The organism is Aeromonas sp. R4-3, from assembly GCF_040908275.1.
In the GTDB taxonomy this organism is placed as follows: Bacteria; Pseudomonadota; Gammaproteobacteria; order Enterobacterales; family Aeromonadaceae; genus Aeromonas; species Aeromonas rivipollensis.
In genome coordinates, this window is the sequence record NZ_JBFODK010000022.1 from 111912 (window position 1) to 169582 (window position 57671).

At 62.3% G+C, this 57671-nt stretch carries 49 protein-coding genes and 1 tRNA gene (2 of these 50 cut by a window edge); 31 read left to right on the plus strand and 19 right to left on the minus strand.

The window, feature by feature from the left end:
* On the minus strand, positions 1-718 hold the 5' portion of the coding sequence (locus AB5Y91_RS05830; protein ID WP_106885511.1) for an SPOR domain-containing protein. It extends 122 nt beyond the left edge of the window; 718 of the gene's 840 nt are visible here — the first part of the coding sequence; it begins with the start codon at positions 716-718; the stop codon falls past the left edge of the window.
* A gap of 3 nt (positions 719-721) precedes the next feature.
* Entirely contained in the window at positions 722-2467 is a 1746-nt protein-coding gene (gene argS, locus AB5Y91_RS05835) for an arginine--tRNA ligase (RefSeq protein WP_111910873.1), read from the minus strand.
* Positions 2468-2781: 314 nt separating this feature from the next.
* Here argS and AB5Y91_RS05840 point away from each other — a divergent pair, with 314 nt between their 5' ends.
* The 3 genes from AB5Y91_RS05840 to AB5Y91_RS05850 all read left to right on the plus strand — a co-directional run bounded on the left by AB5Y91_RS05840 (position 2782) and on the right by AB5Y91_RS05850 (position 4700).
* A complete protein-coding gene (locus AB5Y91_RS05840) occupies positions 2782-3348 on the plus strand; it encodes an LON peptidase substrate-binding domain-containing protein (protein ID WP_111910874.1) in 567 nt (188 codons plus the stop codon).
* A gap of 124 nt (positions 3349-3472) precedes the next feature.
* Complete coding sequence (locus tag AB5Y91_RS05845; RefSeq protein WP_025328693.1) at positions 3473-4042, plus strand: sigma-70 family RNA polymerase sigma factor; 570 nt, start codon at positions 3473-3475, stop codon at positions 4040-4042.
* Positions 4035-4700 (plus strand): ChrR family anti-sigma-E factor, encoded by a 666-nt coding sequence (locus tag AB5Y91_RS05850; protein WP_111910876.1) that lies wholly within the window; start codon positions 4035-4037, stop codon positions 4698-4700. The genes AB5Y91_RS05845 and AB5Y91_RS05850 overlap by 8 nt, the downstream gene beginning before the upstream one ends.
* Before the next feature lie 64 nt (positions 4701-4764).
* Here the strand turns inward: AB5Y91_RS05850 and bacA are convergent, their stop codons facing one another.
* From bacA to galE, 6 genes are all read right to left on the minus strand, one after another.
* On the minus strand, positions 4765-5580 hold the full coding sequence (gene bacA, locus AB5Y91_RS05855) for an undecaprenyl-diphosphate phosphatase (protein ID WP_106885514.1): 816 nt from the start codon (positions 5578-5580) through the stop codon (positions 4765-4767).
* Between the two features lie 226 nt (positions 5581-5806).
* Positions 5807-6802 (minus strand): aldo/keto reductase, encoded by a 996-nt coding sequence (locus tag AB5Y91_RS05860; protein ID WP_368169305.1) that lies wholly within the window; start codon positions 6800-6802, stop codon positions 5807-5809.
* Between the two features lie 128 nt (positions 6803-6930).
* Positions 6931-7923, minus strand: a complete 993-nt coding sequence (galM, locus tag AB5Y91_RS05865) for a galactose-1-epimerase (RefSeq protein ID WP_368169281.1) — start codon at positions 7921-7923, stop codon at positions 6931-6933.
* Positions 7924-7971: 48 nt separating this feature from the next.
* A complete protein-coding gene (galK, locus tag AB5Y91_RS05870) occupies positions 7972-9120 on the minus strand; it encodes a galactokinase (protein WP_163148386.1) in 1149 nt (382 codons plus the stop codon).
* The gene (locus tag AB5Y91_RS05875; protein WP_205598901.1) at positions 9117-10163 is read right to left on the minus strand and encodes a UDP-glucose--hexose-1-phosphate uridylyltransferase; all 1047 of its coding nucleotides are present in this window, start codon (positions 10161-10163) and stop codon (positions 9117-9119) included. The genes galK and AB5Y91_RS05875 overlap by 4 nt, the downstream gene beginning before the upstream one ends.
* A 51-nt stretch (positions 10164-10214) precedes the next feature.
* Complete coding sequence (gene galE / locus AB5Y91_RS05880) at positions 10215-11228, minus strand: UDP-glucose 4-epimerase GalE (RefSeq protein WP_368169282.1); 1014 nt, start codon at positions 11226-11228, stop codon at positions 10215-10217.
* 217 nt (positions 11229-11445) lie between these two features.
* Here galE and AB5Y91_RS05885 point away from each other — a divergent pair, with 217 nt between their 5' ends.
* The 6 genes from AB5Y91_RS05885 (at position 11446) to AB5Y91_RS05910 (ending at position 21615) form a co-directional block, all read left to right on the plus strand.
* Positions 11446-12450: a substrate-binding domain-containing protein gene (locus AB5Y91_RS05885; RefSeq protein ID WP_163148389.1), complete on the plus strand. Its 1005-nt coding sequence runs from the start codon at positions 11446-11448 to the stop codon at positions 12448-12450.
* 523 nt (positions 12451-12973) lie between these two features.
* The gene (locus AB5Y91_RS05890) at positions 12974-16015 is read left to right on the plus strand and encodes a beta-galactosidase (protein WP_368169283.1); all 3042 of its coding nucleotides are present in this window, start codon (positions 12974-12976) and stop codon (positions 16013-16015) included.
* A 221-nt stretch (positions 16016-16236) separates the two neighbouring features.
* Positions 16237-17223 (plus strand): galactose/glucose ABC transporter substrate-binding protein MglB, encoded by a 987-nt coding sequence (gene mglB / locus AB5Y91_RS05895; RefSeq protein WP_111910882.1) that lies wholly within the window; start codon positions 16237-16239, stop codon positions 17221-17223.
* Positions 17224-17276: 53 nt separating this feature from the next.
* Entirely contained in the window at positions 17277-18797 is a 1521-nt protein-coding gene (gene mglA / locus AB5Y91_RS05900) for a galactose/methyl galactoside ABC transporter ATP-binding protein MglA (protein WP_041206573.1), read from the plus strand.
* Positions 18798-18812: 15 nt separating this feature from the next.
* Positions 18813-19823, plus strand: a complete 1011-nt coding sequence (gene mglC, locus AB5Y91_RS05905) for a galactose/methyl galactoside ABC transporter permease MglC (protein ID WP_025328670.1) — start codon at positions 18813-18815, stop codon at positions 19821-19823.
* A gap of 58 nt (positions 19824-19881) precedes the next feature.
* Complete coding sequence (locus AB5Y91_RS05910; RefSeq protein ID WP_368169284.1) at positions 19882-21615, plus strand: methyl-accepting chemotaxis protein; 1734 nt, start codon at positions 19882-19884, stop codon at positions 21613-21615.
* A gap of 805 nt (positions 21616-22420) precedes the next feature.
* Here AB5Y91_RS05910 and AB5Y91_RS05915 read toward each other — a convergent pair.
* Positions 22421-22597 (minus strand): hypothetical protein, encoded by a 177-nt coding sequence (locus tag AB5Y91_RS05915; protein WP_163137515.1) that lies wholly within the window; start codon positions 22595-22597, stop codon positions 22421-22423.
* A 191-nt stretch (positions 22598-22788) separates the two neighbouring features.
* Between AB5Y91_RS05915 and AB5Y91_RS05920 the strand changes: the two genes are divergently transcribed.
* From AB5Y91_RS05920 to AB5Y91_RS05940, 5 genes are all read left to right on the plus strand, one after another.
* Entirely contained in the window at positions 22789-23001 is a 213-nt protein-coding gene (locus tag AB5Y91_RS05920; protein ID WP_139743815.1) for a hypothetical protein, read from the plus strand.
* Between the two features lie 343 nt (positions 23002-23344).
* Entirely contained in the window at positions 23345-24565 is a 1221-nt protein-coding gene (arcA, locus tag AB5Y91_RS05925) for an arginine deiminase (protein WP_106885524.1), read from the plus strand.
* A gap of 62 nt (positions 24566-24627) precedes the next feature.
* Positions 24628-25554, plus strand: a complete 927-nt coding sequence (gene arcC / locus AB5Y91_RS05930; RefSeq protein WP_168236010.1) for a carbamate kinase — start codon at positions 24628-24630, stop codon at positions 25552-25554.
* Positions 25555-25624: 70 nt separating this feature from the next.
* The gene (gene argF, locus AB5Y91_RS05935) at positions 25625-26629 is read left to right on the plus strand and encodes an ornithine carbamoyltransferase (protein ID WP_042650576.1); all 1005 of its coding nucleotides are present in this window, start codon (positions 25625-25627) and stop codon (positions 26627-26629) included.
* Between the two features lie 121 nt (positions 26630-26750).
* On the plus strand, positions 26751-28157 hold the full coding sequence (locus AB5Y91_RS05940; protein ID WP_025328664.1) for a YfcC family protein: 1407 nt from the start codon (positions 26751-26753) through the stop codon (positions 28155-28157).
* Between the two features lie 112 nt (positions 28158-28269).
* On the opposite strand, the gene AB5Y91_RS05945 is transcribed toward AB5Y91_RS05940, so the two are convergent.
* The 4 genes from AB5Y91_RS05945 to AB5Y91_RS05960 form a co-directional block, all read right to left on the minus strand.
* Positions 28270-28761, minus strand: a complete 492-nt coding sequence (locus tag AB5Y91_RS05945; RefSeq protein ID WP_005324454.1) for an arginine repressor — start codon at positions 28759-28761, stop codon at positions 28270-28272.
* Positions 28762-28961: 200 nt separating this feature from the next.
* Entirely contained in the window at positions 28962-29426 is a 465-nt protein-coding gene (pyrI, locus tag AB5Y91_RS05950; protein WP_005324452.1) for an aspartate carbamoyltransferase regulatory subunit, read from the minus strand.
* Between the two features lie 17 nt (positions 29427-29443).
* On the minus strand, positions 29444-30364 hold the full coding sequence (gene pyrB, locus AB5Y91_RS05955) for an aspartate carbamoyltransferase (protein ID WP_005324450.1): 921 nt from the start codon (positions 30362-30364) through the stop codon (positions 29444-29446).
* Positions 30365-30596: 232 nt separating this feature from the next.
* Positions 30597-31181 (minus strand): hypothetical protein, encoded by a 585-nt coding sequence (locus tag AB5Y91_RS05960; protein WP_290030631.1) that lies wholly within the window; start codon positions 31179-31181, stop codon positions 30597-30599.
* A gap of 202 nt (positions 31182-31383) precedes the next feature.
* Between AB5Y91_RS05960 and AB5Y91_RS05965 the strand changes: the two genes are divergently transcribed.
* Positions 31384-31460, plus strand: a tRNA-Trp gene (locus tag AB5Y91_RS05965).
* Positions 31461-31837: 377 nt separating this feature from the next.
* The gene (locus AB5Y91_RS05970) at positions 31838-33727 is read left to right on the plus strand and encodes a methyl-accepting chemotaxis protein (RefSeq protein WP_368169285.1); all 1890 of its coding nucleotides are present in this window, start codon (positions 31838-31840) and stop codon (positions 33725-33727) included.
* 275 nt (positions 33728-34002) lie between these two features.
* Here AB5Y91_RS05970 and AB5Y91_RS05975 read toward each other — a convergent pair whose 3' ends face one another.
* Both AB5Y91_RS05975 and AB5Y91_RS05980 read right to left on the minus strand, forming a co-directional pair.
* Positions 34003-34530: a lipocalin family protein gene (locus AB5Y91_RS05975; protein ID WP_368169286.1), complete on the minus strand. Its 528-nt coding sequence runs from the start codon at positions 34528-34530 to the stop codon at positions 34003-34005.
* Between the two features lie 16 nt (positions 34531-34546).
* Entirely contained in the window at positions 34547-35449 is a 903-nt protein-coding gene (locus AB5Y91_RS05980; protein WP_368169287.1) for an AraC family transcriptional regulator N-terminal domain-containing protein, read from the minus strand.
* A 144-nt stretch (positions 35450-35593) separates the two neighbouring features.
* Here AB5Y91_RS05980 and yqhD point away from each other — a divergent pair, with 144 nt between their 5' ends.
* The 6 genes from yqhD to AB5Y91_RS06010 all read left to right on the plus strand — a co-directional run bounded on the left by yqhD (position 35594) and on the right by AB5Y91_RS06010 (position 44861).
* Positions 35594-36757: an alcohol dehydrogenase gene (gene yqhD, locus AB5Y91_RS05985; protein ID WP_111910889.1), complete on the plus strand. Its 1164-nt coding sequence runs from the start codon at positions 35594-35596 to the stop codon at positions 36755-36757.
* A 506-nt stretch (positions 36758-37263) separates the two neighbouring features.
* Positions 37264-38790 (plus strand): Re/Si-specific NAD(P)(+) transhydrogenase subunit alpha, encoded by a 1527-nt coding sequence (pntA, locus tag AB5Y91_RS05990; protein WP_106885533.1) that lies wholly within the window; start codon positions 37264-37266, stop codon positions 38788-38790.
* 11 nt (positions 38791-38801) lie between these two features.
* Complete coding sequence (pntB, locus tag AB5Y91_RS05995; RefSeq protein WP_106885534.1) at positions 38802-40286, plus strand: Re/Si-specific NAD(P)(+) transhydrogenase subunit beta; 1485 nt, start codon at positions 38802-38804, stop codon at positions 40284-40286.
* A gap of 323 nt (positions 40287-40609) precedes the next feature.
* The gene (locus tag AB5Y91_RS06000; protein WP_111910890.1) at positions 40610-41902 is read left to right on the plus strand and encodes a serine dehydratase subunit alpha family protein; all 1293 of its coding nucleotides are present in this window, start codon (positions 40610-40612) and stop codon (positions 41900-41902) included.
* Between the two features lie 157 nt (positions 41903-42059).
* Positions 42060-43460 (plus strand): L-cystine transporter, encoded by a 1401-nt coding sequence (locus AB5Y91_RS06005; protein ID WP_368169288.1) that lies wholly within the window; start codon positions 42060-42062, stop codon positions 43458-43460.
* A 72-nt stretch (positions 43461-43532) separates the two neighbouring features.
* Positions 43533-44861, plus strand: coding sequence for a CoA-disulfide reductase (locus tag AB5Y91_RS06010; protein ID WP_368169289.1), 1329 nt, complete (start codon positions 43533-43535; stop codon positions 44859-44861).
* A 115-nt stretch (positions 44862-44976) separates the two neighbouring features.
* Here the strand turns inward: AB5Y91_RS06010 and AB5Y91_RS06015 are convergent, their stop codons facing one another.
* Positions 44977-45732, minus strand: coding sequence for an outer membrane protein assembly factor BamD (locus tag AB5Y91_RS06015; protein ID WP_163137524.1), 756 nt, complete (start codon positions 45730-45732; stop codon positions 44977-44979).
* Positions 45733-45848: 116 nt separating this feature from the next.
* Between AB5Y91_RS06015 and rluD the strand changes: the two genes are divergently transcribed.
* The 6 genes from rluD (at position 45849) to AB5Y91_RS06045 (ending at position 53184) form a co-directional block, all read left to right on the plus strand.
* Positions 45849-46829 carry a 23S rRNA pseudouridine(1911/1915/1917) synthase RluD gene (gene rluD / locus AB5Y91_RS06020; protein WP_005324417.1) on the plus strand — a complete coding sequence of 327 codons (981 nt, stop codon included), beginning with the start codon at positions 45849-45851 and terminating at the stop codon, positions 46827-46829.
* A gap of 109 nt (positions 46830-46938) precedes the next feature.
* Positions 46939-47676: a peptidoglycan editing factor PgeF gene (gene pgeF / locus AB5Y91_RS06025; protein WP_368169290.1), complete on the plus strand. Its 738-nt coding sequence runs from the start codon at positions 46939-46941 to the stop codon at positions 47674-47676.
* 302 nt (positions 47677-47978) lie between these two features.
* Positions 47979-50555, plus strand: a complete 2577-nt coding sequence (gene clpB, locus AB5Y91_RS06030) for an ATP-dependent chaperone ClpB (RefSeq protein ID WP_234676341.1) — start codon at positions 47979-47981, stop codon at positions 50553-50555.
* Between the two features lie 60 nt (positions 50556-50615).
* Positions 50616-51437, plus strand: coding sequence for an MBL fold metallo-hydrolase (locus tag AB5Y91_RS06035; RefSeq protein WP_368169291.1), 822 nt, complete (start codon positions 50616-50618; stop codon positions 51435-51437).
* 212 nt (positions 51438-51649) lie between these two features.
* Positions 51650-52273, plus strand: coding sequence for a cytochrome c (locus tag AB5Y91_RS06040; RefSeq protein WP_163137528.1), 624 nt, complete (start codon positions 51650-51652; stop codon positions 52271-52273).
* The gene (locus tag AB5Y91_RS06045) at positions 52270-53184 is read left to right on the plus strand and encodes a c-type cytochrome (RefSeq protein ID WP_368169292.1); all 915 of its coding nucleotides are present in this window, start codon (positions 52270-52272) and stop codon (positions 53182-53184) included. Before AB5Y91_RS06040 ends, AB5Y91_RS06045 begins: the two co-directional genes overlap by 4 nt.
* A gap of 272 nt (positions 53185-53456) precedes the next feature.
* Here the strand turns inward: AB5Y91_RS06045 and asnA are convergent, their stop codons facing one another.
* Positions 53457-54449, minus strand: a complete 993-nt coding sequence (gene asnA, locus AB5Y91_RS06050) for an aspartate--ammonia ligase (RefSeq protein ID WP_171275244.1) — start codon at positions 54447-54449, stop codon at positions 53457-53459.
* Between the two features lie 153 nt (positions 54450-54602).
* Here asnA and asnC point away from each other — a divergent pair, with 153 nt between their 5' ends.
* Positions 54603-55064, plus strand: coding sequence for a transcriptional regulator AsnC (asnC, locus tag AB5Y91_RS06055; protein WP_106885545.1), 462 nt, complete (start codon positions 54603-54605; stop codon positions 55062-55064).
* A gap of 197 nt (positions 55065-55261) precedes the next feature.
* Here asnC and AB5Y91_RS06060 read toward each other — a convergent pair whose 3' ends face one another.
* On the minus strand, positions 55262-56026 hold the full coding sequence (locus tag AB5Y91_RS06060) for a substrate-binding periplasmic protein (protein WP_368169293.1): 765 nt from the start codon (positions 56024-56026) through the stop codon (positions 55262-55264).
* A gap of 83 nt (positions 56027-56109) precedes the next feature.
* On the opposite strand from AB5Y91_RS06060, the gene AB5Y91_RS06065 reads away from it, so the two are divergent.
* Positions 56110-56646, plus strand: a complete 537-nt coding sequence (locus tag AB5Y91_RS06065) for a DUF2301 domain-containing membrane protein (protein WP_234568774.1) — start codon at positions 56110-56112, stop codon at positions 56644-56646.
* Here the strand turns inward: AB5Y91_RS06065 and AB5Y91_RS06070 are convergent.
* Positions 56643-57047 carry a CBS domain-containing protein gene (locus AB5Y91_RS06070; protein ID WP_368169294.1) on the minus strand — a complete coding sequence of 135 codons (405 nt, stop codon included), beginning with the start codon at positions 57045-57047 and terminating at the stop codon, positions 56643-56645. The genes AB5Y91_RS06065 and AB5Y91_RS06070 overlap by 4 nt on opposite strands.
* 129 nt (positions 57048-57176) lie before the next feature.
* Here AB5Y91_RS06070 and AB5Y91_RS06075 point away from each other — a divergent pair, with 129 nt between their 5' ends.
* Positions 57177-57671 carry the 5' portion of an SDR family oxidoreductase gene (locus AB5Y91_RS06075; RefSeq protein WP_368169295.1) on the plus strand. It continues 210 nt past the right edge of the window, so only the first 495 of its 705 coding nucleotides appear in the window; its start codon is at positions 57177-57179; the stop codon falls past the right edge of the window.

A 57671-nucleotide genomic window follows, 5' to 3' on the forward strand; every position in this document is an offset into this window, starting at 1 on the left:
CATTGACCACCTGCAGGCTGGAGGAGAGGCCGGCGCCGAAGGCGATGCGCGCCTTGAGCGACTCTGCGGAATCCTGCGAGCGCAGCGCGGCACACTGCATCATGTAGCGACCGCCGTCGGCTGCCGCCGTTTGGGTCGCCGCCTTGGCCTTGGCTGCCTCGGCGCGTTCCCGCTCCAGCTCGGCACGGATCTCCCGCTCCATCCGCTCACGCTCTGCCTTCTGGTCGATCACCTGCTCTTGCGCGCTGGCGACCGGGGCACCGGTGGCCGGCTTGGTCGGTTGCACCGGTTGCGGCTGGAAGGGCTTCACCTGACCTAGGGGGGTCCCGGGTTGGGGGATCTCGGTCGGTACTGGCTGCGGCAGCTTCTCGGGTTGCAGGGTGAGGGTCTCGGCAGGCGGAGGCGGCAGCACGCCCGGCTGGGGCGGCGGCTCTATGATGTCCACCTGCTTGTTCTCCAGCCGCTCTATGTAGCTCCACTTCTCCTGGGGCAGGGTATTGCCCTGTGCCTTGGGTTTGTTGGCCTTCACCTGCTCTTCTATGGTGGGGGCATCCGCCCCCTTGCCGTTGATCAGGTAAAGGAAGGCGCCAAAGCCGACGACCAGGGCCCCGGCCAGCAGTGCCGGGATAACAGGAAAGCGGCGAGGTGCCGCTTTCTTGATGTTACGACCACCGGCCCGTCGTCTCGGGCTGTTGCCGACGTAATCCCGGGTCGCCATCTATTACATGCGCTCCAGGGTATGGATGCCCAGCACGCCCAGGCCCAGCTTGAGCACCTTGGCGGTGGCGGCACACAGCAGCAGGCGGCTGTTGCGGGTCGCTTCGTCCACGCCGTCCTTGTTGATCGGGCAGGCTTCGTAGAAGGTCATGAAGTTGCCGGACAGCTCGTACAGATAGGTGCACAGCAGGTGCGGCATGCCCTTGTCTGCCACGCCGTTGACCGCGTCGGAGAACTGGATCAGCTTCTGGGCCAGCACCTCTTCGGCCTCTTCGTTCAGGGTCACGTGGCCGGTCAGGGCCTCGGCATCTATGTTCGCCTTGCGGAAGATGGACTGGATGCGGGTGTAGGCGTACTGCAGGTAAGGGGCAGTGTTGCCTTCAAACGACAGCATCATGTCCCAGTCGAAGATGTAGTCTGTGGTGCGGTTCTTGGAGAGATCCGCATACTTGACCGCGCCCATGGCGATGGCGTGCACCACCTTGGCCTTGTCTTCGGCGCTGAGATCGCTGTTGCGGCTCTCCAGCAGGGCACTGGCGCGCTCTTCGGCCTCGTTCAGCAGATCGACCAGCTTGACGGTGCCACCGGAGCGGGTCTTGTAGGGGCGGCCGTCCTTGCCCAGCATCATGCCGAAGGCGTGGTGCTCAAGCGGTACGGATTCCGGCACATAGCCCGCCTTGCGGGTGATGGTCCAGGCCTGCATCAGGTGCTGGTGCTGACGGGAGTCGATGAAGTACATGACACGGTCGGCGCCCAGGCTCTCGTAACGGTATTTGGCACAGGCGATGTCGGTGGTGGTGTAGAGGAAGCCGCCATCGCTCTTCTGGATGATGACGCCCATGGGCTCGCCATCCTTGTTCTTGAACTCGTCGAGGAAGACCACGGTCGCGCCTTCGCTCTCGACCGCCAGGCCACGGGCCTTCAGGTCGGCCACTATCTGGGGCAGCATGTCGTTGTACATGGACTCGCCCATTATGTCCTTGTTGGACAGGGAGATGTTCAGGCGATCGTAGTTGCGCTGATTCTGCTCCATGGTCATGTCGACCAGCTTCTTCCACATGGTGCGGCAGTACTCATCGCCACCCTGCAGCTTGACCACGTAGTTGCGCGCGCGCTCGGCGAAGGCTTCGTCTTCGTCGTAGTGACGCTTGGCCTGGGTGTAGAAGGCTTCCAGGTCCTTGAGCTCCATGTCGGAGGCGTGCTCGTTGGCCATCTTCTCCAGGTAGGCGATCAGCATGCCGAACTGGGTGCCCCAGTCGCCGATGTGGTTGGCACGCACCACCTTGTGGCCGAGGAACTCCAGGGCGCGGGCGGCGACGTCACCGAGGACTGTGCTGCGGATGTGGTGCACCGCCATCTCCTTGGCCACGTTCGGCGCCGAGTAGTCCACCACCACGGTTTGCGGGGTCGGCAGCTTCACGTTGGCGTTGGCACTGGTCACCATGGCTTCCACCTGACCGGCCAGCCAGCTCGGGTCGAAGAAGAAGTTGATGAAGCCGGGACCGGCGATCTCGACCTTGGCGATCAGATCGGAGGCGGGCAGGTGCTCTATGATGGCAGCGGCCAGCTCACGGGGGTTCTTGCGGGCCGGTTTGGCCAGCAGCATGGCCAGGTTGGTGGCCAGGTCGCCGTGAGCCTTCTCCTTGCATCGGTCTACTTGCACCCGGGCTTCCAGGTCGGCCGGCAAGACGCCCGCGGACTTGAGATTGGCTACCGTTTGTTCAAGTAGATGATGAATATGCTCTTTCATAACTGACCACCGAGGTTGCGCGTCGAAAAATGACTGACTGGATAAGGGCGTGAATTTTACCCGCATCGGGCCGAGAAAACTATAGGAATGGCCCGACCCCCTTGGGGTGGCGGATATTTCACTGCGTTTTTCACCACATTGCAGAATATTGATTTGAATAAGTGGTGGTTATCCATTTCTACTGCATATCGAAGCGGCTTGTCCAGGCTATTTTCCCCTGATTGTTAAGGGGTTATTTATTCCAATTTGGTCTGAATGATCCCGCGTCGTCCGGCGGTCGTATCCTTAGAGGAAGTCGCTAGAGGACGATCCCGATGACACTGGTGCTGTTTCCACTCTCCGCCCACCTGCTGCCCGGCGGCATAATGCCGCTGCGCATCTTCGAGCCCAGGTATCAGCGCATGATTGCCGAGGTGCGGGAGCGGGAGTTTGCGCTCTGCATGCTGGACCCCCGCCAGCCCGAGGCCATGCGCAACATGTATCCCATCGCCACCCGGGTGCGGATCATCGATTTCGATCTGCTGCCGGACGGTCTGCTCGGCATCACAGTGCTCGGGGTGGAGCGGGTCAGGATAGTCGATCTGTGGCAGGAGCCTGACGGCCTGCGGGTGGGTGAGGTGGAGCCGCTGCCCCCCTGGCAGAGCGGCCGGCTCAAGGCCGACCAGCACACCCTGGCCAAGGCGCTGCAGGATGTGTTCAACGACTACCCGGAATACGCTGCCCTCTACCCCGAGCCCGACTGGGACGACGCCAGCTGGGTAGCCCAGCGTTGGCTGGAGGTACTGCCCATCCCGGTGGAGCAGAAGCAGTGGCTGGTTGCGGCCAAGGATAACCAGCCCGCCCTCTCCCTGCTGAGTGGCCTGCTGGTCGCGAGCCACTGAATTCCCGTCCCCGGTGATCCTTTTGCCCCGCCCGTCGTAATGGTGATGACAGCAACACTCAAGGGATGGCGCAATGGCATATACTGGCCAACCACAATCGGCTCCACGCAGGATATCGCCCCCCATGGACAACCCAGATGGCGATCTGACGTCTCTTCTCATTCGGGTGGCCGAACATGGCGACAAGGTCGCCTTCGCCACCCTGTTCCACCACTTCGCGCCGCGCATCCGCAGCTATGGGATGCGCCACCTCGGCAGCGAGGCCAACGCCCTCGAGCTGGTGCAGGAGACCATGCTGCTGGTGTGGCAGAAGGCTCGCCTCTATCACCCCGAGAAGGGGGCGCCGACCACCTGGATCTATACCGTCATGCGCAACCAGAGTTTCGACATGCTGCGGCGCCGTCGCGCCAGCAAGGAGGATCTCTGCGCCGAGGAGCTGTGGCCCCTGCTGGAGTTCAGGGCGGAAGAGGAGCACCTGAGCGGCGGGGAGGACGCCGTGCTGACCCGCCAGATGGCAGATTACCTCGCCACCCTGCCGGAGCCGCAACAACAGGTGGTGCGCGGCATCTATCTGCAGGAGTTTTCCCAGCAGGAGCTGGCCGACAGGCTAGGCGTCCCGCTCGGGACCATCAAGTCCCGCCTCCGGCTGGCATTACAGAAACTGAAAGAGCAAGTGGAGCAAGGCCATGATTAAGACCCATCCGACCGAACTCATGTTGCGGGCCTTCGCCGCCGACGAGTTGCCCCTGCCGCTGGCCGTCGGTGTCTCTGCCCATTGCGAGCTCTGCCCCGAGTGTGCCGCCCAGGTACAGACCCTTGAGGCCGAGCTGGCGAACCAGCTCCTGGCGCCGGCCGCGCCGGACCAGGGGCTGCCGGCCGGGCTCGACGCCATGCTGGCGGAGATACTGCAACAACCCGTGGCGACCGTGGCCGAGCTAGCGCAGCAGGTGCGGCCGGCCCCCGAGTTGCGGGTCGCGGGCCAATCCTACCGGCTGCCACGGGTGCTTGCCCGCCACCATGCGCCCAAGTGGCGCCATGTGGGCGCCATTCGCCAGCACAGCCTGCCGCTCGACGAGATGGGGGCTCGCGCCAGCCTGCTCCACATCGAGGCCGGTGGCCGCATCCCCGAGCATACCCACAAGGGCTATGAGCTGACCCTGCTGCTGGCAGGCAACATGCAGGAGGGGGACATCTGCTATCAGGCGGGGGACTTCATCTGGCGCGACGCCAGTCACGCCCACAGCCCGCACACCCCGGACGGCTGCCTCTGCTACACGGTGCAGGACGCACCCGTCCACTTCACCAAGGGATTGTCGCGGCTGCTCAACGGCATCAGCCATCGCCTCTATTGAGTGCGGGCAGCAATAGAAAAAGGGACCTTAACGGTCCCTTTTTTCATCAGGCAATCCCTCGGGATCAGGCCACAAATACCAGGTAGACGGCGAAGGCCACCACGAAGCGGTAGATGGCGAACGGGATGAAGTCGAGGCGACGGATCAGCGCCAGGAAGGTCTTGATGGCGACCATGGCGACCGCGAAGGCGGTGACGAAGCCCACCGCAAACATGGGGAAGTCGGCCATGGAGAGGAAGTCGCGACTCTTGTAGAGGTCCAGTCCGCTGGCCGCCATCATCATGGGCACCGCCATGATGAAGGAGAATTCGGCCGCCGCATGGCGGCTGATGCCCATCAGCATGCCGCCGCTGATGGTGGCGCCGGAGCGGGAGAAACCGGGCCAGAGCGCCAGGCACTGGAACAGGCCTATGCCGAACGCCTGCTTGTAGCTGATGTCGTCCAGTGTCTCGGCGGTGACGGCTGGGCGGAACTTCTCGGCGATGATGAGCAGTATGCCGCCGGCCACCAGGGCATACATCACGGTTTCAGGGCCAAACAGATGGGCCTTGATCCAGCTGTGGATGGCCAGCCCGATGAGCACGGCGGGCAGCATGCCGAGGATGATGTGCACCAGGGAGAGGGTGGCATGCCCAGGTGCCGGTTTCTGACCAAAATGGATGCCGATGAGGCCGAACAGCCGGCGCCAGAACATGACGACCACAGCCAGGATGGAGCCCAGCTGGATCACCACCTCGAAGGTGGCGGCCTTGGGGCCTTCGAAACCGAGCAGGTGGCCGACGATGATCATGTGGCCGGTGGAGGAAACGGGCAGAAACTCGGTCAGGCCTTCCACTATGCCCAGCACGAAGGCCACAAACAGGGCGTAGGATTCGGTCATGGTACAGATCTCTTGGTTGATGGGTCCGGATAAAATCAGCCCCGATCAGGGTCGGGGCGGCCAATGATGGCGGAAAATCACGCGAGCAACCAGAGATTATTGGAAGGGACCGTCGAACCCGCTAGGTGCCGCGCGGCAGGGGTCGTCTGTCTGCGGGCGGCGCGGGGCAGGGGCCGACAGTCCCCTGGTTCCGTCATCTTCTGACATGGTCAGCGGCATAGGCCCGTCATGCCAGCACCGCCAGGATCTGCTGCTGCAGCGCCTCGTCCAATGGCGGCAGGGCCTGGGCCTCGACCGCGCTCACTATCTGCTGCGGGCTGCTGGCGCCGATCAGGGCGCAGCTCACCACGGGATCGCGAAGCACCCACTGCAATGCCAGCTGTGACAGGGGTTGGCCTCGTTGCTGCGCCAGGGCATGGAGGGCGCGGATGCGGGCCAGCTTGTCCGGGGTGATCTGGTCTGGCTGGAGGAAGGGGCTGGCGCTGGCGGCGCGGGAGTCCGCCGGGATCCCCTCCAGGTAGCGATCGCTCAGCAGGCCTCCCGCCAGGGGCGAGAAGGCGACCACCCCCATTCCCTGCTCGCGGCAGACCGGCAGCGTCTCGGCCTCGATGTCGCGCTGGAACAGGGAGTACTTGAGCTGGTTGACCAGGCAGGGGGTGCCCAGCTCCGCCAGCCGGGTCGCCGCCCTGGCGGCAAGCTCGGCCGGGTAGTTGGAGAGGCCGACGTAGAGCGCCTTGCCCTGACGCACCATGAGCGCCAGCGCCTGACAGGTCTCCTCCAGCGGGGTGCGGGGATCCGGCCTGTGGTGATAGAAGATGTCCACATAGTCGAGCCCGAGCCGGCGCAGGCTCTGGTGCAGGCTGGCAAACAGGTACTTGGCGCTGCCGCCATCGCCGTAGGGGCCGTCCCACATCACATAGCCCGCCTTGCTGGCGATGATGAGCTCGTCTCTGTAGGGGGCCAGACTGCGTTTGAGCACGCCGCCGAAGGTGATCTCGGCGGAGCCTGGCGGCGGCCCGTAGTTGTTGGCGAGATCGAAGTGGGTGATCCCCAGATCGAAGGCCTGATGCACCATGGCCTTCACCCTGGCGGGATCGCTCCCGGCGCCGAAGTTGTGCCAGAGGCCGAGGCCTATGCCGGGCAGGCGCAAACCGTGGCGACCGGCGGCTCTGTAGGGCTGGCGCTGGTAACGATCCGGCGCGGCCAGGTAGTGATCATCCATGTTCATCAAGACTCCTGAGTTGGTTCGGTGGACTGTCGTCAGCAAGAGAGGGTGAAGAACCCCACCTCTCCCCTTCATAAGGGGCGTCATAGCGCCTCCCCCTTTGAAGGGGGAGATCGGTAGGGGTCTTAGCCTGCGGGGATCAGGCGGTAACGGGTCTGGTGGTGATACAGCTGGCCCGGCAGCAGCCAGGGGTCGCCGAGCTCGGGCCGGTTCGGGCTGTCCGGCAACTGTTGCGCCTCCAGGCAGAAACCGTCGTAATCCCGGTATGGCCGACCGCTGCGGTCCGGCGTGCTGGCCAGCCAGTTGCCGGTGTAGAACTGCAGAGAGGGTTGATTGGTATGGACCTCCATCACCAGCTGCTTATCCCCTGAGACCACCCGTGCCGCCCACGCCCGTTCGGGGCCATTCAGCAGAAAGGCGTGATCAAAGCCCTTGGCCTGCTGCTGTTGGGGGTGGCTCAGCCAAGCCTGGCCTATGGGGCGTTCGGTGCGCAGATCGAAGGGGCCCTCCACCGGCGTGATGGCGAGCGGCAAACCGCTCTGGTCGGTGGGCAGGAAGCGATCGGCATTGATGCTGATGGCATGATTGCGAATATCAGAGTGCAGATCGCTGCCGCCCTGGTGGCCATCGAGATTGAAGTAGGCGTGGCTGGTGAGGCTGACCGGGGTCGGCGCGTCCGTGCTGGCCCTGAAGTCGACCACCAGATCCTGCTGCTCCAGCCGGTACTCCAGGGTCACTCGAAGGTTGCCGGGGAAGCCCTGATCTCCCGCCCTTGAGAGCAGGGCCAGCCTGACCCTGTCCGCCTCCCGCTCCTTGATCTGCCAGGACTGACGATGGAATCCGGCTCGTCCGCCATGCAGGCAATGGGGGGCCTGATTGGCGTCCAGAGACCAGCGTTCGTCTCCTCGCACCAGCTCGGCGCCGCCGATGCGGTTGGCAAAGCGCCCCGCCACTGCCCCCAGCCACACCTGCTGGGTGGCATAGGCTTCATCGGTGCAGCCCAGCAGCACTTCACGGCGCTGGCCCGCTACCGGCAGGCTGAGGGAGGTGAGGGTGGCGCCAAATTCGAGGCCGCGCAGGCGCAGCCCCTCCTCGTTTTCCAGTTCGAATATCTTCATGGTTTGCCCGTTTCTATGGTCAGTGACCTATCACTCATCTGCTTCCCGTTAGAGCCTGCCAGCCCCGGCGCTGGCGCGGCAGACGTAGCAGTCCGCCTTGAGGCCAAACCTGGCCGGGTACTGGGCCTCGACCACGGCGATCACCTCGTCCACCTGCGCCGGGCGCAGCAGGGCCACCACGCAGCCACCGAAGCCACCCCCTGTCATGCGCACGCCGCCCTGGGTACCGATCTCTGCCTTGATGATCTCCACCAGGCCGTCGATGGCGGGCACGGTGATCTCGAAGTCATCCCGCATGGCGGCATGGGACTGGCCCATCAGCTCGCCGAGGCGCACCAGATCGCCAGAGGCCAGCGCCTCGGCGGCGGCCAGGGTGCGGGCGTTCTCCCCCACCACGTGGCGGGCACGACGGTAGCAGGCTTCGTCCAGCCCGGCCTTGCCCGCTTCCAGCGCGGCCAGATCCAGGTCGCGCAGGGCCTTGACCCCGTAGTGACGGGCGGCGGTCTCGCACTGCTGGCGACGGGTGTTGTATTCGCTGTCCACCAGGCCGCGGCGCACGTTTGAGTTGACGATCAGCACCGCCAGATCTTCGGGCATGGGGATGAGGCGGGTCTCCAGGGAGCGGCAGTCCAGCAGCAGGGCGTGATCCTGCTTGCCACTGGCGGAGATCATCTGATCCATGATGCCGCAGTTGCAGCCGACGAACTGGTTCTCCGCCTGCTGGCCGTTGAGGGCGATCTCGGCCTGGCTGATGTGAAGCCCCAGGGCCTCCTTGAAGGCCTGGCCTATGGCCACCTCAAGAGACGCGGACGACGACAGGCCGGTCCCCTGGGGCACGTTGCCTGAGACCACCAGATTGAGGCCGCGCAGGGCATGGCCACGGGCTTGCAGATGCTTGACCACGCCGCGAATGTAGTCGCTCCAGCGCTGGTCCGGATGATGGGTGATGGGCTTGTCCAGGTCGAACAGATCCCGTTGGTTGCCGTAGTCGGCGGCGATCACGTGCACCAGGTTGTCGCTGCGCAGGCCGATGGCGACACAGGTCTCGTAGTCGATGGCGCAGGGCAGCACGAAGCCGTCGTTGTAGTCGGTGTGCTCGCCGATGAGGTTGACGCGACCGGGGGCGCGCACCAGCAGGTCGGGTTGTTGCTCAAACTGCTCGGCAAACACGGCGCTGACGCGTTGGCTCGGGGTCATGGGGTCACCTCATTGGCTTTGTAATGAACGGGGGAGAGGGAGCGCAGGCGCTCGGCGGCCTGTTCCGGGGTCAGGTCTCGCTGGGTTTCGGCCAGCATCTCGAAGCCCACCATGAACTTGCGTACCGTGGCGGAGCGCAGCAGGGGCGGATAGAAGTGGGCGTGCAGTTGCCAGGCCTCGGGACAATCCGACTTGGGCGGCGCGAAGTGCCAGCCCATGGAGTAGGGGAAGCTGCACTCGAATAGATTGTCGTAGCGGCTGGTGAGCTCCTTGAGCGCCACCGCCAGATCCTCTTGCTGCTCCTGGGTGAGATCCAGCAGGGAGGGCACATGGGCCTTGGGCAGCAGCAGGGTTTCGAACGGCCAGGCCGCCCAGAAGGGCACCACTGCCAGCCAGTGTTCGGTCTCCACCACTATGCGGGATCTGTCCGCCAGTTCCCGCTCCACATAGTCCAGCAGCAGCGGGCGGCCGTGTTCGGCCAGCCAGTCGCGCTGGTGCTGCTCTTCGCGGGCGATCTCGTTGGGCAGGAAGTCGCTGCCCCACAGCTGGCCATGGGGATGGGGGTTGGAGCAGCCCATGACGGCGCCCTTGTTTTCAAAGACTTGCACCCAGTCCCACTGGCTCGACAGCTCGGCCACCTGGCTCATCCAGGTGGTGATCACCGCTTCTATGGCGGGCAGCGCCAGCTCGGGGAGTGTCTTGCCGTGATCCGGCGAGAAGCAGATGACCCGGCTGGTGCCGCGGGCGGCCTCCAGCTTCAGCAGGGGATCCTGCTGGCTGTCGGCGGCCGGGGTGTCCTGCATCAGGGCGGCGAAGTCGTTGGTGAAGACGAAGGTTTTTTGATAGTCGGGATTCTGGTCGCCGGTGACGCGCTTGTTGCCCGCACAGAGGAAGCAGTCCGGATCGTGGGACTGGCTCGGTGCCTGGCTTATTTTTTCGACCTGACCCTGCCAGGGGCGCTTGGCCCTGTGGGGGGAGACCAGCACATATTGGCCGGTCAGCGGGTTGAAACGGCGGTGGGGGTGATCAACAGGGTTGAACATCATCACTCCAATCAATGAGTTGAGAAAATCGTAACGGGCAGGCCGTCAGGCCTACTCCTCGTAACCGTTCGGGTTGGCGAACTGCCAGCGCCAGCTGTCGGCGCACATGGCCGCGAGATCCCGGGTGGCATGCCAGCCCAGCTCGCGCTCGGCCTTGGCGGGATCGGCCCAGCATTCGGCGATGTCACCCGGGCGTCTGGGTTCGATGCGACAGGGCAGGGGGCGGCCGCATGCCGCCTCGAACGCCGCCACCATCTGCAGCACGCTCTGGCCCTGGCCCGTACCCAGGTTGTAAGGGTGGACGCCGCCTCGCCCCGCACAGTGGTGCAGCGCCTTGACGTGCCCCTCGGCGAGATCCATCACATGGATATAGTCGCGCACCCCTGTGCCGTCCACAGTGTTGTAATCGTTTCCAAAGACCGAGAGACAGTCACGACGGCCAATGGCCACCTGGGTGATATAGGGCATGAGATTGTTGGGCATGCCCTGGGGATCCTCCCCCAGGGTGCCGGACTCGTGGGCACCGACCGGGTTGAAGTAGCGCAGCAGCGTCATGCTCCAGTGGGGTTCGGCAGTCTGCAGATCCTCGAGGATCTCCTCGATGATCAGCTTGGAACGGCCATAGGGATTGGTGGCGCTGCGCGGGAAGTCTTCCCGGATGGGGGTGCTGGCCGGGTCGCCGTAGACGGTGGCCGAGGAGCTGAACACCAGGTTGTGAACCCCGGCCCGCTTCATCGCCTGCAGCAGCACCAGGGTGCCGCTCAGGTTGTTCTCATAATATTCGAGGGGGATCCGGGTCGATTCGCCGACCGCTTTCAGGGCGGCGAAGTGGATCACGGCGTCTATCTGCTGCTCGGCGAAGATGCTGTCCAGCAGGGCAGGATCACGGATGTCCCCCTGATAGAATTTGGGCATCTGCCCGCTGATGGCGGCGACCCGTGTCAGCACGGCGGCCTTGCTGTTGCAGAGGTTGTCCACCACCACGGGCTCCATGCCTGCCGCCTGCAAGGCCAGACAGGTGTGGCTGCCGATATAGCCGCAACCGCCGGTCACCAGTACTCTCATCCTCTTCTCCACCGTTCGTGCCTCACGCAAGGAAAGCCTGAGCAGGAGTCTAGCCGAGGGGCTGACGGACAAACTGTGAACTGGTTAACAAATATGTGGAAACGATTACACTTGTTTGTGTGGTTATAAATGCATCGACATGGCTTTTCCCCCTGTTATCAGTGACATTGCCCGGTATAATGGCGCCATATCGAACCGTGAAATAAGTGAAAACAGCATGAGCACCATCAAGGATGTCGCCCGTTTGGCCAATGTATCGGTGGCAACGGTTTCACGGGTGATGAACAACTCACCCAAGGCCAGCGCCGCCTCCCGCGAGGTAGTGCAGAAGGCCATGGCCGAGCTGGGCTACACCCCCAACGCCAACGCCCGGGCCCTGGTCAGCCAGACCTGCGACACCATGGGGGTGGTGGTCGGTGACGTGGCGGATCCCTTCTTCGGAGCCCTGGTCAAGGGGGTCGCCGCCGTGGCGGTGGAACAGGGGTTGCACCTGCTGATGGGTAATGGTTTTCACCGCGCCCAGCAGGAGCGGGAAGCCATAGATCTGCTGATCGGCAAGCGCTGCGAGGCGCTGGTGGTGCACAGCAAGGCGCTCAGCGACGAGGAGCTCATCGACTACGCCCTGCGAGCCCCCGGCATGGTGCTGATCAACCGCGACATCCCGAGCCTTCGGGGCCGCTGCATCGCCCTCAACAACCGGCAGGGGGCCGCCACCGCGACCCGCCATCTGCTGGAGCTGGGGCACCGTCACATCGCCTTCCTCAGTTCGGATCACGCCATCGAGGATGCCCTGCTGCGCCATCAGGGTTATCAGGATGCCCTGGCCGAGGCGGGTTTGAGCGCCGATCCCGAGCTGGTGGAGAGCGGCATGCCCAATGAGGAAGGGGGGGAGCGCGCCATGCTCAACCTGCTGGCCAAGGGGCTGCCCATCACGGCCGTGGTGGCCTACAACGACGCCATGGCGGCAGGGGCCATCTCGGTGCTGGCGGACAACGGCCTCAAGGTGCCGGAAGAGGTCTCTGTGGTGGGCTTCGATGACATCATCTATGCCAGATACCTGAGACCCAAGCTATCCACCATGCGCTATCCCATCGAACTCATGGCCGCTCAGGCCGCCAAACTGGCGTTGCAACTCGCCGCCGGGGAGAGCGAGACGGTGCAGAGCCGGATCTACACCCCGACCCTTATCAACCGCCACTCGGTCGCGCCCGTCAGGCTCTGATCGCCGCATCTTCTCGCCGCCGTCATGACGGTGGAGTGAAGGCGGTAGAGGCGTGTTTACAGGCTCACGTTCTTCCCATTTGCCGTTGTCATGGCGCTGGAGTGGGGGGGGGCAGAGGCGCCGCTACACGCCCAGGTCCCTGTTCAATTGCCGCTTGATGGCGTCCGCCAGTCTCTGAACAATCGCATCCGATGGCCCTCCAGCCTCTGAAGGCTGTGTCTCCTTGCCGTCTTCTGACGGTGGATTGGAGGTCGTTGAGTGGCCGCCTCTGATGATGCGCCTAAAGAGTTCCCATTCGAGGCTAAGCCTCTCTCTTTTTCCCCGGTTTCCCCGTCTGGATCGCCCCGTTTCAGCCTGCCTATCCGGCAGTGCGATCTTTTACTTTCATTTATCTTATTTTTACCCTGTTTTACTTAACAAAATCAGTGTAATCGTTTACATCTGTGTGAGCGAGATCGCCGATCACCGGGCAAAACTCCCCTACACTGCATGCGTTATCTGTTTCATGCAGGGAGAGAGAAGAATGCTCAGGGAGATAGTGGCCCGTCAGGACTGGCAGACCCAGGCGATTACATCGGTGAATCGTCTGCCTGCCCATACCCCCTTGTTCAGCTGGCGCAGCGAGGCCGATGCCCGTGCCGGGCTCCCTTCGCCCTCCCGCATGCTGCTCGATGGCGACTGGCGTTTCTCCTTCTTCGAAGCCCCTGAGCTGGTGCCAGAGGAGTGGCTGAGCGGGGATCTGCCCGGCGCGACCCCCATCAGGGTGCCCGGCAACTGGCAACTGCAGGGGTTTGATCGCCCCATCTATACCAACATCAAGTACCCCTTCCCCTGCGATCCGCCCCGGGTGCCGGCCGAGAATCCCACTGGCTGCTATTCCCGCGAGTTTGCACTGCCCGTCGACTGGCTGGCCAGCGGCCAGACCCGCATCATTTTCGATGGGGTAGACAGCGCCTTCCATCTGTTCTGCAACGGCCGCTGGGTCGGTTACTCCCAGGACAGCAGGCTGCCCGCCGAATTCGATCTCGGCGACTTCCTGCAGGCCGGTGCGAACCGGCTGGCCGTGCTGGTGCTGCGCTGGTCCGATGGCTCCTATCTGGAGGATCAGGACATGTGGCGCATGAGCGGCATCTTCCGCTCCGTCAGCCTGCTGCACAAACCCGAGCGCCGGTTGCTGGACGTGCGGCTGACCCCAGTGCTGGACGCCTGTTACCGGGACGCCCGCCTCAAGGTGGCGCTGCAGGTCAATGAGGGCGCCGGGCTGGCGGTGGAGGCCAAGCTCTATTTCGGCGAGACGCTGATCGCCGATCGGCGCCAGCCGCTCGGCACAGGCGCCATCGACGAGAAGGGCGCCTACCCAGACAGGGCCGAGCTGTGGCTGGAGGTAGCGGCGCCGCACAAGTGGAGCGCCGAGACGCCGCACCTCTATCGACTGACCCTGACCCTGCTGGATGAGCAGGGCGAGCCCATCGAGAGCGAGGCCCATGATGTGGGTTTTCGGGCGGTGGAGATCAAGGGCGGCCTGCTGAGGGTCAACGGCCAGCCGCTGCTGATCCGCGGCGCCAATCGCCACGAACACGATCCCGCCCTGGGCCATGTGGTGACCCCTGCCGCCATGGAGCAGGATCTGCGGCTGATGAAGCAGCACAACTTCAACGCGGTGCGCTGCTCCCACTACCCCAACCATCCCGAGTTCTACCAACTGTGTGACCGGCTCGGCCTCTACGTGGTGGACGAGGCGAACCTGGAGACCCACGGCATGACCCCCATGGGGCGGCTGGCGCAGGATCCCGCCTGGAGCAACGCCTTCCTGGAGCGGGTTACCCGCATGGTAGCGCGGGACTTCAACCACCCCAGCATCATCATCTGGTCCCTGGGCAACGAATCCGGCTATGGCCCGGCCCACGACGCCATGTACCAGTGGGTCAAACGGGCCGATCCGAGCCGGCCGGTCCAGTACGAAGGGGGCGGGGCCGATACCCCGGCCACCGACATCATCTGCCCCATGTATGCCCGTACCCATCAGGATCAACCCTTCCCGGCGGTGCCCAAGTGGGCGCTGGCCAAGTGGATAGGCCTGCCGGAAGAGACCCGGCCGCTCATCCTCTGCGAATATGCCCACGCCATGGGCAACAGCCTGGGGGGCTACGCCCACTACTGGCAGGCGTTTCGCGATCATCCCCGCTTGCAGGGCGGCTTCGTGTGGGATTGGGTGGATCAGGGGCTCGACAAGCAGACCGACGATGGCCGCCATTTCTGGGCCTATGGCGGTGACTTCGGCGATATTCCCAACGATCGCCAGTTCTGCTGCAACGGCCTGCTGTTCCCGGACCGGACTCCGCATCCCGCCCTGTTCGAGGCGAAACGGGCCCAGCAGCCCTTCATGCTGACCCTGCAAAGCCGGCAGCCGCTCCGGGTCGAGATCCGCAGCGAATACCTGTTCCGCCCCACGGACAACGAGGTGTTGCGCTGGCAGCTGCTGGAGGACGGTGTGGTGCTGAGCCAGGGTGAGTGCCCGCTCGAGCTGGCGCCCCAGGGCAGAGTGACGCTGACCCTGCTGGAGCGGCTGCCGGGATTTGCCGCAGGCACCCTGGCCTGGCTGGAGCTGGCCATAGTGCAGCCCACCGCCACGGCCTGGGCCGGGGCGGATCACGAGGTGGCGCGCCAGCAATGCATGCTGCCGACCCCTCTGGCCCTGCCTGTTACCCGGGCTCCCGCCTCATTGAGCGAACAGCCGGACCACTGGCTGGTGCGTGCCGCAGGCAGCGAGTGGCGGCTGGACAAGGCCAGCGGCCGCATCAGCAGCTGGCAGAAACAGGGCCGTGAGCGGCTGCGGGATGCCATCGCCGATCACTTCTACCGGGCACCGCTCGACAACGACATCGGCACCAGCGAGGCGGATCACGCGGATCCCAACGCCTGGATTGCCCGCTGGCAGGAGGCCGGGCTCAATGATCTGCAGCACCGCTGCCTCGGCCTGGAGGCTAACCCCGATAAGGGGACGCTGGTCGTATCCCACGGTTACTTCGTCGGGGAGTCGCTGCGGCTGCTGACCCGCTGGCATCACAGCTTCGGTGCCGACGGCGCCATGGCGCTGCGCATAGAGGTGGAGGTTGCCGCCGATATGCCATCCCTGCCCCGCATCGGGGCCAGGCTCTGGCTGGCCGACGAGGTCGACGAGGTGAGCTGGCTGGGACGCGGTCCCCACGAGAACTATCCGGATCGTCAGCTTGCCGCCGACCTCCATCGCTGGCAATTGCCGATCTCGGCCCTGCACACCCCCTATGTGTTCCCGACCGACAACGGGTTGCGTTGCGATACCCGTCAGCTGCGCCTCGCAGAGGTGAGCATGGAGGGCAAGTTCCACTTCAGCGTCAGCCGCTACAGCCAGCAGCAGCTGGCCCAGGCCCGCCACCAGACCGATCTGGTGGCTCAGGGGGGATTGCACCTCTGCCTGGATGGTTTCCACATGGGTGTAGGGGGCGATGACTCCTGGAGCCAGAGCGTGCGACCCGAATTCTGGTTGCCGCCTGGAAGTTACAGTTGGAACTGTGTTCTACACTGAATCTGACGCCGATGACGAAAATGGATTCGTAAAGGTCTTTTAATTGGTTATCTGATTGATTTTAAAATGTTTTATGTCTATGTAACAGAGTGTAAACGTTTTCATTTTGTTGCCATGATCACAGACCGCCATACAACAAACTGATTACATTAGGCTGGCGCCAGTTCAAACGGTGTACAGCATTCCCTACAAAAACAGATATTAGAGATCGGAGCATAACAATGAAAAAACTCACGACAGTTGCCACCTTGCTGATGGGACTGATGGCGGGAGCCCAAGCCCAGGCCGATACCCGTATCGGTGTCACCGTCTACAAGTATGACGACAACTTCATGGCGGTAGTGCGCAAGGCCATCGAGAAGGAAGCGGCAGCCAATCCCGGTGTGGAGCTGCTGATGAATGACTCCCAGAATGACCAGTCCAAGCAGAACGACCAGATCGACGTGCTGCTGGCCAAGGGCGTGAAGGCGCTGGCCATCAACCTGGTTGACCCGGCGGCGGCCCCTGTCGTGATCGAGAAGGCCCGTGCGGACGAGATCCCCGTGGTGTTCTACAACAAGGAACCGAGCGCGGCCGACCTGGCCAGCTATGACAAGGCCTACTACGTGGGTACCGACTCCAAGGAGTCAGGCATCATCCAGGGCCAGCTGATCGCCAAGCACTGGAAGGCACACCCTGAGTGGGATCTGAACAAGGACGGCGTCATCCAGTTCGTGCTGCTGAAGGGCGAGCCGGGCCACCCGGATGCGGAAGCCCGCACCACCTACGTCGTCAAGACCCTGAATGACGGCGGCGTCAAGACAGAGCAGCTGCACATGGATACCGGTATGTGGGATACCGCCATGGCGAAAGACAAGATGGACGCCTGGATCTCCGGCCCCAACGCCAACAAGATCGAAGTGGTCATCGCCAACAACGACGGTATGGCAATGGGCGCTGTTGAATCCCTGAAAGCCCAGGGCAAGAGCGCCATCCCGGTGTTCGGCGTCGATGCCCTGCCGGAAGCCCTGGCCATGGTCAAGAGCGGTGCCATGGCGGGTACTGTGCTGAACGATGCGGCCAACCAGGCCAAGGCCACCTACGAGCTGACCAAGAACCTGGCTGAAGGCAAGCCGGCCGGTGAAGGCACCAACTGGAAGATCGACAACAAGGTCGTGCGTGTTGCCTACGTGGGCGTTGATAAAGACAACCTGTCCCAATTCGAGTAATTCCCCCCTCCAGGGCAAGGGAGATCCCCTTGCCCTTTTTTCAACCAGATGTGATGGCTGATATGACAACACGGCAACAATCAGAATGGCTGTTGGAGATGATTGACGTCAGTAAGAGCTTTCCTGGCGTCAAGGCACTCGATAATGTCAATTTACGGGTCCGTCCTCATTCTGTGCATGCGTTGATGGGCGAGAATGGCGCAGGAAAGTCCACGCTGCTCAAGTGCCTGTTCGGCATCTACGAGAAGGATCAGGGCAAGATCTTCTTCAAGGGCGAGGAGGTCAACTTCACCTCTTCCAAAGAGGCGCTGGAAAATGGCGTATCCATGGTGCACCAGGAGCTGAACCTGGTATTGCAACGCACCGTGATGGACAACATGTGGCTAGGTCGCTATCCCACCAAGGGCTGGTTCATCGACCACGGCAAGATGTATGACGACACCAAGCGCATCTTCGACGAGCTGGACATCGACATAGACCCCCGGGTCAAGGTCGGCACCCTCTCCGTCTCCCAGATGCAGATGATCGAGATCGCCAAGGCATTCTCCTATGACGCCAAGATCGTCATCATGGACGAACCCACCTCCTCCCTGACCGAGAAAGAGGTCAACCACCTCTTCAAGATCATCAACAAGTTGAAGGACAAGGGGTGCGGCATCGTCTACATCTCCCACAAGATGGAAGAGATCTTCCAGCTCTGTGACGAGATCACCATATTGCGGGATGGCCAGTGGGTGGCGACCCAGCCGCTCGAGGGCATGACCATGGATCAGATCATCGGCATGATGGTCGGTCGTGAGTTGACCCAGCGCTTCCCGGAGAAAACCAACCAGCCGAAAGAGGTGATCCTCGAAGTCGAGCACCTGACGGCCAAGAACCAGCCTTCCATCAAGGACGTGAGCTTCAACCTGCACAAGGGGGAGATCCTCGGCATCGCCGGTCTGGTGGGGGCAAAGCGCACCGACATAGTCGAGACCCTGTTCGGCATCCGCGATCACAGCGACGGTGTCATCAAGTTGCACGGCAAGGAGGTCGCCAATCGCAACGCCCACGAGGCGATCCAGAACGGCTTCGCCCTGGTGACGGAGGAGCGCCGCTCCACCGGGATCTATTCCCGTCTCGATATCGCCTTCAACTCCCTGATCGCCAACATGGACAGCTACAAGGGATCCATGGGGCTGCTCAGCGACAACAAGATGAAGAGCGATACCCAGTGGGTCATCGACTCCATGCGGGTCAAGACACCGACCCAGCAGACACAGATTGGCTCCCTCTCCGGGGGCAACCAGCAGAAGGTCATCATAGGCCGCTGGCTGCTGACCCAGCCGGAGATCCTGATGCTGGATGAACCGACCCGCGGCATAGACGTGGGCGCCAAGTTCGAGATCTATCAGCTCATCCTGGAGCTGGCGAAGAAGGACAAGGGCATCATCATCATCTCGTCCGAGATGCCTGAACTGCTGGGGATCACGGATCGCATCATGGTCATGAGCAATGGCCGGGTCGCGGGGATCGTCAACACCAAAGAAACTGACCAGAGCGAGATCCTGCGCCTGGCATCTCTGTACCTATAAAGACAGGAAGACATTATGGAGTCGGCTAAAAATTTCAATCTGATGCAGGCGCTCAAAGAGAACGCCATCTACCTGGTGCTGCTGGTGTTGCTCATGATCATAGTGATCCAGGAGCCCTCCTTCCTCAGCCTCACCAACCTCAGCAACATACTGACCCAGTCCTCGGTGCGGGTCATCATAGCCCTCGGGGTGGCGGGCATCATCATCACCCAGGGTACGGATCTCTCGGCCGGTCGTCAGGTCGGTCTGGCGGCGCTGATCGCGGCCACCATGCTGCAGGCGCTGACCAACGTCAACAAGGTGTTCCCCAGTCTGGGTGAAGTGCCCATTCCGGCGGTGATCCTGCTGGTGTGCGCTGTGGGAGCCCTGATCGGTCTGGTCAACGGCCTGATTGTTGCCTACCTGAACGTGACGCCCTTCATCACCACCCTGGGCACCATGATCATCGTCTACGGCATCAACTCCCTCTACTTTGACTCTGTAGGTGCCTCCCCGGTGGCCGGCTTCGACCCCCGCTTCTCCAGCTTCGCGCAGGGCTTTATCCGGATAGGGGGGTTCAAGCTTTCGTATCTCACCTTCTACGCGGCCATCGCCAGCGTCTTCGTCTGGGTGCTGTGGAACAAGACCCGCTTTGGCAAGAACATCTTCGCCATCGGCGGCAACCCGGAAGCCGCCAAGGTCTCCGGTGTCAACGTGGCCGTCAACCTGGTGATGATCTACGCCCTGGCCGGCGTCTTCTACGCCTTCGGCGGCATGCTGGAAGCGGGCCGCATCGGCAGCGCCACCAACAACCTCGGCTTCATGTATGAACTCGATGCCATCGCGGCCTGCGTGGTGGGCGGTGTCTCCTTTGCCGGTGGTGTGGGGACTGTCGCCGGTGTCATCACTGGGGTGCTCATCTTCACCCTGATCAACTACGGCTTGACCTACATAGGGGTCAGCCCCTACTGGCAGTTCATCATCAAGGGCGGCATCATCATTCTTGCCGTGGCCCTGGACTCCATGAAGTACGCCAAGAAGAAGTAAGCATTGGCAGAGAGGGTCGGACATGTTCCGGCCCTTTCTACTTGGAGGGACCCACCCCATGCCATTCAAAGTCAAAATCAACGTTCTGCTGCTGCTCGCCATCCTGGTCACCATCGGTACCGCCTGGTTCAGCGTCAATCACTTCATCAGTGGCTATATCCGCACCCAGGCGACCCAGAACATCAACGAGCAGATCACCCTGGTCAAGGAGAAGCTGGCCGGTGACATCAACCAGAAGGTGCTGCTGGCGGCGAACCTCAACCTCGGGGTGACCAGCGTCAAGAAGGCGCTGCAGGAGACCGGCTTTCACAACATCGTCAAGCTGATCGGCGACATGGCGTTCGACGTGAACGGGGTCATCGACGACAAGGCCAGGGTTGAAGCCCTGCGCAAGCTGATCCCCGCCGCCAACAACCAGATCACCGTCAGCTCGCTGGAGCAGCTGGACGGCAAGCCGGTCATCTCCATCCTGGTGCCCCGGGGTGCCGATTCCGCCTACCTCTATTACCTCGACATGAGCGAGTTCAAGGCGCTGCTGGCGAAGGTAAGCGGGGAGGGGCGCTACTTCTCCCTCGCGGACAGTCAGGGCCAGGTGCTCTACAGCAGCAAGCCACAGGGAGAGAGCGAGTCTCGCCCCAACCAGCTGGATATCCGTGGCAGCCAGTGGCTCCTGACCGGTTATGTTGACCTCGATTACATCCGGTCCATGACCCAGGCGCTCAACGGCAAGATCACCCTGGCCCTGCTCGGGGTCGCGGCCCTGGTGCTGGTGATCTCCATGGTGGCCCTCAACCTGGCCTACCGCCCCATCCTCTCCCTGCGTGATCTGGTGCAGGAGCTGTCCCGGGGCAGCGGCGATCTGACCCGCCGCCTGACGGTGACCAGTACGGATGATCTCGGCCAGATCTCGGCCGGCATCAACCGCTTCATCGAGCGGCTGCAGGAGATGATGGGAGAGGTACGGGAAGCCAGCGGCCAGCTCAACGAAGGGATCTCGGGTCTGGCCAGGCAGACGGGCTCCGCCCAGGGGCTGTTGGCCGAGCATGTGCGAGAGACCGAACAGGTGGTCACCGCCATCAACGAGATGAGCCGTACTGCCGTCTCGGTATCGGAGAGCGCCGCCAGCACGGCCCAGCTGACCGGCCAGAGCCAGCAGCTCGCGAGCCAGTCGCGCCGGGTGGTGGATCAGGCCATGGCCAGCGTGACCGCCCTGGTGACGGAGGTGGAAACCACGGCCCACTCCATCGCCGCCATGCAGCAGGATGTGCAGCAGATTGGCTCCATCCTCGGGGTCATCGGCGGCATCGCCGAGCAGACCAACCTGCTGGCCCTCAACGCTGCCATCGAGGCCGCCCGGGCCGGCGAGCAGGGGCGCGGCTTTGCCGTGGTGGCCGATGAGGTGCGCTCCCTGGCGGGCCGCACCCAGCAGAGCACGGCCGAGATCCAGACCATGCTGACCCGGTTGCAGCGGGGGACCCAGACTGTGGTGGCCGCCATGGGCAACACCCGGCAGAGCTGTCAGGATGCGGCAGAGAATACCAGCAAGGTGAATGCGTCGCTGGATCTGATGGCGGGGGAAGTGGTGGAGATCAACGATCTCATCAGTCATATCGCGACAGCGGCGGAGCAGCAGAGTGCGGTGGCCGAGGAGATCAACCGCAACATGAGCGCCATCGCCGAGGTGATCACCCAGCTCAAGGGCAATGGTGAGCGGACTGTGGAGAGTTCGACTTCAATGCAGCACACCTATGACAGGCTGCGGGAGATAGTGGGACACTTCCGACTGGAGTAAGGTCGGTGGGACTGGTCGTGGGCACCCTGGCCGTTGGCACCGGGGTGACAGATCTGTAGAAAAACGTGAAAAATGCCCAAAAAAGATGGGGGCGACTTGCGTCGCCCCCGATAGTCTTATCGCTCATATCCTTGAACGAAGTTGCTCCCTGCAATCCCTGACTATACCTCTTCCTTTAGGTTTCCCCTTCCCAATCCTTTGGGGTGTCCTTTAGCCATCATGGCCTGACGAGTCATCCGTTCCCGTCGCACTTTCTCCGTCCTGGGAGGTGTCCTTTACCACATCCTGTGGTGAGTCCATTTGCCCAACCCTGGCAGCCAGTCTTCCTGACCGACTTCATTGCGTCCGTGCAGGAGTAACTATAAGGATTTCCCGGGGGACGACAACGGCATGTTGAAAAACGTTTTTTCGAAACTCGTTTCTCGAGAAATGATAATGATGTTATTTCGTTATAAATCATATCATTGCTGTTTTTAAGTGCGGTTTTTTTGCTCCTATCTTCCGACTATGGCGAGAATTTTTGAGGCGCTTGGCTTACACCTTCTATGGCGAATGTCTCACGGCTCGTTTAACTGAGGTTCAGAAAAGTCACCAGGGTCAGAGTCGATCGCAGATAGGCGAGCCGGGGCCGTCAGCATCCAGGGTCAGAGGCACCTGTGCCAGGACGGGTTGAGGGGGGAACACAGAGGGTTGCATGGGGTTGCTGGCCGGAAGCGGCTAGAAGGAGCGGGCTTATCGGGGGAGGGGTATGCCGGTGTGGGGAACTGACAACCCAGGAGGAGGAGTCCTCCCCCTGGGGGCAGTATCAATGGTGCTGCTGGCCGCCATGCTGTTGGCACAGATAGGCGGGGAGCAGCTTCTGGGGGGACTGGTCAACATGGCACACCACCAGCGGTATGGCGGGAGCACCTTGGGCCTGAACCAGGGTCGGGGCCATGGGCAGAACCAGGGCGACCAGTAGAAACAGCGATTTGATCTTCATGGTTATCTCCTTGGTGATAGAAAATAGCGTGATCCTGATCACTTTCTGAGTTAAGGCGAACCCGGGAGTGGCGCAAGGTGGCGCAATAAATTCAACTAATGAAAAAACTTTAAAACCGGGATGCAATGGCGCTGGTGAGAAAAGCATCGCCAGGATGCGCTCAGAATGCATATCCATATAAAGGAGATGCGATGAGCACCCTGATACGGAGGGCTGCCCGTGCGGGTTGGCGCCGATGCCATGATCTGGGACAAGAGATGGATTATTCAGGCGAAGGGATGAAGATGACTATTTATGTGGTGAGTGGCGGGAGTATTTATGAGGATAAATGCATGGATGAGCGTATAAAATTCAAACAAAAAATAAAATCCATCCATGCCAATGATTTTATTGATTATTTTTAATTGTTCATATCCATTTGTAGATATCTGGCATGAATGAAAACGGTATCTTGGTGAAATAAAACCTGCCCTTATTGCGTCGTTATGCGGCAGGCGTTAATGAGTAAATGTCATTTATGTAAACTCCATCATAAATTAACTCCTGATTTTATTCAGTCTCGAGTGAATGTGATCAATGTCTAAGTTTGTGGTGATTGCTAGTCCTAACCTCTGTCACGAAAGGCAAGGGCAGGATAGAACACAAGCCGAGTACCCTACATAAAGAATATCCCGCCTTAGCCACGAGCCAGAATAGAAGGAATCTATTCAATCACTCGCAGGGACCACTGCTAGACGGAATATAATCATGAGCAAATTTTATGTAGGTTCTGAAGTTGGCCAATTGCGCCGCGTCATGCTGCACCGCCCCAACCTCAGTCTGAAGCGCCTGACCCCTTCCAACTGCCAGGATCTGCTGTTCGACGATGTCCTGTCCGTTGAACGTGCCGGTCAGGAGCACGACAAATTCGCTCAGGTACTGCGCGATCAGAATGTCGAAGTCTTCCTGCTGACCAACCTGCTGGCCGAAACCCTGGATGTGCCGGAAGCCAAAGCCTGGCTGCTGCAACACCAGGTCTCCGATTATCGCCTCGGCACCGCACTGGCCAATGACGTGCGCTGCTTCCTGGCTGACATGCCGCACCGCGAGCTGGCCCGCATCCTCTCCGGTGGCCTGACCTACTCAGAGATGCCCTTCAGCGGCGTCAACATGGTAGTGGGCATGCACGCTCCGACCGACTTCATCATAGAGCCGCTGCCCAACCACCTCTTTACCCGTGATACCTCCTGCTGGGTTTACGGTGGCGTCTCCATCAACCCCATGGCCAAGGCCGCCCGTCGCCGCGAAACCAACCATGTGAAGGCCATCTACCGCTGGCACCCGCAGTTCGCCGGTCAGGACTTCATCAAGTACTTCGGTGACGAGGATCGTGACTACGACAACTCCACCATCGAAGGGGGGGATGTCCTGGTCATCGGCCGTGGCGCCGTGCTCATCGGCATGTCCGAGCGCACCACGCCGCAAGGGGTGGAACACCTGGCCCGCGGCCTGTTCAAGCACGGTCAGGCCAAACAGGTCATCGCCATGCAACTGCCGAAACACCGCAGCTGCATGCACCTGGATACCGTCATGACCCACATGGACATAGACACCTTCTCCGTCTATCCGGAGGTCATCCGCAAGGATGTGAATTGCTGGAGCCTGACTCCGGGCGGCGCCACCGGCATGAACATCAAGGAAGAGGGCTACTTCGTCACCGCCATCGAGAAGGCGCTGGGTGTGGATCAGCTCAAGCTCATCACCACAGGTGGTGACAGCTTCGAGGCCGAGCGCGAGCAGTGGAACGATGCCAACAACGTGCTGACGGTGCGTCCCGGCGTGGTGGTGGGTTATGAACGCAACACCTACACCAACGAGAAGTACGACAAGGCCGGCATCACAGTGCTGCCCATCCCGGGTGAAGAGCTGGGACGTGGTCGCGGCGGCGCCCGCTGCATGAGCTGCCCGATGGAACGTGACGGCATCTGACAAGACGGCGTGGCGCCGGCAGAGGCTGGCGCCACACACACCAAGACTCGAGAGTAACACTCATGAAAAAACCAACTGTCGTCGTCGCCCTGGGTGGCAATGCCCTGCTCCGTCGTGGCGAGCCCCTTGAAGCCGACATCCAGCGCAAGAACATAGCGACCGCCGCCAAGACCATCGCCCGGATCGCCGAGGAGTACAACGTGGTGCTGGTACACGGCAACGGCCCGCAAGTCGGCCTGCTGGCTCTGCAGAACAGCGCCTATACCAAGGTATCTCCCTATCCCCTGGATGTGCTGGGCGCCGAGTCCCAGGGCATGATCGGCTACATGCTGATCCAGGAGCTGAAAAACCTGATGCCGAGCCGCAACGTCACCGCGCTGCTGACCCAGGTGCAGGTCGATCCTGAGGATCCCGCCTTCGCCAATCCGACCAAGTTCATCGGCCCCGTCTATGAGGAAGCCGAAGCCCGCGCCCTGGCGGCCGAGAAGCAGTGGAGCGTCAAGGCCGACGGCAAGTTCTTCCGCCGCGTGGTGCCGTCCCCGCTGCCCCAGCGCATCGTCGAAGGCGACGCCATCGAAACCCTGATCGCCCAGGGCCACCTCATCATCTGTACCGGTGGTGGCGGCATTCCGGTGACCTGGGATGGCCAGTGCCTGACCGGCATCGAAGCGGTGATCGACAAAGACATGTCCGCCGCCTACCTGGCCAGACAGATCAAGGCCGATGCCCTGCTGATCCTGACCGACGCCGATGCCGTCTACCTGGATTGGGGCAAGCCGACCCAGCACCCGCTGCGGGTCACCAGCCCGGATGAACTGGCTGGCGTCAAGTTCGATGCCGGCTCCATGGGGCCCAAGGTCGAAGCCTCCTGCGAATTCGTCAAGGCAACCGGCGGCATGGTCGGGATCGGTTCCCTGGAAGATGGCCTCGCCATCCTCAAGGGGGAAGCTGGCACCAATATAGTCGCCACCCATACCGTGAATGCTTGAGTCGTTGAATCACTGCGTAGTTAACAACACTGCCCGAATTGGTCTGACACAAATATAGAGAGAACTCATCATGGCTTTTAATCTGCGTAACCGTAACTTCCTGAAACTGCTGGACTTCACCCCACGCGAAATCCAATACATGATCGACTTGGCCATCGACCTGAAAAAAGCCAAATACGGTGGCTATGAGCGCAAACACCTGACCGGCAAGAACATCGCCCTGATTTTCGAGAAGACTTCCACCCGTACCCGCTGTGCCTTTGAAGTGGCGGCCTTCGACCAGGGCGCCCAGGTCTCCTACCTCGGCCCAAGCGGTTCCCAGATCGGTCACAAGGAGTCCATGAAGGACACCGCCCGTGTACTGGGCCGCATGTATGACGGCATCGAATACCGTGGCTTCGGTCAGGAGATAGTCGAAGAGCTGGGCGCCCATGCCGGTGTACCGGTCTGGAACGGTCTGACCAACGAATTCCACCCGACCCAGATCCTGGCGGACTTCATGACCATGCTGGAGCACGGCAAGGGCAAGCGTCTGGATCAGATCAAGTTCGCCTACCTGGGTGATGCCCGCAACAACATGGGCAACTCCCTGATGGTCGGCGCCGCCAAGATGGGCATGGACATCCGCCTGGTTGCCCCCAAGGCCTTCTGGCCGGAAGAAGAGCTGGTCGCCAAGTGCCGCCAGATCGCCGAAGAAACCGGTGCGCGCATTCACCTGACCGAAGACGTGAAAGAGGGCGTGCTGGGTACCGACTTCCTCTACACCGACGTCTGGGTTTCCATGGGTGAAGCGAAGGAAGCCTGGGATCAACGGGTGAAACTGATGACCCCCTATCAGATCAACATGGACGTCATCAACGCCACCAAGAACCCGGATGTGAAGTTCATGCACTGCCTGCCGGCGTTCCACAACGATGAGACCACCATGGGCAAGGAAGTGGCTGACAAATATGGCATGAAGGGTCTGGAAGTGACCGAGGACGTGTTCGAATCCGAGCACAGCATAGTCTTCGACGAGGCCGAAAACCGGATGCACACCATCAAGGCAGTGATGGTGGCTACGCTGGGCGACTAAGGTCGCAGTAGTGGTGCCGGGGGGTGACCCCCGGCTTTTCGACCATGTGACGGCGGCATAACACCTCTAACCCTACGACCCGCAGATACATGGATACCGCACCACAGAAGGAAGCTGGACCATGACCAAATTCAAGTTCCCGTCAGCCTACACCATATTGTTTGTGCTGATCGCCCTGGTGGCCGCCCTGAGCTGGATAGTGCCGGCCGGCAAATACGACATGGTAATGAATGAAGCCCTCGGCAAGGAAGTGCCGGTGGCTGGCACCTACAAGCTGGTAGAGGCCAATCCCCAGGGCATCGTCGACGTGCTGCTGGCACCCATCGACGGTCTCTACAACCACGACACCTATGAGGCAGGCGCCATCGACGTCTCCCTCTTCATCCTGATCATCGGCGGCTTCCTTGGCATTGTGACCAAGACCGGCGCCATCGATGCCGGTATCGAGCGCGTCACCGATCGTCTGCGTGGCCGCGAGGAGTGGATGATCCCGATCCTGATGGCGCTGTTCGCCGCAGGGGGCACCATCTACGGCATGGCGGAAGAGTCGCTGCCCTTCTACACCCTGCTGGTGCCCGTGATGATGGCCGCCCGCTTCGACCCCGTGGTCGCCGCCGCGACAGTGTTGCTCGGCGCTGGTATAGGGACGCTGGGCTCCACCATCAACCCCTTCGCCACCGTGATTGCCGCCAACGCGGCCGGCATCTCCTTCACCGACGGCATCTGGCTGCGGGTCGCCATGCTGGTGGCCGGCTGGCTGCTGTGCGTGGCCTATGTGATGCGTTACGCCAAGATGGTGCGCAACGACCCCAGCAAGTCCCTGGTGGCCGACAAGTGGGATGAGAACCGTGCCCACTTCCTCGGCAACAAGAGCGACCAGATGCTGGAGTTCACCCTGACCCGCAAGATAGTGCTGGGTATCTTCGTCGCCGCCTTCGCCGTGATGATCTACGGGGTGGCCGTGCTCGGCTGGTGGATGGCGCAGATCTCCGGTGTCTTCCTGGCCGCCGCCATCATAGTCGGCCTCATCTCCCGCATGAGCGAGGAGGAGCTGACCTCCAACTTCATCGACGGTGCCCGTGACCTGCTCGGCGTGGCCCTCATCATAGGTATCGCCCGCGGTATAGTGGTGGTGATGGACAACGGCATGATCACCCACACCATATTGAACAGCGCGGAAGGCATAGTGACCGGCCTCTCCACAGTGGTGTTCATCAACGTGATGTTCGTGCTGGAAGTGGTGCTCTCCTTCCTGGTGCCGTCCTCCTCCGGTCTGGCGGTGCTGACCATGCCGATCATGGCGCCCCTTGCCGACTTCGCCAACGTGGGCCGCGAGCTGGTGGTGACCGCTTACCAATCCGCCTCCGGTCTGGTGAACCTGGTGACCCCGACCTCAGCCGTGGTCATGGGTGGCCTGGCCATCGCCAAGGTGCCTTATGTGCGCTGGCTGAAGTGGGTGGCACCGCTGCTCGGCATACTGACTGTGCTGATCGTGGTCTGCCTGAGCCTGGGGGCCCTGCTCTCATAAGGGATGACCAGCAAGACACAACGGGAGCCTGCGGGCTCCCGTTTTTTTATGGCCTAGATGACAGGCAATAAAAAGGCGACCCAGGGGTCGCCTTGCTGCATTCGGGGCTGGCTTAGCGCGCCTGCTCCAGGGTACGCACCACGGCGGCATGGGCCTGGCGGGTGCGACTGATGTGGCGCGGGGCTATCAGCACCACATCGTTGCCGGCGACGGCCCCCAGGATCTCGGGATCGGCGTGGCGATCCAGCAGGCGGGCCACCACGGTCGCGGCCCCCGGGGTGGTGTGTACCAGCACCATCTGCTGGTTGTGCACCACTGCGCGCACCATGTCGTGCACGGAGCGAGTGCTGCCGGCGGGTTCCAGCTGATCGTCCACCAGGGTGTAGACCTTCTTGCCATTGGCATTCTGGGCCTTGGCGACGCCGAGGCGGCGCAGCAGACGGGAGATGGTGGACTGGCTGATGTCGGCGAAGCCGCGCTCCGCCAGCTCGCGGCGGATCTCTTCCTGGGTGCTGTAGCAGTGCTGGCCGATGATCTGGCGGCAGGCATCGAGCTGGGCCAGGTCGGACTCCTGTTCCGGGGGGCGACTGAGGGTCTTGACCATGGCGACTTCCTTTGACGATGACAGATGGCTATGGCGCTCAGTCTGTCACGCCTGTTTTTCATAGCGAAAAACACTGATGACGAGCATTTCGGTAGGTGATGAGCGATGTCTAGCCGTTGCGAGATGGCAAATTATAACCAAAGGGGGAATAAGTGATGTGACAGGGGTCAAAAATGGGCCCCGCAGGGCCCGACAGAGTATCAATAGCGCTCGCTGACGATGTCCTGGGTGAAGGACTTCTCGCAGTATTTGCACTTCATGCGCACCGCGCCCTTCACTTCGCGCACCCGGAAATAGCTGTCCACCGGCTCGTTGTGGGAGATGCAGTTGGAGTTGGGGCAGTGGAACACCCCGGCGATGAACTCCGGCAGCTTCAGCTGGTGCTTCTTCACCACGGCGAAGTCTTCGATGATGTTTACGGTCGCGGTCGGGGCAAACAGCGCCAGCTGGTTGGCCTGCTGTTCGGTCAGGCGGGTGTTCTCGATCTTGATGAGATCCTTCTTGCCCAGGGCGCCGGATTTGAGGTTGAAGCCGACGGTGATCCGCTCCTGGGTCTCGATCAGCTGGAACAGCTTGAGGATCTTGATGCCCTGGCCGGCGGGGACGTGGTCGATGACGGAGCCGTGACGGATGGCTTCGACTTGCAGTTGGTTCTTCTCGGACATGATGTTCCCCTTTTCCCTTAGACGGTTTCGTTCAGTACCAGTGCCAGCAGCGCCTGGCGTGCATAGACCCCGTTTTCCGCCTGCTGGAAGTAGTAGGCGTGGGGGGTCTTGTCGACGGCGACCTCGATCTCGTCGACCCGGGGCAGGGGATGCAGGATCTTCATGGTGGGTTTGGCCCCTTCCAGGGTCGCCAGCTCCAGCACGAACTTGGCGGCCATGTGCTTGTATTCGGTCTCGTCGAAGCGCTCTTTCTGAACTCGGGTCATGTAGAGGATGTCGAGCTCCGGCATCACCTCTTCCATGGTCTCGTGGACGCTGAACTGAATGCCCTTCTCCTCCAGCTCTTCGCAGAGGTAGTCCGGCATCGCCAGGGCTTCCGGTGAGATGAAGAAGAAGCGGCAGTTGAACAGGCTCAGGGCCTGGGCCAGGGAGTGGACGGTGCGGCCGTACTTGAGGTCACCGACGAAGGCCACGTTGAGGCCGTCCAGCTTGCCCTGGGTCTCGTGGATGGAGAAGAGGTCGAGCAGGGTCTGGGTCGGATGCTGGTTGGAGCCGTCACCGCCGTTGATGACAGGCACCCGGGAGAACTCGGAGGCCAGACGGGCGGCGCCCTCCTTCGGGTGGCGCATCACCACCGCATCGGCATAGGAGCCGATGATCTTGATGGAGTCGGCCAGGGTCTCGCCCTTCTTGGCGCTGGTGTTGCCGCCGTCGGCGAAGCCGATGATGTTGCCGCCGAGGCGCTGTACCGCGGTCTCGAAGGAGAGACGGGTGCGGGTAGAGGCCTCGAAGAAGCAGCTGGCGACCAGCTTGTCTTTCAGCAGGCGGGTGTCGGGTTCGGCCTTCAACCGCTGAGCGGTGGCGACCACCAGTTCCATGTCGGACCGGGTCAGGTCCGAGATGGAGATGACGTGTTTGTTATAGAGTGGATTGGTCATCGTCTGCATTCCCTTTGACATCAATGAAGGTTTTTCTGGCACAAAAAAAAGCCCCTGAAACAGGGGCTCTTTTTAAAAACAACTGGGGATCTGTGGGTCGGAAACCGGAAACAACGGGGCCGCTCTGGTGCGCTCCACCCGTCTGCAAGGCTGCTTTTTTCATCAAAAACGGCATCGTCCTGTCCCGACCTTTTTCAAAACCGGACAGATTATAGGGCTGGTTTTTGAATTGTCAAAAATTTATTTCAGAGGCAGGATTTGCCGGTAAAAACGTTTGAGTGTCGCGAACGGGTCGACAAATCCAGACCTGGTGCTCACTCTGCAACGGCAGGCCATCTTCGGCCATGCTGCGCAGATAGCCGAGTCGGTGGTGCCCCTCCAGCAGGCAATATGGCTGCGGCAGGGGTTGGCCGTCCGGATAATGGCCGCCGGGCTCGGGGGCGAGCACTATGATGGGCTCTGACCAGGTGCCCCGGCTCAGCATGTCCTCGCCGAGCCAGGAGCGGCGCACATAGCGGTTGCTGCGCAGCATCTCGCCCCAGCGCTCGATCACCTCCATATGGCGGGAGCCTATCTGGCTCACGACCTTGGCCGTGTCCCAGGCTTCGCACTCGAAGTGGTGGCGGGCGAGGTCGATAAAGCTCCAGTTGGACTCAAAACCGCGCCAATGGCGGTAAATCCATTGCGTCAGCACATTTTGGGGAATGAAAGGCACCAGGGGAGAGACCCGCTCGAGATAGTCTGGTAGGGACTCGGTTTTGCGCTCATCCCGGAAGTTGAGGGGCGCAAGTTGTTGAAGCAGGCGGTAATTGAGCATGAACGACCTCCCTGTAGCTGGTTTCACCCTACCCCCATTTATGCCCCATTCCTACCCCGGCGGGACTGCAAATACAGCAAGTTACCCCGGCTGGTTGCGGGAATTGCCGCGATTTGCTCGTGAATTGTTCGATCGCATCGAAAGTGAGAAAAAAAGCCTTTACCTTTGATCCCGGCTTTGTATAATTCGCCTCGTTTGTTGCAGGGGCGTAGTTCCAATTGGTAGAACAGCGGTCTCCAAAACCGATGGTTGCGGGTTCGAGTCCTGCCGCCCCTGCCATTTTCAGAAAGGCCAGCTCATTGAGCTGGCCTTTCGCATTTCTGCGATCCCTGAACCCTTCTGCTGCGCCGCTCGCCAGCGACCCCTGACGCGCTTCGCGCGACTCACTTCTCTTGTCCTTGCCTATCCGCCCCTTGGGTTCGCTCACCCTCGCTGGTCGCCCTGGCGCCATGTCGTTGCTGACACTGGTGCCGCCTGCGGGCGGCCTCTGGATGTCGGTGCCCGGCGGCTGAGGTCGCGGCGACATGCACAGCATCTTCAGCTGTTGATAAAGAAGAAATTAAAAGGATTCACTAAAGTCCAGTGGTGCTGCCGCCGATATCACCTACCAATATGGGGGTATTCCTGGCCTCCTGTCACCACAAGGATTTGTAGTCATGACACTCTCGTTGCGCGGCAAGCTGCTCGCGACCAGCCTGGGGGTAGTGCTGCTGATGGCTGCCCTGCTCGGCATAGTCGCCTTCCACACCCTCAAATCACGGACCCTGAGCGCCATCCAGAGCGAGGCGGTCAACTATGGTCACGCCCACTCGGTGGCCATCGGCAACTGGATGGCGGATCGCAAGCACGCGGTCGATGCCCTGGCCGCCGTCATTGCCGACAATCCCGAGGCGACCCTGGTGCCGCATCTGCTGCAGACCCGCACCTCCGGCGGCTTCGGCCTCACCTATTTCGGCTCGGCACAAGGGGCCATGACCCGTCACGATCCCTCCCTCAACACCGCCAACTACGATCCCCGGGTGCGCCCCTGGTATCAGAGCGCCAGCAAGGCGGGCAAGCTGATCGTCACCGCGCCCTACGTCAGCGTGACCATGCAGCAGATGGTGGTGACCCTGGCGGAGCCGGTGAGTCATCAGGGCCAGGTGATCGGGGTGGCCGGGGCGGATCTCTCCCTGGATGCCCTGATCGACGAGGTGCTGGCCATGAAGGTGCAGGGGGAGGGCTACGCCATGCTGCTGGACAGCTCCGGCCTCATCGTCGGTCACCCGCAGAAGGAGCTGGCCCTGAAACAAGTGGCCGAGCTGGCCCCCGGCCTCACGGGGGCTACCCTCGATGGCTGGAGCCGGGACGGCGAGCTGCACATCGCCACCATAGCGGGGCGTGAGGTGCTGCTGTCGGTGCAGGGGGTGCCAGGCACCGACTGGCTGCTGGCCATGGTGATGTACAAGGATGTGCTGGAAGCGCCCTTCGCCAGCCTGCTGTGGCAGCTGGTGGGGCTGACCCTGGTGCTGCTGCTGGTGTTCAGCGCCCTGCTCATCGCCATGTTCAACTACCTCTTTGCCGATCTTGGCCGGGTCTCCAAGGCTCTGGCCGACATAGCCCACGGCGAGGGGGATCTCACCGTGCAGATCGCGGCCCACAGCAAGGACGAGGTGGGGCTGCTGGCCCAGAACTTCAACCTGTTCGTGGCCCGGCTGCACGGCATCGTCAGCCGGTTGCGGGATGTCACCGTCGAACTGGCGGCCCAGTCGCGGACCCAGGCGGCGGGGGCAGAGGCTCGCAGCCAGCGGGTGCGCGAGCAGCAGGACGAGATCGTCATGGTGGCGACCGCGGTGACCGAGATGGCGTCTGCCACCCAGGAGATCGCCGGCAACGCCGAGTTTGCTGCCACCACCTCCGGCGATGCGGTCAGGCTGGCCGTGGCCGGTCAGTCCCAGGTCGGCCAGAGCCAGCGCAGCATCAGCGGCCTGGCAGGGGAGGTGGCCGACGCCAGCCAGACCATTCATGAGCTGGATGGTCATGCCCAGAAGATCAGCGGCATCCTGGCGACCATCAGCGGCATCGCCGAGCAGACCAACCTGCTGGCACTGAACGCCGCCATCGAGGCGGCCCGGGCCGGGGAGCAGGGGCGCGGCTTCGCCGTGGTAGCGGACGAGGTGAGAGTGCTGTCGCGCCGCACCCACGACTCCACCGCCGAGATCCAGCAGATGATCGAGGCCCTGCAGCAGACCACGCGCCGGGCCGTGGGGGGCATGGAGACCAGCCGCCAGCTGGCGGGCACCAGCGTGGAGGATGCGGAGGCCGCCAACCAGAGCCTGGCGCGGATCAACGAGGCCATAGGCGCCATCAGCGACATGGCGACCCAGATAGCGGCGGCGGCGGAGGAGCAAACCTCGGTCACCGGCGAGATCAGCCGTAACACCGAGAACATCCGCCATGTCTCCCAGACGCTGGCGGCGCAGGCGAAGGAGGAGGCCGCCCAGGCCGCCGAGCTCAAGTCCCTGACCGAGCGGCTGGAGCAGGAGATAGGCCGCTTCCGGCTCTAGGCAGAGCCCCTGATGTGACAAAGGCGACCCGGGGTCGCCTTTATTCATGCTGTGTATGGATGTTTTGCCACCATGCACCCGCTGAATAATGCCGAACTCTGGACTCGAAACCGGACCGGTCAGGGGCTCAGAGCGGCTTGATCTAGCCGTAGGAGTCGATGTCCCGCTGGTCGCCGTGCCCCTCGTAGAGGGCCTGGGCCCCCTGATTGTCGGTGGCTGTGCTCAGCATCAGGGGGCGACCCGGGGAATGTCCGGCGGGGTGGCCTGGAAGATCTTCAAGGCGTGTTCCCGGCCTGCTCCTGGCTGACCCAGATAAGCTGGTCGGTGGCAAAGCCCAGCCCCCTCGCCTTGGCGATCAGCGCATCCACCTTGGCCTTGGGCGGCTGGGGGGCGCGGGAGAGGATCCACAGATAGTCGTGGTTGTAGCTGGTCACCAGGGAGAGCTGGTAGTCGGGGTCCAGATCGATGACGTTGTAGCCGCCGTAGAAGGGGCCGAAGAAGCTCACCTTGAGCCGCGCCTCGGTAGGCTTGTCCACGAAGTAGGCCTTGCCTTCGGCCTCGCGCCAGCTGCCATCGCTCTGCAGGCCGCGGTTGAGCACCTTGACGCCGCCGTCGTCACGCAGGCTGTAGGTGGCGCTCACCCGCTCCAGCCCCCGCTCGAAGCTGTGGTCGAGACGGGCGATTTCGTACCAGGTGCCGAGGTAGCGATCGAGCTGGAAGCCGGTGACGGGGCGGATGCCGTCGGCGAGGCCGGTGCAGGCCGTCAGTAGCCAGGCGGTGAGCAGACAAAGCAGTGAACGCATGGGGGATCCCTCTCTTTTAGCCTTCGATGATGTGCAACTGGCCTTCCCGGAAGCGGGAGGCCTGATCCGTCGGCGTGCTGCCGAAGAAGCGCTTGTACTCCCGGCTGAACTGGGAGTTGCTCTCGTAGCCTACCTTGGCCGCCGCCGCCCCCGCCTTGATGCCGTCGTGCAGCATCATCATGCGCGCCTTGTGCAGGCGAAACGACTTGATGTACTGCAGGGGCGAGGTGGCGGTGACCGCCTTGAAGTGGTGGTGGAAGGCGGAGACGCTCATGTTTACCTCCCGGGCCAGCTCCTCCATGGTCAGGGTGTCGGCGTAGCGCGCCTCTATCATACGCAGCACCCGGGCTATCTGGCCCACATGGTTGTGACGATTGGCCAGCGCCTGCAGCGCCGGGCCACCCCCTTCGTGCAGGGCGTAGAACAGCATCTCCCGCACCGTCTGCGGCCCCAGCACCCGGGCGTGGTGGGGCTTGTCCATCAGATCGATCAATCGCTCGGCGGCACAGAACATTTCTTCGGACAGGGGGACAGAGTGCACACCGCTTTTTTGCATAGCCGGGGCGGGCAGGGCATCCCCCAGCTCCAGCAGCAGTTCTTGCAGGGTGGCGACGTTGATCTCCAGGGAGAAGCCGATGAGGGGCTGCTCGGGGGAGGCGAAGCACTCGCACTCGCAGGGCAGCGGCAGTGTCATCAGCAGGTAGTGGCTGGGGTCGTAGCGAAACACCTGATCCGCCAGATAGCCCACCTTGTGTCCCTGCAGTATGACGATCATCCGGGGCTGGTAGAGCACGGGCGTGCGGCCGTGATACTCGGTGGTGTAGATGAGGTTCACCTGATCCACCGGGGAGGGGGTGATACCCGGGGTGGTGACGTGGCGGGCCAGCCTGGCGGCGAGATCGGCGTAACGGTTGGACATGGTCGCTCCGGGTGGATTCTGATGATTTGTAGAAATAGGCAAGCAATGTGCAGAATGTTGCCTTGATGGTAGAGGTTGCCTGTAGAAAAATGCAATCAACATTTTGCGGCCAGGCCGCCGGACCATCAGAAGAAGGCAATGTCGATGAACAACTTTACTCTCCATACCCCCACCAAGGTGCTGTTCGGCAAGGGCCAGGTGGCCCAGCTGCGCGGCCAGATCCCGGCCGACGCCCGTGTCCTCATCACCTACGGTGGCGGCAGCGTGGTGCGTAGCGGCCTGCTGGCGCAGATCCGCAGCGAACTGGCGGGCCTGACCCTGTTCGAGTTCGGCGGCATAGAGCCCAACCCGGCTTACGAGACCCTGATGGGGGCGGTCGAGCTGGCCCGTGCCGAGCAGATCGATTTCCTGCTCGCCGTCGGCGGTGGCTCGGTGCTCGATGGCACCAAGTTTATCGCCGCTGCCGCTCACTACGATCTGGCCAAAGAGCCCTGGCACATCCTCGAGACGGTCGGTGGCGAGGTGGCTTCCGCCATTCCCCTCGGCGCCGTGCTGACCCTGCCGGCCACCGGCTCCGAGATGAACATGGGGGCCGTCATCACCCGCAGGAGCAGCGGTGACAAGCAGCACTTCTTCTCGCCGTTTGTGATGCCGCGCTTCGCCGTGCTGGATCCGGTGCTCACCTACACACTGCCGGCCCGCCAGGTGGCGAACGGCGTGGTGGATGCCTTCATCCACACCCTGGAGCAGTACCTCACCTACCCGGTCAACGCCAAGGTGCAGGATCGCTTCGCCGAAGGCCTGCTGCTGACCCTGGCTGAAGAGGGCCCCAAGGCGCTGGTGGAGCCGGAAAATTACGAGGTGCGCGCCAACATCATGTGGAGTGCCACCATGGCGCTCAACGGCCTGATCGGAGCCGGCGTGCCCCAGGACTGGGCCACCCACATGCTGGGCCACGAGCTGACCGCCCTGCACGGCCTCGACCACGCCCAGACCCTGGCGGTGGTGCTGCCCGCCCTGCTTGACGCCAAGCGTGAACAGAAGCACGCCAAGCTGCTGCAATACGCCGAGCGGGTCTGGGATCTGCGCAGCGGCAGCGAAGAAGAGCGCATCGACGGCGCCATCAAAGCCACCCGCGACTTCTTCGAGCGGATGGGGGTCAAAACCCGGCTGCGGGACTACGGCCTGGCCGATGCCAATATCGACACCCTGCTGGCCAAGCTCGAAGAGCACGGCATGACGGCGCTCGGGGAACACGGCGACATCGACCTGGTGCAGAGCCGGCATATTTATGAAGCCGCCTGGTAAGAGGCGAGAGACCAGCTCCGGCCTTGTCCGGGGTTGAATCAGGGGGCCCGCTCCCGCCTTATGGCGGCGGCGCGGCCCCCGAGTCGTTACAAAACGGTTACTTTTTCCCCTTTCATCTCATCAGATGAGCCAACGGCAGATTTCATAAGAACAAAAAACGCTAAGGTAGAGGCTCGGCAAAACATTTTTTTTGACTGGTTGGATCACTTTTTTCAGCGCATTTTGCTGGTATAAGCCCCTAATTTGGTTTGTTTTTTTTAATCATGGTCCGGGATGGGCTGAATTCTGTACCCGCCCGCTCGGGGTCGTGGTTGTAATAAAACTCCAAAATTTGATACTAATCACCTTCGCGCCTGAAAAGCGGGGGCCTGACCATGACAGGAGGTTGAGGTAAAGCCTGCTGATTTTCATAACAAAGGGCCCGTGACCTGCACTTTGATCATGCCTTGTCCCCTCAGACATGAGAGACTGGGCAGTGATTGTTTATTAACCATCAGGGAATAGTCATGCAGATTGGAATACCGAGAGAGAGTCTCGCCGGTGAGACCCGGGTCGCAGCGACCCCGGCCACCGTCGAGCAGCTGAAAAAGCTCGGCTTCGAGGTCGCCATCGAGGCCGGTGCCGGCCAGCTGGCCAGCTTCGATGATGCCGCCTTCGAGGCTGCCGGTGCCAGCGTGGTGCCGAGCGTCTGGCAAGCCGACCTTATCTTCAAGGTCAACGCGCCGACCGATGCCGAGATCGCACAAATTAAGGATGGTGCCACCCTGGTGAGCTTCATCTGGCCTGCCCAGAACCCCGAGCTGGTCAAGAAGCTGTCCGAGCGCAACATCAATGTGATGGCGATGGACATGGTGCCGCGGATCTCCCGTGCCCAGTCCCTCGATGCCCTCTCCTCCATGGCCAACATAGGTGGCTATCGCGCCGTGGTCGAAGCCGCCCACCAGTTCGGTCGCTTCTTCACCGGTCAGATCACCGCCGCCGGCAAGGTACCGCCCGCCAAGGTATTGGTGATAGGCGCCGGTGTGGCCGGTCTGGCCGCCATCGGGACCGCCGGTTCCCTCGGCGCCATAGTGCGTGCATTCGACACCCGTCTGGAAGTCGCCGAGCAGATCGAATCCATGGGGGGTGAATTCCTCAAGCTGGACTTCGGTAGCGAAGACGGTGCCTCCAGCGACGGTTATGCCAAGGTCATGTCCGATGAGTTCATCAAGGCCGAGATGGAGCTGTTTGCCCAGCAGGCCAAGGAAGTGGACATCATCATCACCACCGCCCTGATCCCCGGTCGTCCGGCGCCCAAGCTGATCACCAAGGAGATGGTCGACAGCATGAAGCCGGGTTCCGTCATCGTGGATCTGGCTGCCGCCACCGGTGGCAACTGCGAGTACACCAAGCCGACCGAACTGTTCGTCACCCCGAACGGCGTCAAGGTGATAGGTTACACCGATCTGCCGGGTCGTCTGCCCGCCCAATCCTCCCAGCTCTACGGTACCAACCTGGTCAACCTGATGAAGCTGATGTGCAAGGAGAAGGACGGCAACGTCGCCATCGACTTCGAAGACGTGGTTCAGCGCAACATGACGGTGATCCAGGCCGGTGAAGTGACCTTCCCGCCCCCCGCCATCTCCGTCTCTGCCGCGCCGCAGAAGCCGGCCGCCAAGGTTGCGCCGAAGAAGGCCGAAGAGAAGAAACCGTCCAACAAGAAGTTCGTGTTCGGTGCCCTCGGCATCGCCGCCTTCGGTTGGGTCGCGGCGGTGGCACCTGCCGCCTTCCTCTCCCACTTCACCGTCTTCATCCTGGCCTGCGTGGTCGGTTACTACGTGGTGTGGAACGTCTCTCACGCCCTGCACACGCCGCTGATGTCGGTCACCAATGCCATCTCCGGTATTATCGTGGTCGGTGCCCTGCTGCAGATTGGGCAAGGGTCGACCCTGGTCACCGTATTGGCCTTTATCGCCGTGCTGATTGCCAGTATCAACATCTTCGGTGGCTTCACCGTCACTCAGCGCATGCTGAAGATGTTCCGTAAGGATTAAGGGGGTTTAACGTGTCTCAAGGACTGGTAACAGCATCCTATATCGTTGCCGCCGTGCTCTTCATCCTCAGTCTCGCGGGACTGTCGAAGCAAGAAACGGCCAAGCATGGCAACCTGTTCGGTATCGCGGGGATGGCCATCGCCCTGCTCGCCACCGTCTTCAACCCGGAAACCAGTGGCGTGCACTGGATTGTCCTGGCCATGGTCATCGGCGGCGCCATCGGCGTGCGCCTGGCGCTCAAGGTCGAGATGACAGAGATGCCCGAGCTGGTGGCCGTGCTGCACAGCTTCGTGGGCATGGCGGCGGTGCTGGTGGGCTTCAACAGCTTCATCGACTTGCACCCCTCCGCACCCGCGGAGGTCGTCGTCTCCGTCGGCTCCAACCTGGATGCGACCCTGGCTGCTGCCCGGGCGGCGTTCGAGCAGGCGGCCAGCGTCGCCCAGGTCGAGCACCTCTCCGGCGCCATGCTGAACATCCACCTGGTGGAAGTCTTCCTGGGCGTCTTCATCGGTGCCGTGACCTTCACCGGTTCAGTCGTGGCGTTCGGCAAGCTGCGTGGCCTCATCTCTTCCAAGCCGCTGCAACTGCCCCATCGTCACAAGCTGAACCTGCTGGCCGTGGTGGTTTCGCTGGCGCTGATGATCCACTTCGTCAACGCCGGTGGCTCCACCTTCGCCCTGCTGGTGATGACCCTGATCGCCTTCGCCTTCGGCTGGCACCTGGTGGCCTCCATCGGCGGCGCCGACATGCCGGTGGTGGTCTCCATGCTGAACTCCTACTCAGGTTGGGCAGCGGCGGCGGCGGGCTTCATGCTCTCCAACGACCTGCTGATCGTGGTGGGTGCCCTGGTGGGTTCCTCCGGTGCCATCCTCTCTTACATCATGTGTAAGGCGATGAACCGCTCCTTCATCTCCGTCATCGCCGGTGGCTTCGGCTCCGACGGTGTGGCCTCCACGGCCGATCAGGAGATGGGCGAATACCGCGAGACCAACGCCGAAGATGTGGCCGACATGCTGAAGAACGCCAGCTCCGTCATCATCACCCCGGGCTACGGCATGGCGGTGGCGCAGGCCCAGTACCCGGTTGCCGAGATCACCCACAAGCTGCGCGAGCGCGGCGTCAAGGTGCGCTTCGGTATCCACCCGGTTGCCGGTCGTCTGCCTGGTCACATGAACGTGCTGCTGGCGGAAGCCAAGGTCCCCTACGACATAGTTCTGGAAATGGACGAGATCAACGAGGACTTCAGCGATACCGACGTGGTGCTGGTGATAGGTGCGAACGACACCGTCAACCCGGCCGCCATGGAAGATCCGGGCAGCCCCATCGCCGGCATGCCGGTGCTGGAAGTGTGGAAGGCGCAGAACGTCATCGGCTTCAAGCGCTCCATGAACACTGGCTACGCCGGTGTCCAGAACCCGCTGTTCTTCAAGGAGAACACCCAGATGCTGTTTGGCGATGCCAAGGCCAGCGTCGAGGCCATCCTGAAGGCGCTCTAAGCGTCGATGGGATGAGACAAGAGGAGGCTTCGGCCTCCTTTTTTATTGCCCGCTTTTCACGGGGCGCGGGCAAGACATTGATGGCAAAGGGCCCTGGCCGGGAGGGGAGATCTGCTACCGGCGGAAGGGCAGCAATCCGGTGACGTTGCCCTCGCTGGAAGGCATAATGGCGGCAAAAGGCGAGGGGGCTCAATTTTATTTGAGACTCGCGCCACTAGAATCAAATAAAGTGACATGGACGGGGTGGCCCGGCGGGCGGCCCTCCAGATAGCACCCATACCCCCATATGATGCCTGCGGCACAGTGAACCAGAGAAACCACAGATGAAAGCACAATGGACCGACTTTATTACTCTGCTCAAGCGTGAAGTGGTGCCGGCCCTGGGCTGCACCGAACCCATGTCGGTGGCGCTGGCCGCCGCCAACTGCCGCAAGCTGCTGGGGCAGGATCCGACCCGCATCAGCGTCTGGGTCAGCGGCAATCTGTTCAAGAATGGCATGGGGGTCGGGGTACCCGGCACCGGCATGATAGGCCTGCCGGTCGCCGCCGCCGTCGGCATCACGGGGGGCAACCCGGATGCGGGGCTGGAGGTGCTCAAGACCCTGACCCCGGAGCAGGTGGACGCCGCCAAGGCGCTGCTGCCCATCATCAAGGTGGACGTGAAGGACGTGCCTGACGTGCTCTACGCCGAGGTGCTGGCCGAGGCCGACGGTCACAGCGCCCGTGTGGTGATCTGCACGGATCACACTCGCATAGTGCTGCTGGAGAAGGATGGCGAGGTGTTGATGGAGCAGGACAGTGCCCCCGGGGTGCAGATCCAGCCCGCGAAATCCGATAAGCCCGCCATGACGCTGCGGGAGATAGTGGCGTTCGCCCTGGAGGCGCCACTGGCCGAGCTCGACTTCATCCGCGAGGCCGCCACCATGAACCAGGCGCTGGCGGATGAGGGGCTGCAGGGCTATGGCCTGCGTATCGGCAAGATCCTCACCGAGCAGGTGGAGCGCAAGCTGCTCTCGGACGATCTGATGACCTTGGCCATGCGCCTCTCTTCTGCCGCGTCGGACGCGCGGATGGACGGCGCCATGCTGCCCGCCATGTCCAACTCGGGCTCGGGCAACCAGGGCATAGCCGCCACCATGCCGGTGGTCGCCGCCGCCCGCTTCCTCAAGGCCGATGACGAGCAGCTGACCCGGGCACTGGTGATGAGCCACCTGGTGGCCATCTACATCAAGGCCTACCAGAACAAGCTGTCGGCCCTGTGCGCCGCCAGTACCGCCGCCATGGGCTCGGGCGCCGCCATCACCTGGCTGCTGGGCGGCCAGTTCGAGCAGATCAGCCACTGCATCAACAACATGATTGGCGACGTCTCCGGCATCATCTGCGACGGTGCCGGCAGCGCCTGCTCCATGAAGGTGTCCACCTCCACCTCGGCGGCGGTCAAGTCGTCGCTGATGGCCATCAACAACCTGCACGTGCCCCAGAGCGAGGGCATAGTCTCCGACGATGTGGACCAGACCATAGCGAACCTGGGCCGTCTCTCGAAACAGGGGATGCTGGACACCGACATAGAGATCATCAACATCATGCGGGCCAAGCAACAAGGCAAGGCTGGCTGATGAGTGGGGGCGGCACTGGCCGCCCCCGGTTTTTACAGAGATTGACGTCACCCCGAACGGGGGGCGTGCCGCCACGATGCGGCCAGTTTCGGGGCGAGGCGCAGGGTGCGCCCGTCCATCCATCTCGGGCCTCGCCCGTTTATTTTTGGGGAATATCATGACTCTTAGCGTTATCGGTAATCTGACCATCCTGGTCATGTTGCTGCTGTTTCTCTACCGCTTGCAGCAGACCCACGTCAGCTTCACCCGCCGGGTCTTCTCGGGGCTGGGGCTCGGGGTCCTGTTCGGCTGGGCCTTGCAACTGCTGTACGGCGTCGGCTCCGAGGTGCTGGTCCAGACCGGCGACTACCTGGATCTGGTCGGCAGCGGCTACGTGAAGCTGCTGCAGATGATCATCATCCCGCTGATCATGGTCTCCATCATAGGTGCCATCCTCAAGCTGAGCGGCGGCACGGCGCTCGGCAAGATCAGCGCCCTGACCATAGGGGTGCTGATCTTCACCACCATGATCGCCGCCGGGGCGGGCATACTGATGTCCAACCTGTTCGGCCTGAGTGCCGAGGGGCTGGTTGCCGGCGCCGCCGAGACGGCCCGTGGCGCGGCCCTGCAGACCAGCCTCGGCAGCGTCGAGAGCATGTCCCTCCCCAAGATGGTGCTGGAGTTCATCCCGGCCAACCCCTTCCTCGACATGACGGGGGCACGCAAGACCTCCACCATAGCCGTGGTGATCTTCTCCATCTTCATCGGCCTGTCCGCCACCGGCATCGCCCGCAAGCAGCCCGAGATCTTCGCCAGCTTCGAGCGCTTCATGCAGGTGGCCCACGCCATCGTCATGCGGATGGTGACCCTGGTGCTGCGCCTCACCCCCTATGGCGTGCTGGCGCTGATGGCCAAGGTGGTGTCCGGCTCCAACTACGCGGACATCATCAACCTGCTGAACTTCGTGCTGGCCTCTTACGGCGCCATCGCCATCATGTTCCTGGTGCACCTGCTGCTGGTGAGCCTGGTGGGCATCAACCCGCTGCGCTTCCTGAAGAAGATCATGCCGGTGCTGGCCTTCGCCTTCACCTCGCGCACCAGTGCGGGCTCCATCCCGATGAACGTGCAGACCCAGACCCGGGCGCTCGGCATTCCGGCGGGCATAGCCAACTTCGCCGCCTCCTTCGGCGCCACCATAGGCCAGAACGGCTGCGCCGGCATCTACCCGGCCATGCTGGCGGTGATGATAGCCCCGACCGTGGGGGTCGATCCCCTGGATCCCGGCTTCATCATGACGCTTATCGCCATCATCACAGTCAGCTCCTTCGGGGTGGCCGGTGTGGGGGGCGGCGCCACCTTCGCGGCGCTGATCGTGCTCTCCGCCCTGGACTTCCCGGTGGCCCTGGCGGGGCTGCTCATCTCCATCGAGCCCCTCATCGACATGGGCCGCACCGCCCTCAACGTCTCAGGATCCATTACGGCCGGCACCCTCACCAGCCGCCTGATGGGGCAGACCGACATGGCGGTCTTCAACGGCGATGCCGAGGTCAGCCTGGACGGGGAAGAGTCCGCGGTCTGACCGGATCTTATCTTCTGATTTGTTTATGAAAAGGGGAGGCGAGGCCTCCCCTGTCGTGACTGGAGTCAAGCTATGCGTATTGTGATCATCGGTGGCGAAGCCGCCGGCATGAGTGCGGCGGCCAAGGCGCGCCGTCTGGCCAAGGATGCCGAGATTGTGGTCTATGAGGCCTCCGAGGTGATCTCCTTCGGGGCCTGCGGTCTGCCCTACTTCGTGGGGGACGACTTCCAGGAGCCGGGCTACATGGCCGAGTTCACCCCGGAGCAGTTCGCCGCCAAGGGGATAGAGGTGAAGATTGGCCACAGGGTACTGAGCCTGGACGCGACTGCCCAGACCCTGCGGGTGGAACACAAGGGGGACAGCTTCACCGATAGCTACGATCGGCTGATGATAGCCACAGGTGCCCGCGAACAGATGCCCCCCATCCCCGGCTTGCAGCAGCAAGGGGTGTTCGGCCTGCGTCGTATGAGCGATGGACTGGCACTGAAGGCAGCGGTGCAGGATCCGCGCAACAAGAAGGCGGTGGTGATCGGCTCCGGCTTTATCGGGCTGGAGGTGGTCGAGGCCCTGGTCCATCAGGGCAAGGAGGTACGCCTCATCGAGTTGGCGGACAGGGTCATCCCCGATGCCTTCGACTCGGAGATCACCCAGCACATCGAGACCGAGCTGCGCGAGCAGAGGGTCTCTCTGCATCTGGGGGAGCGCGTCCAAGCCTTGCTGGGGGAGGGCCGGGTGACCGGCGTGCGCACCGACCAGGGTGAGTACCAGGCCGATATAGTGGTGGTCTGCACCGGGGTCAGGCCCAACACCGAGTTCCTGGCCGACACCGGCATAGAGCGGCTCGGCAATGGCGCCATCAAGGTCGACCGTCAGGGCCGCAGCTCGTTGCCCAACGTCTGGTCGGCGGGGGACTGTGCCAGCGTCTGGCACAGCGTCAAGCAGCAGCAGGTCTATGTGCCGCTCGCCACCATAGCCAACAAGCTGGGGCGCATGGTGGGGGAGAACCTGGCCGGCGCTGGCCAGGAGTTTCCGGGCACGCTGGGCTCGGCGGCGCTCAAGGTGCTGGGGCTGGAGGCGGGTCGCACCGGGCTTTCTGAGAAAGAGGCCCAACAATTGGGCATCGACTACCGCACCGTGGTGATCAAGGACAAGTGTCACACCAACTACTGCCCGGGCCAGTCAGACATCCACGTCAAGCTGGTCTATGAGGCGGGCAGCAAGCGGCTGCTGGGGGGCCAGATCCTGGGTCGCAAGGGGGCGGTACACCGCATCGATGCCCTGGCGGTGGCCATCACCATGGGGGTGACCACGGATCAGCTCGGCATGCTGGACTTCGCCTATGCGCCGCCCTTCTCCCGCACCTGGGATGTGCTCAACGTGGCGGGCAATGTAGCCAAGTAGCTGAATGAAGATGACGGCGCATGCAGGGCGCCGTCGTGGGAGGTGCACTCTGCGCGGAGATTGCAGCCATAAAAAAACCGATGCCTTGGCATCGGTTTTTTTGTTCCCGTCATGCTCAGCCGCGGCCGAGGCGATTGTCCGGGTAGTTCTTGGCCAGCACTTCGCGGGCGTGGCGGGCCAGGGTCGGCATCTTCAGGGTATCGTAGGCGTTGACCATGATCTCCAGTGCCTTCTCTGTCTCGACAGTGTCGGGATAGGTCTCGACCACCAGCTTGGCGCGGTTGGCGGCGGCGATCAGGGCATCACGCTTCACGTAATACTCGGCCACCCCCAGATCGTAGCGGGCGAGGCGGGTCTTCAGACCGACCATGCGGGCACGGGCATCGGCCGCGTAGCTGCTGTTGGGGTAGCTCTGCAGCAGGGTCTTGAAGTCCTGGAAGGCCTGACGGGCGTAGGAGGGGTCCTTGTCGTCCCGATCTATGCCCAGGAAGTCCTGGAAGAAGTTGTAATCCGCCGCCATGTTGGTCAGACCGCGCATGTAGAACACGTAATCGATGTTCTTGTGCGCCGGGTTGAGGCGGATGAAGCGGTCGATATTGGCGATCGCCTGGGCGGTATCATCCTGCTTGTAGTAGGCGTAGATGAGATCGAGCTGCACCTGGTTGGAGTAGGCGCCGAACGGGTAACGAGAGTCCAGCGCTTCCAGCAACTCGATGGCATTCAGGTAGTTGCCTGTGTCCAGTTTGAGACGGGCTTTCTGGTACAGAACTTCCGGCGGTTCGTCGGGAACCTTGGGTTTGGTGCTGGAACAGCCAGTGATCAGCGTAGCGACCAAGGCGAGCGACATCAGCAGGCGAGACTTCTTTCCCATCAACAACATCCGGTCCATTTCCACGAAATTGGCAAAGTATCCGTTATGCTTGGCTAAAAGAAAAGCTAGAATACCCGGATTATTTCGAATTGATACCCCCGCTCAAGAGACCATACATGAGCCAGCATATTGAACTGACAGGCGAATTTCAGGATCACCAATTCGGGCAGCGACTCGACCAGGCCCTGGCCGAATTGTTTCCAGACTACTCCAGAACCCGCATCAAGGAGTGGATTTTACAGGACAGAGTGACCCTGGACGGTCAGGTTGCCAATACCCCGCGCGAGAAAGTGGTGGCCGGGCAGCAGGTACATGTAGATGTCGAGTTGGAAGATGACACCCGCTGGGATGCCCAGAACATCGACCTCAACATCGTCTATGAAGATGAACACATTCTGGTGATCGACAAGCCGGCCGGCCTGGTGGTTCACCCGGGCGCCGGCACGCCGGATGGCACCATACTCAACGCCCTGCTGCACCGTTACCCCGGCATCGCCGAGGTACCCCGTGCCGGCATAGTGCACCGTCTGGATAAGGACACCACAGGTCTGATGGTGGTTGCCAAGACGATCCCGGCCCAGACCCATCTGGTGGAGGCGCTGCAGGCGCGTCAGATCACCCGTGAGTACGAGGCCGTCGCCATAGGTCACATGACCGCAGGCGGTACCGTGGATGCCCCCATCGGCCGTCACCCGACCCAGCGTACCCATATGGCTGTGGTGCCCAATGGCCGTCCTTCCGTGACCCACTACCGGGTGCACGAGAAGTTCCGTGGCCACACCCGTCTGCGTCTGCGTCTGGAAACCGGCCGTACCCACCAGATCCGTGTCCACATGGCTCACATCAAGCATCCGCTGGTGGGTGATCCCGCTTACGGTGGCCGTCTGCGCCTGCTGCGCAACGCGACCCCGGAGCTGACCCTGGCCCTGCGCAACTTCAACCGCCAGGCGCTGCACGCCACCATGCTGAAGCTGGCTCACCCCATCACCGGCGAAGTCATGGAGTGGCACTCTGCCACGCCGCAAGACATGCTGGATCTGATGGAAGTGCTGCGGGCTGATACCCTGGCCAACCCGGACGATTTGGTCTGGAGCTGATGCAATAGGGCCTGCGTCGGTTTCTGCCGCCGTCCGGCCCCAAGAGATGCCAAACGGGGTTCCCTTTCAGGAGCCCCGTTTTTATATCCGTGAATGGAAGGAGTCACAGATGAACTGGATTGAACCCGACTGGCCCGCTCCTGGCAATGTCAGGGTCCTGTCGACCACCCGGGATGGTGGCCTGAGCGAAGGGGTCTTCGCCGGTCTCAACCTGGGGGCCCACGTGGGGGACGAGCCGGCACGGGTCGAGGCCAACCGTGCCCGCCTGCAGCAGGCGGCGCAGATCCCCGGGCCCCTCAACTGGCTCAACCAGGTGCACGGCACCGCAGTCCACAGGGTCGGCAGCGACTATGAAAGGGCGCCGGACGCCGATGCGGCCTGCGCCCAGCAAGCCGGGCAGGCCTGCATAGTGATGACAGCCGACTGCCTGCCGGTGCTGTTTTGCGACCGGGCCGGCACAGTGGTGGCGGCCGCTCACGCCGGTTGGCGTGGGCTCCATGGAGGGGTACTGGAAGCCAGCATCGCCGCCATGGGCTGCGAGCCGGGGGAGATCCTGACCTGGCTCGGTCCGGCGATAGGCCCCACGGCGTTCGAAGTGGGTGGTGAGGTGCGCGAGGCCTTTATGGCGGAGCAGGCCGAAGCCGAATCCGCTTTCGTACCTTCAGTCAGCGAGGGGAAATGGCTGGCGGATATCTACCGGCTGGCCCGGCTGCGACTGGCTCGCGCCGGTGTGAACGCTGTCTATGGCGGCGAATTCTGCACCTTCAGCGACGGCGATCAGTTCTACTCTTATCGCCGCGACGGCCAGACCGGCCGGATGGCATCGCTGATCTGGCTGGCAGAGTAATTGTCTCTGGGGACTGCCTCCCGTGCAGAGCGCAGTTCTACTGCCCATGTCGCCGCGACGGCCAGACCGGCCGCATGGCCACCCTTATCTGGCTGGCCCGCTAAGCGCTGGTCAAGCACCCGCCCCGCTCCTCTCACGATCAAATCCGCGTGGAAGGGGCGGGGATCCGACCCCCTCCCCGTTTTGCAGAAAAAATAACCAGCCTCAACCCTTGAAATAACCCGTACGGGCCTCATTTACCTTGTCAGAAGATCATGTTGTTTGCCGCGCAAGCGGCGTGTCTGTTTCAAAGGGGGAGTGCAATGCGCCTCGATCGCCTGACCAGCAAATTCCAAGTCGCTATTTCCGATGCCCAGTCTCTCGCACTGGGTCGTGACCACCAATTCATCGAACCCGTCCACCTGATGACAGCCCTGCTCAATCAGGATGGCGGCTCCATCCGCCCGCTGCTGACCCTGACCGGGATGGACATCAACGCCCTGCGCTCCCGTCTCGGCGAGGAGCTCGACCGCCTGCCCAAGGTGAGCGGCGTCGAAGGGGATGTGCAACTTTCCAACGGCCTCGGTCGTCTGCTCAACGTCTGCGACAAGCTGGCCCAACAGCGCAAGGATCAGTTCATCTCGTCCGAGCTGTTCGTGCTGGCCGCCCTCGACGAGAAGGGCAACCTGGGGGAGCTGTTGCGCGCCCAGGGTCTGACCAAGGAAAAACTCGAGCAGGCCATCGACAAGGTCCGTGGCGGCAAGAAGATCGATGATGCCAACGCCGAGGAGAACCGCCAGGCGCTGGAGAAGTACACCATAGACCTCACCGAGCGGGCCGAACTCGGCAAACTTGACCCTGTGATCGGCCGGGATGAAGAGATCCGCCGCACCATACAGGTGCTGCAGCGCCGCACCAAGAACAACCCCGTACTGATCGGTGCCCCCGGTGTGGGCAAGACCGCCATCGTCGAGGGGCTGGCCCAGCGCATCATCAATGGCGAGGTGCCGGAGGGGCTCAAGAACAAGCGGGTGTTGTCCCTCGACATGGGGGCCCTGGTGGCCGGTGCCAAGTATCGCGGCGAGTTCGAGGAGCGGCTCAAGGCGGTGCTGAGCGATCTCGCCAAGGAGGAGGGCAACGTCATCCTCTTCGTGGACGAGCTGCACACCATGGTCGGCGCCGGCAAGGGCGAGGGTGCCATGGACGCGGGCAACATGCTCAAACCAGCCTTGGCGCGCGGTGAGCTGCACTGCGTCGGTGCCACCACCCTCGACGAATATCGCCAGTACGTGGAGAAAGACGCCGCCCTGGAGCGCCGCTTCCAGAAGGTGCTGGTGGAGGAGCCCTCGGTGGAGGACACCATCGCCATACTGCGCGGCCTTAAAGAACGCTACGAGCTGCACCACCATGTGCAGATCACTGACCCCGCCATAGTCGCGGCGGCCCAGCTGTCCCACCGCTACATCGCGGATCGCCAGCTGCCTGACAAGGCCATCGATCTCATCGACGAGGCGGCGGCCAGCATCCGGCTGCAGATCGACTCCAAGCCCGAGTCTCTGGACCGGCTGGAGCGGCGCATCATACAGCTCAAGCTGGAGCAGCAGGCGCTGATGAAGGAGGACGACGACGCCAGTCGCAAGCGCCTCGATCTGCTCAACCATGAGCTGACCGAGAAGGAGCGGGAATACAACGAACTGGAAGAGGTGTGGAAGGCCGAGAAGGCCGCCCTTGCCGGTACCCAGCACATCAAGGCTGCGCTGGAGCAGGCCCGTCAGGATCTCGAGGTGGCCCGCCGGGCCGGGGATCTCGGCCGCATGTCCGAGCTGCAATACGGCCGCATCCCCGAGCTGGAGAAACAGCTGGATCTCGCCACCCAGGCGGAGATGCAGGAGACCAGCCTGCTGCGCAACAGAGTCACCGACGTGGAGATCGCAGACGTCCTGGCGCGCTGGACCGGCATTCCGGTGGCGCGGATGCTGGAAGGGGAGCGGGACAAGCTGCTGCGGATGGAAGAGCAACTGCACAGCCGGGTGATCGGCCAGGAAGAGGCGGTGGACGCCGTCTCCAACGCCATCCGTCGCTCCCGCGCCGGGCTGTCCGATCCGAACCGCCCCATCGGCTCCTTCCTGTTCCTCGGGCCGACCGGGGTGGGCAAGACAGAGCTGTGCAAGGCGCTGGCCGAGTTCCTGTTCGATACCCAGGACGCCATGGTGCGCATCGACATGTCCGAGTTCATGGAGAAGCACAGCGTGGCACGGCTGGTGGGGGCGCCTCCCGGCTACGTGGGCTACGAGGAGGGGGGTTATCTCACCGAGGCGGTACGCCGTCGCCCCTACTCTGTGATCCTGCTGGACGAGGTGGAGAAGGCGCACCCGGATGTGTTCAACATTCTGTTGCAGGTGCTGGACGACGGTCGCCTGACCGATGGTCAGGGCCGCACCGTCGATTTCCGCAATACCGTGGTGATCATGACCTCCAACCTCGGCTCGGATCTCATCCAGGAGCACTACGCCGAGAAGGACTATGAGGAGATGAAGGCCCTGCTGATGGAGCTGCTGACCCGCAGCTTCCGCCCGGAGTTCATCAACCGGATCGACGAGACTGTGGTGTTCCACCCGCTGGACGAGGATCACATCAAGTCCATCGCCCGGATCCAGCTCAAGAGCCTGATGGGCCGTCTGGAGTCTCAGGGCTTCGAGGTGGAGGTGAGCGAGGAGCTGCTGACCAAGCTGGTTCACGCCGGTTTCGATCCCGTCTACGGGGCGCGCCCCCTCAAGCGGGCAATCCAGCAGAAGGTGGAGAACCCGCTGGCCCAGGCGCTGCTCAGCGGCCGGGTCATCCCGGGCAAGAAGTTGCTGCTGGGTGCCGACAGCAACGGGCTCACCATGAGCCAGCCATGATGGTGTCATCGATGAAAAACGCAGGCCTTGTGCCTGCGTTTTGTTTTCAGGGTGATTGAGATGCTGAAGTTTTCCGTCTTGGTGGATGATGATGTTCATCTACCCGGCTGCCTGCCTGAAAAGGGACTGTCGTTGTTGTTGGAGTGCGATGGCCTCAGGGTGCTGTTCGACAGCGGTCGGGGCCGGGCGCTGCGCCACAATGCCGAGGTGATGGGGGTCGATCTCGGCTCCCTCACCCAGGTGGTGCTGTCCCACGGTCATTACGACCATGTGGGCGGCATCGGCTCCCTGCCCCTATATCCCGATCCCATCCCGTTGATCGCCTGTCCGGATGTGTTCAATGAGCGGGGCTACTTCCTGCCGTTGCTGCCCCGACGCTACAACCTCTACCGCCTCTCGGGGGATCTGGATCCGCAACAATTGGCGACGAGAGGGCTGATCCCTCACTGTTCGGCCGAGCCGGTCTGGCTGTCCGAGCGACTGGTGTTCCTGGGATCCATACTGCGACGGGATCGGGCCAAACCCTCCTTGCTTGGTTACATGGTGCGGGGCGGGCGAGTGGAGAAGGATCTTATCAGCGACGACTCGGCGCTGGCCTACAAGAGCGAGCAGGGTCTGATTGTCTTCATCGGCTGCGGCCACTCCGGGGTCGAAAACATCGTCCAGTGGGCCAAGGAGGTGTGTGGCGACGAGCGGGTGCATGCCGTCATAGGTGGCTTGCACCTGAAGTTTTCCGGCCCGCAACGGGCAGAGGCGCTGGGGTCGTATTTGCAAGGGGAAGGGGTCGGCCGCCTTTTTGCCTGCCACTGTACCGGCAAGCGGAAGGTGGGGCTGCCAAGGCAAACCCAGATAGGGGCGGGCTTTGAACATGTGTTCCCGTGAGCCTGAGCGAGGTGGGAAGCTAGCCCAACCAGCACCACGGCGCTGGCGATGAGGCCATCGACCAGAACCACGCCAGCCCTAGGGCTGGCGTTTTTTATTGTCGCAGCGTGTTGGCGTTAACATGGCGATAACTATTGGTCATCGAATTGTAGTGATAGGCTTCATACCATTAATGACGCCATTGTCATTGTCAGGAGAGGGAGCCTTTGCCGATGAGAACACGATTTTCGCTCATGTTGCTGTGCAGCAGCCTGGTGCCCCTGGCGGTGCAGGGGGAGCAAGCAACCCAGGATGTACCCCAGATCTGCGCCACCTGCCACGGGATGAACGGCGTGCCCAAGGAGTCGAACATCCCCAATCTCTGGGGACAGTCGGAGGCCTACCTGACCGAGCAACTGCGTGCCTTTCGCAGCGGCAAACGGGTCAGCGATTTCATGAATCCCATCATCTACCAGTTGAGCGACGAGCAGATAGCCCGGGCGGCCAGCCATTTTGCCGGCCAGGCTGCCGCCAGGGAGGTGAGCCTGCACTGGAGCGGCGACAAGTGGCCCGGGGACATGGAGACGGGGGAGCGGCTGGCCCTGGCCGGCAAACCTGAGCGTAATCTGCCGGCCTGCGTGGCTTGCCATGGCCCGAGTGGCGTCGGCGTCATGCCCCTGTTTCCCCGTCTCGCCGGTCAGGATCCCGCCTACCTCAAGCGGCAGTTGATCTACTGGAAGGCCGACAAGCGCCCGCTTGGCGCCATGGGCTCCATGCCTGCCATCGCCAAGTCGCTCAGCGAGGCGGAAATGGACGCCGTGGCCAACTACTTCGCGGCGCAGGGGGTGGCGAAATGAAGCATACATATCTGATGGTCTGCCTGCTGGCCGGTCTGGCTCATGGGGCAGCGTTCGAGGATCAGTTCAGCGTCCCGCTCGGGGAGAAGGCACCCGATGGCAACTACCACAAGGTGCCCGACTGGTCTGCCGTGCCGGAGGGGGAGATGGGTGCGGCCATCAAGCGTGGCTACAGCCTGTTCGTCAACACCCAGCAGCTCAAGGGGCAGGGCCAGCCGGGGAACGGCTTGCAGTGCAGCAACTGCCACCTGGGGGCCGGCATCATTGCCGGTGCCAGTCCGATGTGGGGGGCCTATCCGGCCTACCCCGCCTATCGCAAGAAGAACAACAAGGTGAACACCTATGAGGATCGGCTGCAAGGCTGCTTCCTCTATTCGATGAATGCCAGAGAGGGCCAGCCCCCCGCCTATGACAGTCAGGCGATCCGGGATCTGGTGGCCTACTCCTACTGGCTGGCGAGCGCTGCCCCCATCAGCGACAAGCTGCCCGGGCGCAACTTCTTCACCATCGCCACCCCTCCCCAGGCCCCCGATTTCAAGCGGGGCCAGAGCGTCTATGCCGAGCGCTGTGCCGATTGCCACGGCGGTGAGGGGGAGGGCAAGAAGGTGGCGGATCGCTACGTCTTCCCGCCCCTGTGGGGCAAGGAGAGCTACAACTGGGGCGCGGGCATGCACGGCATCGACAAGGCGGCCGCCTTCATCAAGAGCAACATGCCGCTCTCCCAGGGGGGGAGTCTGAGCGATCAGCAGGCCTGGGATGTCTCCCTGTACATCAACAGCCACGAGCGTCCTCAGGATCCCAGGTTCAAGGGGGATCTCGGCCAGACCACCAAGGCGTTCCATGGCACCTACTCCCAGTACGGCTTGCCTTCCCCGGTGGATGGCCACCTGCTGGGCAGCAAGGCGTATTGAGGGCCGAGGCAGGACTGCAGAGGGGCTCAGGCCCCTTTTTTCATGGGCCGCTCGGGTGCAGGCAAAAAAAACGGCAATCCAAAGATTGCCGGGAGGAATGTATTCGATGCGACCTTGCGTGGGTTGAACGGGTCGCAGGGGCAAGCCCCGGTTTCGCAGAGGGTCATCCTGGATGACCCTCTCCTTACAGCCTGTCCGGACTGCGCTCTTTCAGTCCGCACCGCCACACACCTTCGGCATCCGGCATGGGTTGCCGGATGCCATCAATCTGCTTACAGCATGCCCGGGATGGCAGCCTTCATCTCGGATGGCCAGACACCGACTTGTACCTGACCTATATGCTCTTTTTGCAGCAACAGCATGGCCAGACGGGATTGGCCTATGCCGCCGCCTATGGTTTGCGGCATCCGCTCGGCCAGCAGATCCTGGTGCCAGTCGTACTGCAGGCGATCCTCGTCCCCTGTGATGGCGAGTTGGCGGCGCAGGGCCTCGGCGTCCACCCGGATCCCCATGGAGGAGATCTCGAAGCTGTCTTCCAGCACAGGGTTCCACACCAGGATGTCGCCGTTCAGACCGGCCAGGCCCAGTTCGCTCTCGCTGCTCCAGTCGTCATAGTCAGGGGCGCGCACGTCGTGACGCTCACCGTGGGAGAGGGCACCGCCGATGCCGATGAGGAAGACGGCTCCCAGCTCCTTGGCGATGGCCCGCTCGCGCCCCTTGGCATCGAGGTCCGGGTAACGGGTCAGCAGCTCTTCGCTGTGCAGGAACTGGATCTCGCTTGGCAGGAAGGGGGTCAGCTCGTGCTCGGCGCAGACAGCGCGCTCTGTGGCCTTGATGGCGGCCCAGATGCCGCGCACCGTCTCCTGCAGATAGGCGAGATCCCGGCGCTCGCTTGGCATCACCTTCTCCCAGTCCCACTGATCCACATAGACGGAGTGGATGGGGGTGAGTCTGTCTTCGTCCGGACGCAAGGCCTTCATGTGGGTGTATATGCCTTCACCCGGGCCGAAGCCGAAGCGACCCAGGGTATGGCGCTTCCACTTGGCCAGGGAGTGCACCACCTCGTAGCTGTGTTCGGGCAGCGTCTTCACCTTCACTTGCACCGCATTCTCGTGGCCGGAGAGGTTGTCCTGAGTGCCATCACCGACCCGGCTCAGAATGGGGGCTTGCACCTCCATCAGACCCAGTTGCTGGGCGAGCTGGCGGGAGAACATCTCTTTGACGAAGCTGATCTGTTGTTGGCTGCGAATGTAGTGCTGTTTCATGGGAAATACCTGTTTCAAACCCGTTGGATGTGGCGATTCTTCAACAGATTTCGCACAAAATTCAATATTCGATAATAGAAATAGGCTTTACGCATTTTTTTGTTCAAAATATCCGGGTGTTTGCTGAGAGATCGTCAACGGGAGTGCAAAAAAGTGTCGGAAAATTATCGGATCGATAATCTCGATCAGGCCATCCTCACCGCCCTGATGGAGAATGCGCGGCTTCCCTATGCGGAGCTGGCCAAACAGCTGGCGGTCAGCCCGGGCACCATTCATGTGCGGGTGGAGAAGATGAAGCAGGCGGGGATCATAGAGGGGACCCGGGTGCAGGTGAATGCCAAGAAGCTGGGTTACGACGTCTGCTGCTTTATCGGCATCAACCTCAAGAGCGCCAAGGATTACCCCTCGGCTCTGGCCAAGTTGCAAGCGCTGGACGAGGTGGTGGAGGCCTATTACACCACTGGCCACTACAGCATCTTCATGAAGGTGATGACCCGCTCCATCGACGAGTTGCAGACTGTGCTGATCCACAAGATCCAGACCATAGACGAGATCCAGTCCACCGAAACACTGATCTCGCTGCAGAACCCGATATTGAGAGATGTGAAACCCTGAGGGGGCAGTGCATGGAGGGCAGTGCGAGATCCATGCCCCATGCGAAACCCTGATCTCGCTGCAAAATCCCATCCTGAGAGATGTGAAACCCTGAGGGGGCAGTGCATGGAGGGTAGTACGAGATCCATGCCCCATGCGAAACGCTCATTTCGTTGCAGAACCCGATATTGAGAGACGTGAAGCCCTGATCCTAGGGATCAGGGCTCGAGATAGGGGATGCCGTATTTGTCGTAGAGGGCCTTGAGGCGGCCGTCATGCTTCATGTGCAGCAGTTCGGCGTCATAGGCCGCCATCAGGGCCGGGGTGTCGGCATCGGCCCGGGAGCGGGTCCAGACATTGAAGTAGGGACTGGTCTTGAGGGGTTTTGGCAGGTAGCCGAGCCTGCCCTCCAGCCCCTCTTCCCTTATCTGGGTGAAGGCGGTGACCAGGGACATGGGGACCAGATCGATGCGCCCGGCGATCAGCTTGCGCAGTTGCAGCTGGTTGATGGGGATCGCCTGGAAGCGATAGGCAGGATCGGCCATGGCCGCCGCCAGCTCGGGAGTGTAGGAGAAGTCCTTGGTGACACCTATGCGCCAGGGCTTGAGATCGGCCAGGGTCTGGTAGTGGATCTTGCTCATGTCGGCCTTGCGCACGAAGAAGTGCCAGCTGTGGCGGATATGGGCCTGTTTGGGGTAGAGCAGGTAGCGCGTTCGCTCCGGCTTGTAGGAGTGGCTCAGCAGCAGGTCATAGACGCCGCCCTCGGCGTTGCGGGTGAGTCTGGCACCGGAATCGAGCAGCTCTATTTTGATGGGGATCTGGAGGACGCCAAAGATGGTGGTGACCAGATCCACATCCAGCCCCCGTGGCTGTCCTGTCTCATCCAGCCACTTCAGGGGGGGCTCAAGAAGGCCGCCAATGACCAGCTCCTTGGCCGACAGCCAGCAGGGCAGCAGCAAGCAGAGCACGAGCAAGATTCGCAAATCACATCTCCTGAACACTCGGGGCTGGTTTATGCGCAACGGGGTATAGTGACCGGCAGATACCTCAATAGAGACGACCCCGGATGGCAAACCCTGAAGTAGAAAGCGAACTGGATGGCATCGACAGGCTCTCTGTCTGTCTCTATCGTCTCGGTCTGAGTCTGACAGCTTTGCTGCTGTTGTGTCGAGGGGTTGGCTTGCTGGGAGGACCGGTGCCCTTGTCCCCCGCCGTCTGGCTGACCATGCTGGTGGTGGCCAGCGGCCTGTGTGGGTTCTGCCTGCACATTTATGACAAACGGGTCCGGTTTCTCCTGCAGGGGCTGGCCTGGGGCGGATTGATGCTGGCCGCCTGCGGCGCTCCCGCCCTTCTGGTGCTGGGGGCGGCCCTGGCCACCCTCAGTGGCCTGGCGTTCAAGGAGCAGTTCTGCTTCGCCATCCCGGGTATCAGGCTCTTGCCTCTGTTGTTACCCCTGCTATGGCTGCTGGAGTGGACCCGCTTCGCCTGGGCCACGGCCCTGGTTGCCCTGGTGAGCGGCTTGCTGCTCGGCCTGCTCAGTCTGGCCAAGTGGCGCATGCCCCTGCATTTCGATATCGGCGATCGGAGACGCTACCAGCTCTAGGTGGCCTGGCACTGCTTCATCTGCGCGTTGAGGGCCTGCATCACCTGCCGGCGGTTGATGATGCCGACCACCTTGCCCCCTTCCAGCACCGGATAGACCTTGGGCCTAGCCCCCGTCATCTGGCGGGCGAGATCCAGGATGCTGTCGTCCGGGCTGACGAACAGCGGGGTGTGGCTCATCAGATCCTCCACCCGGGTGCGGCTGTCGCAGTGATAGCTGCCGGTGAGCAGGCTGGGGATGCAGTCCTGCTCGGAGAGAAATCCGATCAGTCGTTTCTGATCGTCCAGCACCGGCAGGCCGCTCGCATCGGCCTGATGGAGTCTGTCGAGGGCCTCAGCCAGGCCGAGTTGCGGGCTGAGGGAGTGGGTCAGGCGGCTCATGTGATTGCGGATCTGCAGCATCTGGATGGCTCCAAAAGGGTTAAAGTGGTGTCACTATGTCCCCTGGACGGCGGACGGGGCCAATGGCTTGTGCCGTGGAGATTGATAGGCAGGGCCCCGGGTCGGCAAGCACTGACAAAAGGAGAGGTTATGCGTGCATTGGTAACGGGCTGCGGCCGTCGGCTGGGATTCTACCTGTGTGAACAGCTGGTGGCAGCGGGCTGGCAGGTGACGGGCAGCTATCGCAGCGAGCGGCCCGAGCTGGCCCGATTGCGGGCACTGGGGGTAGAGCTGGTGCAGGCGGATTTCGCCCTGGAAGGGGAGGTGGCCCGCCTTGTCACTGCGCTGGGTGCCCATGACGATCTGGCGTTGATCATCCACAACGCCTCCGCCTTCGAGCCACAGGCGGCGGATCCTGCGGCACAGCTGGCGCAGTTTGAGCAGTTCTACCGGGTACATATGGCGGCGCCATTTCAGCTGAATCGCGCGCTGGCACCCAAGCTGGCAGGCAATCCCAACGCCAGCATCATCCACATCACCGACATCTATATTCACGCCCCGGCGCCCCAGTTCGCCGCCTATGTGGCCACCAAGGCCGGGGCGCATTCGCTGGCCATGAGCTTTGCCCGGGAGCTGGCGCCCGCG

Bases quoted from the DNA above. Each gene is read 5' to 3' on its own strand.
- argS (WP_111910873.1), bottom strand. From the start codon at position 2,467: ATGAAAGAGCATATTCATCATCTACTTGAACAAACGGTAGCCAATCTC.
- AB5Y91_RS05840 (WP_111910874.1), top strand. From the start codon at position 2,782: ATGACACTGGTGCTGTTTCCACTCTCCGCCCACCTGCTGCCCGGCGGC.
- AB5Y91_RS05845 (WP_025328693.1), top strand. From the start codon at position 3,473: ATGGACAACCCAGATGGCGATCTGACGTCTCTTCTCATTCGGGTGGCC.
- AB5Y91_RS05850 (WP_111910876.1), top strand. From the start codon at position 4,035: ATGATTAAGACCCATCCGACCGAACTCATGTTGCGGGCCTTCGCCGCC.
- bacA (WP_106885514.1), bottom strand. From the start codon at position 5,580: ATGACCGAATCCTACGCCCTGTTTGTGGCCTTCGTGCTGGGCATAGTG.
- AB5Y91_RS05860 (WP_368169305.1), bottom strand. From the start codon at position 6,802: ATGGATGATCACTACCTGGCCGCGCCGGATCGTTACCAGCGCCAGCCC.
- galM (WP_368169281.1), bottom strand. From the start codon at position 7,923: ATGAAGATATTCGAACTGGAAAACGAGGAGGGGCTGCGCCTGCGCGGC.
- galK (WP_163148386.1), bottom strand. From the start codon at position 9,120: ATGACCCCGAGCCAACGCGTCAGCGCCGTGTTTGCCGAGCAGTTTGAG.
- AB5Y91_RS05875 (WP_205598901.1), bottom strand. From the start codon at position 10,163: ATGTTCAACCCTGTTGATCACCCCCACCGCCGTTTCAACCCGCTGACC.
- galE (WP_368169282.1), bottom strand. From the start codon at position 11,228: ATGAGAGTACTGGTGACCGGCGGTTGCGGCTATATCGGCAGCCACACC.
- AB5Y91_RS05885 (WP_163148389.1), top strand. From the start codon at position 11,446: ATGAGCACCATCAAGGATGTCGCCCGTTTGGCCAATGTATCGGTGGCA.
- AB5Y91_RS05890 (WP_368169283.1), top strand. From the start codon at position 12,974: ATGCTCAGGGAGATAGTGGCCCGTCAGGACTGGCAGACCCAGGCGATT.
- mglB (WP_111910882.1), top strand. From the start codon at position 16,237: ATGAAAAAACTCACGACAGTTGCCACCTTGCTGATGGGACTGATGGCG.
- mglA (WP_041206573.1), top strand. From the start codon at position 17,277: ATGGCTGATATGACAACACGGCAACAATCAGAATGGCTGTTGGAGATG.
- mglC (WP_025328670.1), top strand. From the start codon at position 18,813: ATGGAGTCGGCTAAAAATTTCAATCTGATGCAGGCGCTCAAAGAGAAC.
- AB5Y91_RS05910 (WP_368169284.1), top strand. From the start codon at position 19,882: ATGCCATTCAAAGTCAAAATCAACGTTCTGCTGCTGCTCGCCATCCTG.
- AB5Y91_RS05915 (WP_163137515.1), bottom strand. From the start codon at position 22,597: ATGAAGATCAAATCGCTGTTTCTACTGGTCGCCCTGGTTCTGCCCATG.
- AB5Y91_RS05920 (WP_139743815.1), top strand. From the start codon at position 22,789: ATGAGCACCCTGATACGGAGGGCTGCCCGTGCGGGTTGGCGCCGATGC.
- arcA (WP_106885524.1), top strand. From the start codon at position 23,345: ATGAGCAAATTTTATGTAGGTTCTGAAGTTGGCCAATTGCGCCGCGTC.
- arcC (WP_168236010.1), top strand. From the start codon at position 24,628: ATGAAAAAACCAACTGTCGTCGTCGCCCTGGGTGGCAATGCCCTGCTC.
- argF (WP_042650576.1), top strand. From the start codon at position 25,625: ATGGCTTTTAATCTGCGTAACCGTAACTTCCTGAAACTGCTGGACTTC.
- AB5Y91_RS05940 (WP_025328664.1), top strand. From the start codon at position 26,751: ATGACCAAATTCAAGTTCCCGTCAGCCTACACCATATTGTTTGTGCTG.
- AB5Y91_RS05945 (WP_005324454.1), bottom strand. From the start codon at position 28,761: ATGGTCAAGACCCTCAGTCGCCCCCCGGAACAGGAGTCCGACCTGGCC.
- pyrI (WP_005324452.1), bottom strand. From the start codon at position 29,426: ATGTCCGAGAAGAACCAACTGCAAGTCGAAGCCATCCGTCACGGCTCC.
- pyrB (WP_005324450.1), bottom strand. From the start codon at position 30,364: ATGACCAATCCACTCTATAACAAACACGTCATCTCCATCTCGGACCTG.
- AB5Y91_RS05960 (WP_290030631.1), bottom strand. From the start codon at position 31,181: ATGCTCAATTACCGCCTGCTTCAACAACTTGCGCCCCTCAACTTCCGG.
- AB5Y91_RS05970 (WP_368169285.1), top strand. From the start codon at position 31,838: ATGACACTCTCGTTGCGCGGCAAGCTGCTCGCGACCAGCCTGGGGGTA.
- AB5Y91_RS05975 (WP_368169286.1), bottom strand. From the start codon at position 34,530: ATGCGTTCACTGCTTTGTCTGCTCACCGCCTGGCTACTGACGGCCTGC.
- AB5Y91_RS05980 (WP_368169287.1), bottom strand. From the start codon at position 35,449: ATGTCCAACCGTTACGCCGATCTCGCCGCCAGGCTGGCCCGCCACGTC.
- yqhD (WP_111910889.1), top strand. From the start codon at position 35,594: ATGAACAACTTTACTCTCCATACCCCCACCAAGGTGCTGTTCGGCAAG.
- pntA (WP_106885533.1), top strand. From the start codon at position 37,264: ATGCAGATTGGAATACCGAGAGAGAGTCTCGCCGGTGAGACCCGGGTC.
- AB5Y91_RS06000 (WP_111910890.1), top strand. From the start codon at position 40,610: ATGAAAGCACAATGGACCGACTTTATTACTCTGCTCAAGCGTGAAGTG.
- AB5Y91_RS06005 (WP_368169288.1), top strand. From the start codon at position 42,060: ATGACTCTTAGCGTTATCGGTAATCTGACCATCCTGGTCATGTTGCTG.
- AB5Y91_RS06010 (WP_368169289.1), top strand. From the start codon at position 43,533: ATGCGTATTGTGATCATCGGTGGCGAAGCCGCCGGCATGAGTGCGGCG.
- AB5Y91_RS06015 (WP_163137524.1), bottom strand. From the start codon at position 45,732: ATGGGAAAGAAGTCTCGCCTGCTGATGTCGCTCGCCTTGGTCGCTACG.
- rluD (WP_005324417.1), top strand. From the start codon at position 45,849: ATGAGCCAGCATATTGAACTGACAGGCGAATTTCAGGATCACCAATTC.
- pgeF (WP_368169290.1), top strand. From the start codon at position 46,939: ATGAACTGGATTGAACCCGACTGGCCCGCTCCTGGCAATGTCAGGGTC.
- clpB (WP_234676341.1), top strand. From the start codon at position 47,979: ATGCGCCTCGATCGCCTGACCAGCAAATTCCAAGTCGCTATTTCCGAT.
- AB5Y91_RS06035 (WP_368169291.1), top strand. From the start codon at position 50,616: ATGCTGAAGTTTTCCGTCTTGGTGGATGATGATGTTCATCTACCCGGC.
- AB5Y91_RS06040 (WP_163137528.1), top strand. From the start codon at position 51,650: ATGAGAACACGATTTTCGCTCATGTTGCTGTGCAGCAGCCTGGTGCCC.
- AB5Y91_RS06045 (WP_368169292.1), top strand. From the start codon at position 52,270: ATGAAGCATACATATCTGATGGTCTGCCTGCTGGCCGGTCTGGCTCAT.
- asnA (WP_171275244.1), bottom strand. From the start codon at position 54,449: ATGAAACAGCACTACATTCGCAGCCAACAACAGATCAGCTTCGTCAAA.
- AB5Y91_RS06065 (WP_234568774.1), top strand. From the start codon at position 56,110: ATGGCAAACCCTGAAGTAGAAAGCGAACTGGATGGCATCGACAGGCTC.
- AB5Y91_RS06070 (WP_368169294.1), bottom strand. From the start codon at position 57,047: ATGCTGCAGATCCGCAATCACATGAGCCGCCTGACCCACTCCCTCAGC.